The 57143-nt window shown below is 70.0% G+C and carries 55 protein-coding genes (1 of these 55 running past the window's edge); 26 read left to right on the top strand and 29 right to left on the bottom strand.

From position 1 onward, the window contains the following. Positions 1–149, bottom strand: the beginning of a protein-coding gene (locus ASG73_RS16280) for a lipopolysaccharide biosynthesis protein (RefSeq protein WP_055997826.1). Its footprint begins 1297 nt before the window's first position; the window shows 149 of its 1446 coding nt (coding positions 1–149); it begins with the start codon at positions 147–149; the stop codon falls past the left edge of the window. A 39-nt stretch (positions 150–188) separates the two neighbouring features. Next, positions 189–1409, bottom strand: coding sequence for a glycosyltransferase (locus ASG73_RS16275; protein ID WP_055997823.1), 1221 nt, complete (start codon positions 1407–1409; stop codon positions 189–191). A 207-nt stretch (positions 1410–1616) separates the two neighbouring features. Here ASG73_RS16275 and cysD point away from each other — a divergent pair, with 207 nt between their 5' ends. Both cysD and ASG73_RS16265 read left to right on the top strand, forming a co-directional pair. Continuing rightward, a complete protein-coding gene (gene cysD, locus ASG73_RS16270; RefSeq protein ID WP_082567337.1) occupies positions 1617–2531 on the top strand; it encodes a sulfate adenylyltransferase subunit CysD in 915 nt (304 codons plus the stop codon). Beyond that, positions 2531–3868 (top strand): sulfate adenylyltransferase subunit 1, encoded by a 1338-nt coding sequence (locus ASG73_RS16265; protein ID WP_082567336.1) that lies wholly within the window; start codon positions 2531–2533, stop codon positions 3866–3868. Before cysD ends, ASG73_RS16265 begins: the two co-directional genes overlap by 1 nt. Before the next feature lie 211 nt (positions 3869–4079). Here the strand turns inward: ASG73_RS16265 and ASG73_RS16260 are convergent, their stop codons facing one another. The 3 genes from ASG73_RS16260 to ASG73_RS16250 all read right to left on the bottom strand — a co-directional run bounded on the left by ASG73_RS16260 (position 4080) and on the right by ASG73_RS16250 (position 6422). Further along, positions 4080–4928 carry a nucleotidyltransferase family protein gene (locus ASG73_RS16260; protein ID WP_055997820.1) on the bottom strand — a complete coding sequence of 283 codons (849 nt, stop codon included), beginning with the start codon at positions 4926–4928 and terminating at the stop codon, positions 4080–4082. Continuing rightward, positions 4925–5200, bottom strand: coding sequence for a hypothetical protein (locus tag ASG73_RS18000; protein ID WP_156466349.1), 276 nt, complete (start codon positions 5198–5200; stop codon positions 4925–4927). Before ASG73_RS18000 ends, ASG73_RS16260 begins: the two co-directional genes overlap by 4 nt. 61 nt (positions 5201–5261) lie before the next feature. Continuing rightward, the gene (locus tag ASG73_RS16250) at positions 5262–6422 is read right to left on the bottom strand and encodes an NAD(P)-dependent malic enzyme (protein ID WP_055997814.1); all 1161 of its coding nucleotides are present in this window, start codon (positions 6420–6422) and stop codon (positions 5262–5264) included. A gap of 284 nt (positions 6423–6706) precedes the next feature. On the opposite strand from ASG73_RS16250, the gene ASG73_RS16245 reads away from it, so the two are divergent. Beyond that, entirely contained in the window at positions 6707–8707 is a 2001-nt protein-coding gene (locus ASG73_RS16245; RefSeq protein WP_055997811.1) for a hypothetical protein, read from the top strand. A gap of 8 nt (positions 8708–8715) precedes the next feature. Here the strand turns inward: ASG73_RS16245 and ASG73_RS16240 are convergent, their stop codons facing one another. The 3 genes from ASG73_RS16240 to ASG73_RS16230 form a co-directional block, all read right to left on the bottom strand. Further along, positions 8716–9972, bottom strand: coding sequence for an HD-GYP domain-containing protein (locus ASG73_RS16240; RefSeq protein WP_055997808.1), 1257 nt, complete (start codon positions 9970–9972; stop codon positions 8716–8718). Next, entirely contained in the window at positions 9969–11039 is a 1071-nt protein-coding gene (locus tag ASG73_RS16235) for an HD-GYP domain-containing protein (protein WP_156466348.1), read from the bottom strand. Before ASG73_RS16235 ends, ASG73_RS16240 begins: the two co-directional genes overlap by 4 nt. Positions 11040–11218: 179 nt before the next feature. Next, positions 11219–11557: a hypothetical protein gene (locus ASG73_RS16230; RefSeq protein ID WP_055997803.1), complete on the bottom strand. Its 339-nt coding sequence runs from the start codon at positions 11555–11557 to the stop codon at positions 11219–11221. A 131-nt stretch (positions 11558–11688) separates the two neighbouring features. On the opposite strand from ASG73_RS16230, the gene ASG73_RS18665 reads away from it, so the two are divergent. After that, complete coding sequence (locus tag ASG73_RS18665; protein ID WP_370639715.1) at positions 11689–11763, top strand: 50S ribosomal protein bL37; 75 nt, start codon at positions 11689–11691, stop codon at positions 11761–11763. Between the two features lie 65 nt (positions 11764–11828). On the opposite strand, the gene wecB is transcribed toward ASG73_RS18665, so the two are convergent. Continuing rightward, complete coding sequence (gene wecB, locus ASG73_RS16225; protein WP_055997800.1) at positions 11829–12929, bottom strand: non-hydrolyzing UDP-N-acetylglucosamine 2-epimerase; 1101 nt, start codon at positions 12927–12929, stop codon at positions 11829–11831. Between the two features lie 214 nt (positions 12930–13143). Between wecB and ASG73_RS16220 the strand changes: the two genes are divergently transcribed. The 3 genes from ASG73_RS16220 (at position 13144) to galE (ending at position 15170) form a co-directional block, all read left to right on the top strand. Next, complete coding sequence (locus ASG73_RS16220) at positions 13144–13794, top strand: sigma-70 family RNA polymerase sigma factor (RefSeq protein WP_055997796.1); 651 nt, start codon at positions 13144–13146, stop codon at positions 13792–13794. Further along, a complete protein-coding gene (gene rsrA, locus ASG73_RS16215; protein ID WP_055997793.1) occupies positions 13791–14090 on the top strand; it encodes a mycothiol system anti-sigma-R factor in 300 nt (99 codons plus the stop codon). Before ASG73_RS16220 ends, rsrA begins: the two co-directional genes overlap by 4 nt. 63 nt (positions 14091–14153) lie before the next feature. Then, entirely contained in the window at positions 14154–15170 is a 1017-nt protein-coding gene (gene galE, locus ASG73_RS16210; RefSeq protein ID WP_055997790.1) for a UDP-glucose 4-epimerase GalE, read from the top strand. Positions 15171–15585: 415 nt separating this feature from the next. On the opposite strand, the gene ASG73_RS16205 is transcribed toward galE, so the two are convergent. Continuing rightward, positions 15586–16821: a fatty acid desaturase family protein gene (locus ASG73_RS16205; protein WP_082567334.1), complete on the bottom strand. Its 1236-nt coding sequence runs from the start codon at positions 16819–16821 to the stop codon at positions 15586–15588. A gap of 2 nt (positions 16822–16823) precedes the next feature. Continuing rightward, on the bottom strand, positions 16824–17939 hold the full coding sequence (locus ASG73_RS16200) for a ferredoxin reductase (protein ID WP_055997787.1): 1116 nt from the start codon (positions 17937–17939) through the stop codon (positions 16824–16826). Positions 17940–18106: 167 nt separating this feature from the next. Here ASG73_RS16200 and ASG73_RS16195 point away from each other — a divergent pair, with 167 nt between their 5' ends. Beyond that, on the top strand, positions 18107–19285 hold the full coding sequence (locus tag ASG73_RS16195) for a PucR family transcriptional regulator (protein ID WP_055997784.1): 1179 nt from the start codon (positions 18107–18109) through the stop codon (positions 19283–19285). A 50-nt stretch (positions 19286–19335) separates the two neighbouring features. Here ASG73_RS16195 and ASG73_RS16190 read toward each other — a convergent pair whose 3' ends face one another. Next, the gene (locus ASG73_RS16190; protein WP_055997781.1) at positions 19336–20064 is read right to left on the bottom strand and encodes an alpha/beta hydrolase family protein; all 729 of its coding nucleotides are present in this window, start codon (positions 20062–20064) and stop codon (positions 19336–19338) included. Next, complete coding sequence (locus ASG73_RS16185; RefSeq protein WP_055997778.1) at positions 20057–20893, bottom strand: SOS response-associated peptidase; 837 nt, start codon at positions 20891–20893, stop codon at positions 20057–20059. Before ASG73_RS16185 ends, ASG73_RS16190 begins: the two co-directional genes overlap by 8 nt. Before the next feature lie 89 nt (positions 20894–20982). On the opposite strand from ASG73_RS16185, the gene ASG73_RS16180 reads away from it, so the two are divergent. The 4 genes from ASG73_RS16180 (at position 20983) to hisN (ending at position 24802) form a co-directional block, all read left to right on the top strand. Continuing rightward, positions 20983–21498, top strand: coding sequence for a DoxX family protein (locus ASG73_RS16180; protein WP_055997775.1), 516 nt, complete (start codon positions 20983–20985; stop codon positions 21496–21498). A 6-nt stretch (positions 21499–21504) separates the two neighbouring features. Beyond that, a complete protein-coding gene (gene aroA, locus ASG73_RS16175; RefSeq protein ID WP_055997772.1) occupies positions 21505–22800 on the top strand; it encodes a 3-phosphoshikimate 1-carboxyvinyltransferase in 1296 nt (431 codons plus the stop codon). Continuing rightward, the gene (rsgA, locus tag ASG73_RS16170; protein ID WP_055997769.1) at positions 22800–23885 is read left to right on the top strand and encodes a ribosome small subunit-dependent GTPase A; all 1086 of its coding nucleotides are present in this window, start codon (positions 22800–22802) and stop codon (positions 23883–23885) included. Before aroA ends, rsgA begins: the two co-directional genes overlap by 1 nt. A 128-nt stretch (positions 23886–24013) precedes the next feature. Next, on the top strand, positions 24014–24802 hold the full coding sequence (hisN, locus tag ASG73_RS16165; RefSeq protein ID WP_055997766.1) for a histidinol-phosphatase: 789 nt from the start codon (positions 24014–24016) through the stop codon (positions 24800–24802). A 178-nt stretch (positions 24803–24980) separates the two neighbouring features. Here the strand turns inward: hisN and ASG73_RS16160 are convergent, their stop codons facing one another. The 5 genes from ASG73_RS16160 to chrA form a co-directional block, all read right to left on the bottom strand. Next, positions 24981–25772: a hypothetical protein gene (locus ASG73_RS16160; protein ID WP_055997763.1), complete on the bottom strand. Its 792-nt coding sequence runs from the start codon at positions 25770–25772 to the stop codon at positions 24981–24983. Positions 25773–25983: 211 nt separating this feature from the next. Next, positions 25984–27375, bottom strand: coding sequence for a M16 family metallopeptidase (locus tag ASG73_RS16155; RefSeq protein WP_235499493.1), 1392 nt, complete (start codon positions 27373–27375; stop codon positions 25984–25986). After that, positions 27372–28661 carry a M16 family metallopeptidase gene (locus ASG73_RS16150; RefSeq protein ID WP_055997760.1) on the bottom strand — a complete coding sequence of 430 codons (1290 nt, stop codon included), beginning with the start codon at positions 28659–28661 and terminating at the stop codon, positions 27372–27374. Before ASG73_RS16150 ends, ASG73_RS16155 begins: the two co-directional genes overlap by 4 nt. Positions 28662–28670: 9 nt before the next feature. Beyond that, positions 28671–30050, bottom strand: coding sequence for an NAD(P)/FAD-dependent oxidoreductase (locus ASG73_RS16145; protein WP_235499492.1), 1380 nt, complete (start codon positions 30048–30050; stop codon positions 28671–28673). Positions 30051–30098: 48 nt separating this feature from the next. Continuing rightward, complete coding sequence (gene chrA / locus ASG73_RS16140) at positions 30099–31301, bottom strand: chromate efflux transporter (protein WP_055997757.1); 1203 nt, start codon at positions 31299–31301, stop codon at positions 30099–30101. Between the two features lie 25 nt (positions 31302–31326). Here chrA and ASG73_RS16135 point away from each other — a divergent pair, with 25 nt between their 5' ends. Further along, positions 31327–31980, top strand: a complete 654-nt coding sequence (locus tag ASG73_RS16135) for a 4'-phosphopantetheinyl transferase family protein (RefSeq protein ID WP_235499496.1) — start codon at positions 31327–31329, stop codon at positions 31978–31980. On the opposite strand, the gene ASG73_RS16130 is transcribed toward ASG73_RS16135, so the two are convergent. Both ASG73_RS16130 and ASG73_RS16125 read right to left on the bottom strand, forming a co-directional pair. Further along, positions 31947–33257: a M1 family metallopeptidase gene (locus tag ASG73_RS16130; protein WP_235499491.1), complete on the bottom strand. Its 1311-nt coding sequence runs from the start codon at positions 33255–33257 to the stop codon at positions 31947–31949. The genes ASG73_RS16135 and ASG73_RS16130 overlap by 34 nt on opposite strands. Then, on the bottom strand, positions 33254–37156 hold the full coding sequence (locus ASG73_RS16125; protein ID WP_055997748.1) for a Pls/PosA family non-ribosomal peptide synthetase: 3903 nt from the start codon (positions 37154–37156) through the stop codon (positions 33254–33256). Before ASG73_RS16125 ends, ASG73_RS16130 begins: the two co-directional genes overlap by 4 nt. Positions 37157–37245: 89 nt before the next feature. Here ASG73_RS16125 and ASG73_RS16120 point away from each other — a divergent pair, with 89 nt between their 5' ends. From ASG73_RS16120 to ASG73_RS16100, 5 genes are all read left to right on the top strand, one after another. Beyond that, on the top strand, positions 37246–38346 hold the full coding sequence (locus tag ASG73_RS16120) for an LLM class flavin-dependent oxidoreductase (RefSeq protein WP_055997746.1): 1101 nt from the start codon (positions 37246–37248) through the stop codon (positions 38344–38346). Further along, positions 38343–38981: an NADPH-dependent F420 reductase gene (locus ASG73_RS16115; RefSeq protein WP_055997743.1), complete on the top strand. Its 639-nt coding sequence runs from the start codon at positions 38343–38345 to the stop codon at positions 38979–38981. Before ASG73_RS16120 ends, ASG73_RS16115 begins: the two co-directional genes overlap by 4 nt. 87 nt (positions 38982–39068) lie before the next feature. Further along, entirely contained in the window at positions 39069–39644 is a 576-nt protein-coding gene (locus ASG73_RS16110) for an NADPH-dependent F420 reductase (protein ID WP_055997740.1), read from the top strand. Between the two features lie 65 nt (positions 39645–39709). Further along, the gene (locus ASG73_RS16105; RefSeq protein WP_055997737.1) at positions 39710–40222 is read left to right on the top strand and encodes a VOC family protein; all 513 of its coding nucleotides are present in this window, start codon (positions 39710–39712) and stop codon (positions 40220–40222) included. Then, positions 40219–40848 carry an alpha/beta hydrolase gene (locus ASG73_RS16100; RefSeq protein WP_055997736.1) on the top strand — a complete coding sequence of 210 codons (630 nt, stop codon included), beginning with the start codon at positions 40219–40221 and terminating at the stop codon, positions 40846–40848. The genes ASG73_RS16105 and ASG73_RS16100 overlap by 4 nt, the downstream gene beginning before the upstream one ends. On the opposite strand, the gene mftF is transcribed toward ASG73_RS16100, so the two are convergent. Genes mftF through mftA form a run of 7 tightly spaced genes read right to left on the bottom strand, consistent with a single transcriptional unit; the run spans position 40793 to position 46801 of the window. Next, entirely contained in the window at positions 40793–42352 is a 1560-nt protein-coding gene (gene mftF / locus ASG73_RS16095) for a mycofactocin biosynthesis glycosyltransferase MftF (RefSeq protein WP_200946913.1), read from the bottom strand. The genes ASG73_RS16100 and mftF overlap by 56 nt on opposite strands. Further along, a complete protein-coding gene (locus tag ASG73_RS16090; protein ID WP_055997731.1) occupies positions 42349–43143 on the bottom strand; it encodes a mycofactocin-coupled SDR family oxidoreductase in 795 nt (264 codons plus the stop codon). The genes mftF and ASG73_RS16090 overlap by 4 nt, the downstream gene beginning before the upstream one ends. Beyond that, positions 43140–43871 (bottom strand): mycofactocin biosynthesis peptidyl-dipeptidase MftE, encoded by a 732-nt coding sequence (gene mftE, locus ASG73_RS16085; RefSeq protein ID WP_055998048.1) that lies wholly within the window; start codon positions 43869–43871, stop codon positions 43140–43142. Before mftE ends, ASG73_RS16090 begins: the two co-directional genes overlap by 4 nt. 16 nt (positions 43872–43887) lie before the next feature. After that, positions 43888–45081 carry a pre-mycofactocin synthase MftD gene (gene mftD / locus ASG73_RS16080; RefSeq protein WP_055997728.1) on the bottom strand — a complete coding sequence of 398 codons (1194 nt, stop codon included), beginning with the start codon at positions 45079–45081 and terminating at the stop codon, positions 43888–43890. 19 nt (positions 45082–45100) lie between these two features. Next, positions 45101–46351 carry a mycofactocin radical SAM maturase gene (gene mftC / locus ASG73_RS16075; protein ID WP_055997726.1) on the bottom strand — a complete coding sequence of 417 codons (1251 nt, stop codon included), beginning with the start codon at positions 46349–46351 and terminating at the stop codon, positions 45101–45103. Then, positions 46348–46680, bottom strand: coding sequence for a mycofactocin biosynthesis chaperone MftB (gene mftB, locus ASG73_RS16070; protein ID WP_082567333.1), 333 nt, complete (start codon positions 46678–46680; stop codon positions 46348–46350). The genes mftC and mftB overlap by 4 nt, the downstream gene beginning before the upstream one ends. 4 nt (positions 46681–46684) lie before the next feature. Further along, positions 46685–46801, bottom strand: coding sequence for a mycofactocin precursor MftA (mftA, locus tag ASG73_RS16065; protein WP_055997723.1), 117 nt, complete (start codon positions 46799–46801; stop codon positions 46685–46687). A gap of 97 nt (positions 46802–46898) precedes the next feature. Between mftA and mftR the strand changes: the two genes are divergently transcribed. Further along, positions 46899–47528: a mycofactocin system transcriptional regulator gene (gene mftR, locus ASG73_RS16060; protein ID WP_055997720.1), complete on the top strand. Its 630-nt coding sequence runs from the start codon at positions 46899–46901 to the stop codon at positions 47526–47528. Here mftR and ASG73_RS16055 read toward each other — a convergent pair. Continuing rightward, positions 47522–49171, bottom strand: coding sequence for a sigma-54-dependent Fis family transcriptional regulator (locus ASG73_RS16055; RefSeq protein ID WP_055997717.1), 1650 nt, complete (start codon positions 49169–49171; stop codon positions 47522–47524). The genes mftR and ASG73_RS16055 overlap by 7 nt on opposite strands. Positions 49172–49307: 136 nt before the next feature. Between ASG73_RS16055 and ASG73_RS16050 the strand changes: the two genes are divergently transcribed. From ASG73_RS16050 to ASG73_RS16035, 4 genes are all read left to right on the top strand, one after another. Next, complete coding sequence (locus tag ASG73_RS16050; RefSeq protein ID WP_055997714.1) at positions 49308–50420, top strand: NDMA-dependent alcohol dehydrogenase; 1113 nt, start codon at positions 49308–49310, stop codon at positions 50418–50420. Between the two features lie 15 nt (positions 50421–50435). Then, complete coding sequence (locus ASG73_RS16045) at positions 50436–51365, top strand: AAA family ATPase (protein ID WP_055997711.1); 930 nt, start codon at positions 50436–50438, stop codon at positions 51363–51365. Between the two features lie 131 nt (positions 51366–51496). Next, entirely contained in the window at positions 51497–52318 is an 822-nt protein-coding gene (locus tag ASG73_RS16040; protein ID WP_082567331.1) for a VWA domain-containing protein, read from the top strand. A 138-nt stretch (positions 52319–52456) separates the two neighbouring features. Continuing rightward, positions 52457–53944 (top strand): aldehyde dehydrogenase family protein, encoded by a 1488-nt coding sequence (locus ASG73_RS16035; RefSeq protein ID WP_055997708.1) that lies wholly within the window; start codon positions 52457–52459, stop codon positions 53942–53944. Between the two features lie 106 nt (positions 53945–54050). On the opposite strand, the gene ASG73_RS16030 is transcribed toward ASG73_RS16035, so the two are convergent. Then, positions 54051–54488, bottom strand: coding sequence for a winged helix-turn-helix transcriptional regulator (locus ASG73_RS16030; RefSeq protein WP_055997705.1), 438 nt, complete (start codon positions 54486–54488; stop codon positions 54051–54053). A gap of 99 nt (positions 54489–54587) precedes the next feature. On the opposite strand from ASG73_RS16030, the gene ASG73_RS16025 reads away from it, so the two are divergent. The 3 genes from ASG73_RS16025 to ASG73_RS16015 are packed head-to-tail and all read left to right on the top strand — an operon-like array spanning position 54588 to position 56936. Further along, positions 54588–55283, top strand: coding sequence for an SDR family oxidoreductase (locus ASG73_RS16025; protein ID WP_055997702.1), 696 nt, complete (start codon positions 54588–54590; stop codon positions 55281–55283). A 49-nt stretch (positions 55284–55332) separates the two neighbouring features. Next, positions 55333–56412, top strand: coding sequence for an alkene reductase (locus ASG73_RS16020; RefSeq protein ID WP_055997699.1), 1080 nt, complete (start codon positions 55333–55335; stop codon positions 56410–56412). Continuing rightward, entirely contained in the window at positions 56409–56936 is a 528-nt protein-coding gene (locus ASG73_RS16015; protein WP_055997696.1) for a PaaI family thioesterase, read from the top strand. Before ASG73_RS16020 ends, ASG73_RS16015 begins: the two co-directional genes overlap by 4 nt. Positions 56937–57143: the final 207 nt, after the last annotated feature.

Below are 57143 nucleotides of genomic sequence, written 5' to 3'. Positions count from 1 at the left end.
GCGGGGCCGGTGAACCGGCCCACGAGGAAACTCACGAGGAACCGCAGCCCGCCCTGGAGTACGAGGCTGGCCAGCGCCTGCCCGCCCCGTGTGCCTGTCCGGCCTGATACCCGGGCCTTCAGGTCCACCGGTCGGAGCATCGACGTCATGATCGTGGCGCCTTGCGGGTGTCAAGTGGCTTCACGGCGTCAGCGGCCCCATCGGCTACGCCGCACCGAGAATCCGTCCACCGCTGCCAATACCTTGCCGAACTCACTCTCCCACGTGAGCGACTCCCCCGCCACGGCATGGCAATGCTGGCCGAGGGTCTGTAGGTCGTCGCGGCTCGACCTGCTGGCGATGTTGCGCAGCGCAGCGGCGATGGCCTCCGCTGATACCTCGGTGAGCCAACCGACCCCGAACTCGGTGATGAAAGCCCGGTTCTCGGGGAGGTCACCGGCCAGTACGGGCCGACCTGACGCCACCGTCTCGATAATCTTGTTGGACAGGGAATCGTTGCCAGGGTCTGCGCCCTCGTAGAGGGCGAGACCAACGTGACCTACCGTGTACGTCTGCGACACTTGGGAGGAATCGATCCGCCCTTCGAGCGAGACGATGTCCTCGACCCCCTCGCTCACTATGAGATCGCGCAGCGACTGCAGGTAGTCGGGCCTTCCGCTGCCGAAGATCGCAACGCGCAGGTCCGTACCCTCGCGACGTGCGATCGCCGCTGCCCGGATGAGCAGTTCCAGCGCGCGGCCCGGGAAGAGCGAACCCACGGTGACGACGCGAAGCGGGGGCGCCTCCGGTTGGTCGACCCACTCCGTGCGCCACTCCGCGAGCGGGGCGTTGCGCACGACGAGCGCGTGGCGCACCCCCATGGTGGACCGGAGGATTTCGGCATGGCCGGGCGCGACGACGGTGACTAGCGACGCCTGAGGCGCAGCGGCGCGGATGACAATCGGCTCGAACCGGCTGATGGTGCCGAAGAGCGATCCCTTGGCTGTCACCGAGGCGGGCCGTTCGTTCACATCCATGATCAGCCGAGAGCCGAACCTCGCTCGGTGGAGCATCGCAACCGGGACTAGGGGCACGCCAGTGACATGCACCACATCCGCAGGGCTGCGCAGCGTCACTACTATCATCCGCAGCAGCGCGGGGAGGAAGCTGAGCAATGCGTTGCGTAGCTGCGCGCCTCCGGAGCTCCCCAGATCTGTCCGCGGCACGACCACGTGGTGGCTGACGACGCCCCCGTGGCGCACTACCCCTGCTTCGACCTCGTCGACGGTCCGACCGGCTCGCTGCGGGGCGAGGAACCTGACCCGATGACCCGCACCGGCGTAGGCCTCGGCCGCCTTGCGCGTCCTCGTCGCGAAGGGATGCGGCAACAGCGACAGCACTAAGACGTCTCGCGACGCGTGAGAGCGCACAGCGTGCCTTCCTGGAGGACCGATGGTTGCCGATGCATGCCTGGGGAACGGAGCCGCAGCGGCCGGAGCGGGCGCACCGAAGGCTACCGGCTGCCCATGAACGGTGTGTGCCACCTGCTGACACTGCCATCCAACACCTGAGCACTAGTTTGGACATCCATAACATCCAGTTATGCTCCATGGGTCCCGTCCGAAGAGAGGTTCCCCGTGCCCACTGCTGCCCCACAGGCTGCCCTGACGCACCTCGACGTCCTCGAGTCCGAGTCGATCCACATCATCCGTGAGGTCGCCGCAGAGTTCGAGCGCCCCGTCCTGATGTTCTCCGGAGGCAAGGACTCGATCGTCATGCTCCGGCTCGCCGAGCGTGCATTCGCCCCCGCCAAGATCCCGTTCGGCCTGCTTCAGGTCGACACCGGCTTCGACTTCCCCGAGGTCCTCGCCACCCGCGACCGCTGGGTCGAGCGCCTCGGGATCGACCTGCATGTCGCCTCCGTCGACGAGGCGATCGCCCAGGGCATTGTCATCGACGACGGCAAGACCTCGCGCAACCGTCTGCAGATCGGAACCCTGCTCCACGCCATCGAGGAGCGCGGCTACACCGCTGCCTTCGGCGGCGGACGGCGTGACGAGGAGAAGGCGCGCGCCAAGGAGCGCATCTACTCCCACCGCGACGACTTCGGCCAGTGGGACCCCAAGAACCAACGCCCGGAGCTGTGGTCGCTCTACAACGGGCGTATCCACGAGGGCGAGCACATGCGCGTCTTCCCGCTGAGCAACTGGACCGAGCTCGACATCTGGCAGTACATCGGCCGGGAGCAGCTCGACATCCCCGAGATCTACTACTCGCACCAGCGACGCGTCTTCGAGCGGGACGGGATGCTCCTCACCGAGAGCGAGCACAACCCCCTTCGCGCTGGTGAGGTCGCGAGCGAGCGGACCGTCCGGTTCCGCACCGTCGGCGACCTGACGCTCACCGGGTGCGTGGAGTCTCCGGCCGCAACCGTCACAGAGATCATCGACGAGATCTCGATCGCCCGCCTGACCGAGCGTGGCGCCACCCGTGGCGACGACCGATTCAGCGAGGCCGCCATGGAGGACCGCAAGAAGGAGGGGTACTTCTGATGAGTACCGACACCCTGACCACCCCCCTGCCCGAGCAGTCCGCGACCTCGGTCGGTACCAACCTCGACCTGGGTCTGCTCCGCGTTGCGACGGCCGGGTCCGTGGACGACGGCAAGTCGACCCTCATAGGGCGGCTGCTGCTGGACAGCAAGGCCATCTTCGAGGACCAGCTCGAGGCGGTCGAAGCCACCAGCAAGGCCAAGGGCCACGACCACACCGACCTGGCGCTGCTCACCGACGGCCTGCGCAGCGAGCGCGAGCAGGGCATCACCATCGATGTCGCGTACCGCTACTTCGCGACTCCCCGGCGCAAGTTCATCCTTGCCGACACCCCCGGGCACGCGCAGTACACGCGCAACATGGTCACCGGCGCCTCGACTGCCGATCTCGGGCTTGTCCTCGTCGATGCGCGCCACGGGCTCACCGAGCAGTCGCGCCGGCACACCGTGCTCCTGTCGCTGCTACAGGTCCCGCACATCACCCTCGTGGTCAACAAGATGGACCTCGTCGACTTCGACGAGGCCGTCTACACACAGATCCGTGACGACTTCCTCGCCTTCGCCGAGCAGCTCCAGGTGCCGGCCGTCGCGACCTTCCCCATCAGTGCGCTTGCCGGCGACAATGTTGTCGAGACCAGCGACTCCATGCCCTGGTACACCGGGACGAGCCTGCTCGAGCACCTCGAGACGGCTGAGAACGCCGACCTCTTCGAGGACAAGGGCGACCGCTTCCCCGTCCAGTACGTCATCCGTCCGCAGCAGGGCGAGCACCGCGACTACCGGGGATATGCCGGTCGGGTCGAGGCGGGCACCTTCACCGTCGGCCAGGAGATCGTCGTCCTGCCCAGCGGGGTCCGCACGACCATCGCCGGCATCGACACCCTCGACGCCACCCACGACCAAGCGGTGAGCGGTCAGTCCGTCACCCTGCGTCTCGCCGACGAGGTCGATGTCTCACGTGGTGACCTCATCGCAGACGCCGAGCATGCGCCCGAGGTCACCCGAGAGGTGACCGCCACAATCTGCTGGATGTCGACCGGCGCGCTCCACAGCCGTCAAAAGCTGCTCCTCAAGCACACCACCCGCACCGTGAAGGCCGTCGTCGACGGCTTGGGTGCGCGTCTGGACGTCAACACCCTCGAGCGGGACGGCGAGGCCAGCGAGCTGGGCCTCAACGAGGTCGGCACCGTCTCCCTGCGGCTGTCCCAGCCGCTCGCCGTCGACGCGTATGCGACCCACCGGGCCACGGGGTCCTTCATCCTCATCGATCCGGCGACCGGTAACACCGTCGGAGCGGGGATGATCTCGAGCACACACGGGGTCGAGTACACGATCTGACAGGCAGCCACTCTTGACCGTTCGGGGCCGGCCTGCATGACCGCTTCCCGTGGGCTGAGGTTCCTCAGCGACGGCGCCCCGACGGAGTTTGCCCACGACATCCTCACAGCACGCGCAGCCGCGCGGCGATCCACGACTTCGACCCTTTCGCGGTGGAGCTCGTCGAGGTGCACGCCCACCACCCCAACGAGAGGGAGTAGCGACCGAGAGGTCAGCGTCGCTTGAGCATCCGCTGGATCCGGACCCACAGGATTTGTTGGGGACTGCGATACGGCACCCCGTGGGACTGGGCCCAGAAGCGTGCAACCTTCGGGTCCAGCGTCAGCTGCTCCCACACCACCCGTGGCGCAGATCGTGGAGACCGGCGCAGGACATCGCAGATGAGGTCGCGTCCGCTGTTGCGGGCGCCCCGCTCCACCCAGGAGCCGAAGCCGTCCGGCGCCGGTTGGTCCGGGTCGGGGCCCCCGAGTGCCGCGATGATCGGAGCTGCAGTGTGTCGGGCGCCGACCGCTATGGCGGCTGCCTCCACGGCACCGACATCGACCGCAACCGCGGCCTCGACGACACGCCGCGCGGCCTCGGGGCGGCGCTCGTGCTCAAGCATCTTGATCGAGTTGAGCCCCTCGATGACGAGCGCGTGCTCTCGTCCCGTGCACACCACGTCCTGATGTCCCACCTGCACCATCGTGCGTGCGCGCCAGAGCTGGTCGAAGGCGTCGTGTGCCAGAAAGCCAGTGAAGTGGTGGTGGAGGTCGAGCGTCGCCGGGAACTGCCGGTGGCTGAAGGTCGTGGAGTAGATGACATCGTCCAGGGCAGGAGGGAACCAGTGCGAGATGATCCCCCACCCGGCACCCGCCAGGACCGCACTCGCCCGCTCACGATCCTCGGGGGCGATGATCAGGTCGATGTCGTTGCTGTGGCGCGGCGCCCGTACCCCGAGAGCGATGAAGGCCGGTCCCTTGATGGCGAGCGACCTGATCCCTGCCGCCTCCAGCAGTCGCTGGAGGTGCACCGTGCCCAGCGGGACGGCCTCGGCAAGCGTCAGCGGGACGCTGCTCACGCCGTAACCTGCTCGACCGCACCCACGACACCGAGGGACTCGACGAAGCTGGCGACGAAGTCCGCGGCCTCCCCTTCGTCCACGATGTCGGCGGCGATCACCTCGAGGCCCGCTTGGGTCACCGGGCCGTCCGCCAGGGCGGCCCACAGGGCTGCGAAGGGAGCCTGCACGTGCATCGGCTGCGCCATCGGGTCGCGAGTGTCGATGAGCGCGACGCGCTCAGGCTCGGCCGCCACCCAAGCGATGCCCGGAGCGACTCGCCATCGAGTCATGCACAGGTCCCATCGAGGCTCGCTCGCTGCGCGAGCTCGCATCTCAAGGAGCGTGGGCAGGTCATCCGGCGTGGGCCGCCACGGCGGCGGCGACGGCCTCGGCCACGCCCTCCTGGAAGACGGGCGGGACGATGCAGTCGACCGTCGGCTCCGCGACGAGGTCGGCGATGGCGCGGGCAGCTGCCAGCTTCATCTCCTCGCTGATCTGCACTCCCCCGGCGTCGAGGGCCCCGCGGAAGATCCCCGGGAATGCCAGCACGTTGTTGATCTGGTTGGGGAAGTCGCTGCGGCCCGTGGCGACGATCGACGCGTACTTGTGCGCGATGTCGGGGTGCACCTCGGGCGTCGGGTTGGCGAGAGCGAAGATCATCGGACCCTCGGCCATCGCCGCGATCTGCTCCTCGGGCACCGTGCCGCCGGAGACGCCGATGTAGACGTCGGCGCCCTTGAGCGCGTCGCCCATCGTCCCGGTCTTGCCCGTGACATTGGTCGTCGCCGCGAGCATCTCCTTGTGCGCCACCAGGTCGTTGCGGTGCTTGCCGATGATGCCGCGCGAGTCGCACACGACGACGTCGGTGACACCCGCCAACTGCAGCAGCTGGGTGACCGCGACGCCAGCCGCGCCGGCGCCGGCGACGACGACGCTGAGCGAGGAGATCTCACGGCCCAGCACGCGGCACGCGTTGATCATGCCGGCGAGCACGACGATCGCCGTGCCGTGCTGGTCGTCGTGGAAGACGGGGATGTCCAGCCGCTCACGCAGCCGACGCTCGAGGTCGAAGCAGCGCGGGGCCGAGATGTCCTCGAGGTTGATCCCACCGAAGCTCGGCGCCATCCGCGCGATCGCCTCGAAGAGCTCGTCGACCGTGCCGGACTCCAGACACACCGGGATCGCGTCGACACCGGCGAAGTGCTTGAAGAGCACCGCCTTGCCCTCCATGACCGGCATCGCGGCCAGCGGGCCGATGTCGCCCAGGCCGAGCACGGCCGTGCCGTCGGTGATGACGGCGACCGTGTTGTTGCGCGCGGTGTAGCTACGCGAGAGCGACGGGTCCTGCTCGATCGCGAGGCAGACGTCGGCGACACCCGGCGTGTAGAGGAGCGCGAGATCGTCCATCCCCCGCAACGGTTTCGTGGCCCGTACCTCGACCTTGCCGCCCTCGTGGGCGACGAACTGCGGGGCAGTCAGGTCATACGTGGTGGTGGGCTCGGACGCGGACACGGCAGACAGACCTCGGAAACTCGTGGAGCAGAAGTTGGGCGGCCCTGTGATGACCGGGTGAGGTCACGACGGGCGGCTGGTGAGCCGCGACCATCTTCCCACACGTGCAGGGCCGCTCCGGTGCGAGGCTCGCCACCCTTCGAGACGGTCGCTGCGCGACCTCCTCAGGGAGCGGGGCGGATGTGCCACCATTGCGCTACGCCGCACCTCGCATCGCCCTCCCCCTTCGTACGACGGTCACTGCGGCTGGTGCCGCCGACTCTTTTGCCACGGAGCCTTGACTGATGCGCACCCGCCGCCTCCTCGTCCCCGCAGTGCTCACCGCCGCCCTGACCCTCACGTCCGCCGTGACCGCACATGCGGGCAACGCGACCACCGACGAGGCGCGGGTCCGGCTCACCGGTGAGCTGATCAAGACCTCCGTCGAGCATCGAGGTGACCGGCAGTGGTTCGGCGTGCGGGTCGGCGACGAGCTCGTGCCCGTCAGCGGCCGCAGCCTCGAGCACGCCCCTCCGCACGCTCAGGTGACGCTCGACGTCCGCGCCCCGCAGAGCGTCGTCGCCGCCGCGCAGGCCGGACGCACCCTCACCCTCCGGTCTGCAGGCAAGGGCCCGACGAGCCACCGCCTGGACAGTGCGGGCCTGCGTGCAGCGTCCGACGGCACACCCGCCACCTCGTCGTCGACGCTCGGTGCGGCCAGCACCGCCGTCGCCACATCGCCGGAGGGCGACCCGCTGGAGGTCACCGAGGTCGTCGAGGCCCAGCAGGCCAGCAGCGCCGACTACGTGCCCGCCACCCGTCGCATCACCTATGTCGAGGTCACGCCGCGCGGGATGACCCGCGCGCCAGCCACGACGGCCTCGATGACGGCCCAGGTGGCCGCGACCGACAGCTATTGGCGCGAGCAGTCGCGCAGCGAGCTGCGGGTCGGTGCGCCGACGATCAAGGCGCCCTACACCTCGGCCTTCGCCTGCGACAGCGACCCGATGAAGCTGTGGAACGAAGCCATCAGCAGGACCGGCTGGGCCTGGACCGACAACTCCAGCCTCGTGCTCAAGCTGCCCTCCGCGGCAGGCCCCAGCTGCGGGTACGGCCTCGGCTCCCTCGGCGACACCCCCAACTCCCCCGGCGTCCTGCACGTCTCGGACATCGCGGCACCGGTCCTGGCGCACGAGCTCGGGCACAACATGTCGATGGACCACGCCAACTCGCTGGTCTGTCCCAGCAGCTCCGACGGCCGCTACGACACCGCCACCGACTGGTGGGTCGGCTGCGACGAGATGGAGTACGGCGACTCGCTCGACATCATGGGTCCCTCGTCGCCGCGGGACCTGCCCATGCTCTCCACACCGCAGGCGCTGCAGCACGGGCTGCTCCCCCCTTCGGCAGCGGTGCAGGCCGGCCACGGCACGTCCAGCGTCACGCTCGAGCCTCTCTCCGGGCTCGAAGGCACGCGCGCGGCCGTGATCACCGACCAGAACACCAACGTGAAGTACTGGGTCGAGTACCGCACCCCCACCGCACGTGACAGCAGCAACCCGACCAACCAGGACACCGGGGTACGGGTGCTGCGCACCAGCCCGTGGTCCGGTTCTGTCGTCCTCGACGCCACCCCGACCGGCGCTCTCGACAACCACGTGGCCCTGGCGGTCGGGCGTACCTTCGCCAGCCACGGCAGCCGGATCAAGATCACCACCGTGTCCGCTGACGCCGGCGGGGCCGTGGTGCAGATCGTCAACACCTCGCAGCGAGGTGCCTTCACCGTCACGAAGGCCCCCACGATCACCGGGACGCGCGGGGTCGGCAAGACGCTCACGGCCAGCAAGGGCACGTGGTCGCCGACGCCCACGTCGTACACCTACCGGTGGAAGCGCAACGGGGCCAGCATCTACGGAGCGACAAGGCCGACCTACACCCCGACCAGCGCCGACGCGGGCCGCAGGCTCACCGTCTCGGTCGCGGCCCACCGCACCGGCTACGTCTCCAAGGCGGCGTCCTCGGCCAGCGTCGGGATCCCGATCTACGCGACGAACCGCCCCTACCTCAAGGGCACCTTCCGCTCCGGCCAGACCGTCACGGTCAGGGCCGGCGCGTGGACCCCGACGCCGACCAGCTACAGCTACCAGTGGTACCGCAACAACGTCGCGATCACGGGCAGGACCGGCACGACCTACACCCTCGCCAGCAGGGACAAGGGCACCCGTATCCACGTGCACGTGACCGCCCGCCGCAGCGGTTACGTCACCGGGGCAGCGATCAGCCTGCGCTCGACTGTCGCCGGCTGATCCTTCCGCTACAGCTCCAGCGCCCGCTCGAGCGCGGACACGACCTCCGGGTCGTAGTCGTAGCCCAGCCCGAGATGCAGCCGCTCCAGCGCGACCGCCCCCGCCCTCGGTGAGCGCGCGCCCTCGGTGATGTCGTCCCACGCGTTGGCGACGCGCACGATGCGGGAGGGAAGGGGGATGTGCTCGCCGAACTCGCGAGCGCGGCGGAAGGGGGTGCCCACGTGGGCTACGAGCGGCGCGAAGGGCGCCAGCTTGGAGGCACCGGCGATGATCTTGCGGGCAGCCAACGCCATCTCTTCGTCCTGGGCGGCGCTCGCGTAGATCGTCGCACCGCCACGCAGCGGCTCAGTCAGCCCGAGCTGACCGATGTCGTGGAGCAGTGCCGTGCGCTCCACGTCGTGGAGGCCCTGCGGGTCGAGGTTCATCTGCTGACCGATGACGCAGGCCAGCTCGACGACCCGGCGCACGTGACCGACCCGGGTGAGTCCGGCGACCTCAGGCAGCCGGGACATCGCCACGAGTGACTCGTCGACTGAGTGCCTGATCGTAGCGACGCGACGGACCGTCACATAGCTGAGCAGCACCGGGATGGTGAAGAGGGGGATGGCGGCCCAGTCGACGATGCGACTCGCCACCGCGAGGAGGGGGCCTGTCGTGATGGCGGCCGCGGAGATACCAGCGAGAGGACCCACCTCGGCGTCGAGGACGTGGGTGAGGTGGCGTCCGGCCGCCAACCCGACCAGACTGTCCAGGACGCGTTCGACGAGGCCACCGGCAGCGGCCGCGGCGAGCAGACCCATCGCCCCGAGAGCCGGATGCACGTCCGGACTGAAGGCCCAGCCGACGAGATCGCTCCCGTCGATGGTCACTCCTCGCGCGCACACGCAGGCCACTGCCATCCCGATGAATCGTGATCCCAACGATCCCTCGACGACCGACCGTCCACTGAGCCGTGCAACCAGTCCTCCCAAGAGGATGCTCAGCCAGACGACGGCCATGACGGTCGGGGCGCTCGGCTCCTGCCCTCCACCCGAGAGCGGCATGAGGATCAGGCCCAGCGCCGGAGCCGTGGTCAGGGGCGCGATGACCCGTCCGGAGATCCGCATCGGCAGCTGCTCACCGATGAAGATCGCGATGACCGCGGCGAGCGTCAGCGGCGTGATCATGCTCGGTCGAATCTCGCCGCGCAACGCGGCGACGGACCCGATGAGCACGGCAACGATGAAGAGGGCCAGTCCCGGTCGGACCCGCAGGCCGGCGATCATCCGGCAACCGCCTTGGGCAGCTGGTTCAGCTCAAGAGCTCGCCTCAGCGCTGCGACGCATGGCTCGTCAAGACTCAGACCGACCGCGGCCTCACAGCGGCTGACTGCCTCGTCGGACCGCATCCCGGCGGCGACGAGACGGCCCCACATGGCCGCGACGGCCACGACGCGGGCACCGATCGGGATGGACTCCCCCGCAAGGCCCCGTGGGCCGCCTTGGCCGTCGACCCGCTCCTGATGGGCAGCGATGAGGTACGTCGGCCGGTCGAGGAAGACGACCGAGCCGAGGACCCGACGTGCGGCCTCAGGATGGTCTCGTCGCACGATCGCCGGCGGCGCACCCTGCAGAGCCAGCTTGCCCACCTCCCGCAGGCGTGCCGCCGTCGTGACCTCGTCCACGGCGGTGGGCGCGAGCCCCACCCCCACGGCGATCGCGTTGGCCGCCTCGCCGACGAGCCGGGCCTCCTCCGCGGCACCCGACTGACGCAGATCGAGAGCCTGGACGAAGGGAGTCAGCACCTCGTGGCGGATCGCCCACTCGGACGAGTGGGTGTGCAGACCCCACTGGATGACGAGGATCGATGGCAGGAAGAGCACCGCAGAGACCCAGGCCAGGCCAGCCGGTGCCCACAGCAGGACCAACATGTACGAGGCGAGGGCATAGCTCGCATAGGGCGAGATGACCTGACGGAGGAGATCGCCGAAGATCACCCGCAACGAGCCGGCTGAGCTCAGCTGAAGGACGCCGGCGAGCAGTGCCGCGTTGACCAGACCCGCACCCACGGACGCTGCGGCCACCTGGCCCGCCAGCCAGACGGGCTGGACGTCCTCACGGACCGAGGTGAGGACAGCGCCTCCAGCAAACGCGTAGCCCGCGGCACCCGCGAGCACATAGCAGACCCGCTGGCTGGCGTTGAACGAACGCTTGAGGGGCTCGTTGCGGTCAAGCAGGACCGGCAAGGCAGCGACCAGAGCTGCCCCGACAGGACCAAGAAGGGGAATCGCCGCGATCTGCACGATGCCGGAGACCGAGACCTGAACCGCACCGATCGCTTGGGGCCGACTCACGGCTGCGACGCCGGCGACCCCGAGCATCGCGATGAGCCAACTCAGGTGTTGAGGCGGTCCCGAGGTCAGCCAAGCGACGACGAAGGCCAGGACGGCCAACGCGGCGATCGACAGGACATAGCCCCGAGTCGCTCGGAGAAGATCAGGCCCCGACTGCTGCGGGGAGTCGAGCTGGGCGCTCAGGCGTTACCGAGGTCGCTGGGACCGGTCGCAGCCGGTGCTGCCCAGTCGAAGCCGTCCGTGGCGGGGGCGGCCCAGTCGAAGCCGTCAGTGGTGGGGGCGGCCCAGTCGAAACCGTCAGTGGCGGGGGCCGCCCAGTCCAGTCCCCGCTGCGCAGCTGCCCAGTCAAGACCGGCGGGACGCATCGTGCCCCAGTCGAGGCTGAGGCCGAAGGGCAGCGCCCAGTCGAAGCCGTCGCTCTCCTGCGCGGCCCAGTCAAGCCCGTTCTGGCTCGCAAGGGGACCCGACAGGGTCAGTGCCAAGGTCGTCGCGCCCACGAGGGCCATGATCTTCTTCACAGGCTCAATGATGCCATCGATCTGACGGGGTGAGTACCCCCAGCGAAGGAGCAATCCTAAATGTCGTGACAGAATGCCTCGTTGTTACATCTCCTGCGCTCAGCGGGAGAGCCCGTACGCAAGGAGTCACCATGAGCAAGCGCGCCCGCAAGCGTCGCTCCCGCAAGGGCAAGTCTGCCAACCACGGCAAGAAGCCCAACGCCTGAGCAAGTTCTGCATCAGGGGCGGTGTCCGACTCGGACACCGCCCCTGATGCGTTCTGGCGCGAGGCTCAGGCGCCAGCCCTGCGAGCCGCACCGACCGACCCAGCGAGAACCTTGGCAATCCGCTCACCCGCATGCCCGTCCCAGAGCGGCGGTGTGTCCCACTCGGTCAACGGCCCTGTGGCCAAGACCTCCCGCACGCGATCCGGCAGGGTCTCGCGAGTGACGAGCTGATTGGTCCCGTGAGTAATCGTCACCGGACGCTCGGTGTTGGGCCGCAGGGTCAGGCATGGCACGCCGAGAATCGTCGTCTCCTCCTGGACTCCCCCGGAGTCGGTGACCACGGCCGCTGCCCCCCGCACCAGGCCCATGAACTCCAGGTACCCCATCGGATCGATGACCCGCACGCGGTCATGGTCGAGGAACCCGGCCTCCTCAAGTCGCGCTCGCCCCCGCGGGTGCAGAGGGATCACGACCTCTGCCTGGTCCGCCACAGCGTGCATGGCAGCGACGAGCTCTGCGACGTCGTCGGGGTCATCGACATTTCCCGGACGGTGCAGGGTGGCGACGATGTAATCGCCGTCGATACCGACCTCTCGGCGTGCGGACTCAGAGTCGAAGCTGTCCTTGTGCTTGAGGAGCGTGTCGATCATCGGGTTGCCCACGAAGTGGATCTTGTCGGGGTCCGTGCCCTCGTTGCCCAGGTGGGCGATCGCATCAGTGCTCGTTGTCAGCAGCAGGTCGGAGAGCCGATCGGTGACAAGCCGGTTGATCTCCTCGGGCATCGTCATGTCGAAGGAGCGCAGACCCGCCTCGACGTGCGCGAAGGTGATCCCCATCTTCGATGCCACCAAGGCCGCGGCGACGGTGGAGTTGACGTCGCCATAGACCACGACGAGGTCAGGACGTCGCTCGGTGAACAGCTGCTCGAGCGCCTGGATGACCTTCGCCGTCTGCTCGCCGTGCGCGCCCGAGCCCACGCCGAGGTTCACGTCCGGCTTCGGGATGCCCAGCTGCCGGAAGAAGACGTCTGACATCTTGTCGTCGTAGTGCTGCCCGGTGTGGACCAGCAGCTGCTCGACGTCGTACGCCGCCAAGCCTTCGAGGACCGGAGCTGCCTTGGGGAAATTTGGACGAGCTCCGGTGACGTGCAGGACAAGAGGTGCCACAGGTAGGTCTCCTGATGTGAGGGGCGTGGGCACGGTCAGTTTGGCACGAAGCCAAGCACCAGATGACGGCCCGTCAGAAGATCACCCGGGCCCGTGGAATGAGAGCAGCAGAGACGGCGTTGGACCCTGCGAAGAGCCACGACCACGCACAGGAGTCCAGGTGCTCGTACTGCACGCCGGAGAGCGCACCACCACCCCGCTAGGGTGGAGTGCGATGACTGATCCCACGACCGACGAGACGACTGCGCAGGCCGCGGCCGACGCTGCCGTCGACGTCGCCAACGAGACCACCGAGCAGCGGCGCGCGCGCTTCGAGCGCGAGGCGATGCCGCTGCTCGACCAGCTCTACTCCGCCGCGATGCGCACCACCCGCAACCCGACGGACGCCGAGGACCTCGTCCAGGAGACCTACGCCAAGGCCTTCGCCGCGTTCCACCAGTACCGGCCGGGGACCAACCTCAAGGCGTGGATGTACCGCATCCTCACCAACACGTACATCAACACGTACCGCAAGAAGCAGCGCGAGCCGAAGCAGTCCGACTCCCCCGAGGTCGAGGACTACCAGCTGCACAAGGCCGAGCAGCACACCTCCAAGGGGCTGCGCTCCGCCGAGGTCGAGGCACTCGACCGGATGCCCGACTCACAGGTCAAGCGGGCGCTGCAGGAGCTGCCCGAGGACTTCCGCATGGCGGTCTACCTCGCTGACGTCGAGGGCTTCGCCTACAAGGAGATCGCGGAGATCATGGGTACGCCCATCGGCACCGTGATGTCACGACTGCACCGCGGCCGACGTCAGCTGCGCGAGAAGCTCGCCGACTATGCCGCCGACCGTGGCATGGCCGCCGTCAAGGAGAGCAAGGCATGAGCCACGACGACGCCACCATGGACTGCTCGCAGGCGCTCTACCGGATGATGGAGTACGTCGACGGCGAGATGACGCCCGCCGACACGCTGAAGGTGCGCGAGCACCTCGCCGGCTGCAGCCCCTGCCTCGCCGAGCGCGACATCGACCAGGTGCTGCGCCAGATCGTGCAACGCTCCTGCGCCTGCGAGCCCGCTCCTCCGCGGCTGCGGGCGACGATCATGCAGCGCATCACGACGATCTGCGACGACGGCTCGTGGTCCGAGGTCACCCAGGTGCGGCACATCACCGAAGGCTGAGCGGCTTCGAGGCTCCCCGCTGGCGCGACTCGCACCTCAGCCAGCGTTACCTATGCTGGGGCCATGCGCGTCCTCGTCACCGGTGGAGCCGGCTACATCGGGTCCCACACCGTCATCCAGCTCATCGCTGCGGGCCACGAGCCCGTCATCGCCGACAGCCACGTCAACTCCCGGGCCTCGGTCCTCCCCCGGCTCGAAGAGCTCGCCGGGACCCGGATCGAGAGCCACGCCTTCGACCTGCGCGACGTGGACAAGACGTCCGCGCTCTTCGCCGAGGGCCGCTTCGACGCGGTGATCCACTTCGCCGGGCTCAAGGCCGTCGGTGAGTCGAGCGAGATGCCGCTCGAGTACTACGACAACAACCTCGGGACGACCTTCGCCATCCTGCGCGCCATGGAGCGCCACGACGTGCGCACCCTGGTCTTCTCCTCCTCCGCCACCGTCTACGGCGAGACCGACCGCGTCCCGATGCCCGAGGAGCTGCCCACCAGCTCGACCAACCCGTACGGCTGGACCAAGGTCATGCAGGAGCAGATCCTGCGGGACGTGGCCGCGACCGGCTCGGTCCAGGTCGCGCTGCTGCGCTACTTCAACCCCGTGGGCGCCCACCCGTCGGGGCGGATCGGCGAAGACCCCCAGGGCATCCCCAACAACCTCATGCCCTTCATCGCGCAGGTGGCGGTGGGGCGAAGGGAGCAGCTCCAGGTCTTCGGCGGCGACTACCCCACGCCGGACGGGACGGCGCTGCGCGACTACATCCACGTCGAGGACCTCGCCGCGGGCCATGTCGCCGCGCTGCAGTACCTGAGCACCCACCGGGACGTGCAGGTGCGCGAGTGGAACCTCGGCACCGGTCACGGCACCTCCGTGCTCGAGATGGTGGCGGCCTTCGAGGCAGGGAGCGGGCAGTCCGTCCCCTACGAGATCGTCGGGCGACGTGCCGGCGACCTGGGTTCCGTCTACGCCGATGCCTCACGCGCAGACGCCGAGCTGGGCTGGCGTGCCACCCGCACCATCGAGGACATGTGCGCCGACACGTGGCGGTGGCAGTCGGCCAACCCTCAGGGCTATCCCGCGTGAGGGGCTCCCCTCTCGCACCTCGAACAACGTGCCCGGGCTGAAGTCAGGGCCTGTCTGACACCGTCCAGGGATCGAGGCAGGCGACTCCCAGCGGTTCGAAGTGCCGGATGTTGCGGGACACCACCGTCATGCCGGACGCCTCGGCCACCGCGGCAATCAGGGCGATCACGAAGGAAGCCGCGTTGGCACAAAGTACGGAGCAACGGCGAAGGCACAGCCAACCTCGGCACTCAGCCCTATCTGCGCACCGGGAACCGGCGCCACGTCGCCGAACGCAAGAGACCCCCTTCGCGATCGAAGGGGGTCTCTTGCGTCAGGCTTCGAGACGCTTGCTGCGCAAGCTCCTCAGCCAGCGTGCAGACGCTTGCTGCGCAAGCTCCTCAGCCAGCGTGCAGACGCTTGCTGCGCAAGCTCCTCAGCTGGCGAGCTGGAAGCGGGTCTTGCGGGCGCGGGCCTTCAGGCCCTTCATGCCGGACTTGCGCAGGATGCCGACTGCCTGCGTGAGCGAGGTGTCGTTCGGCAGGGACAGGCGGATGATCTCGCTCCACGCGGAGCCGACCTGCTTGGGCAGCGAGCCGGAGACATACTCGATGCCGTACTCGGCGAAGAGCGCCTGGATCCGCGGGGCGATCTCCGGGTAACGACGGCTGGGCATGTCGGGGAAGAGGTGGTGCTCGATCTGGTAGCTCAGGTGACCGGTGGCGATGTGCATCGGCGTCGAGCCGGTGATGTTGGCCGAGCCGAGCATCTGGCGCAGGTACCACTCGCCCCGGGTCTCACCGTCGATCGAGTTCTTGGTGAAGGTCTTCACGCCGGCCGGGAAGTGACCGCACATGATGACCGAGTGCGTCCAGTAGTTGCGCACGAGGTTGGCCACCAGGTTGGCGCCGAGGGTCGAGACGAAGTTCGGCCCGGACAGCAGCGGGAAGAGCAGGTAGTCCTTGCCGGCCTGCTTCTTGATCTTGTTGACGACCTTGTCGGCCTCGGCCATCCACTCGGGGTTGTCCTTGCGGGTCGCCCAGTTCTTGCCCAGCTCGAGGTCGTACGCGGCGATGCCGTACTCGAAGAGGGTCGCGTTGATGAACTGGGTCACCGGCTGGATGAGGTAGCCCGGGTACCACTTCTGCGCGTCGTCGACCCGCATGATCCCGTAGCCCAGGTCGTTGTCGTGGCCGACGACGTTGGTGTACGTGTGGTGCACCTGGTTGTGGCTGCTCTTCCAGTGGTCCGCCGGGGTGACGTTGTCCCACTCCCACGTCGAGGAGTGGATGCTCGGGTCGCGCATCCAGTCCCACTGGCCGTGGATGATGTTGTGCCCGACCTCCATGTTGTCCAGGATCTTCGACGCGCTCAGCGCGGCGGTGCCGGCGACCCAGGCGATCGGGTTGCTCGAGAAGAACAGGGCCGCGCGGCCACCGACCTCCAGGTAACGCTGCGCCTTGATCACGCGTCGGATGTAGCGGGCATCGGCCTCGCCCAGCGAGGCCATGACGCCCGCGCGGATCTCGTCGAGCTCGCGACCGAGCTCCTCGATCCGCTCCGGGGTGAGGTGCGCGATGGGCGACTCGCGGAGGTTGACGTGGGTGTGGACGACGTCCGACTTGCCGCCGGTGATGCGGGCGTCGGGCGTGCGCTCGAGAGTGGCAGTCATGTTCACTTCTCCTTGGTCTCGATGGTGCAGGAACCTGCGACGGCGGAGATGCAAGTCTGCACCTTGACCGCTGGGTCGTCAGGAGTTGTCGTGGTCAGGTCGCCGGTGCGCAGGTCGCGCACGGCACCGTCGGTCATGGGCAGGACGCAGCTGAAGCAGATGCCCATCCGGCATCCGCTCGGCATGAGGACGCCGGCGTCCTCGGCGGCATCGAGGATGGTGGTGGCGCCGTCGAGCTCGAGGGTCTTGGTCTCCGACCCGACGACGAGGGAGGCAGTGCCCCCTTCGCCCGCTTCGACGATGGTGGGGCGGAAGCGCTCCACGTGCAGCAGGTCGGTGTGGCCCGCCGCCTCGTAGTGCGCCTCGAAGGCGTCGAGCATCGGGGTCGGTCCGCAGATCCAGGTCTCGCGGTCGCTCCAGTCGGGGACCAGCTCGTCGAGCTGATCAGGGGTGAACATGCCCTCGTCGTCGGTGTGGCGCACCATGACGCGCACACCGGGAGCGGGGTCGGCCAGCTCCTTGGCGAAGATCACGTCGTCGACCGTCGGCGCGGAGTGCGCGTGCACGACGTCGAGTCCGTCGAAGTCGTGGTTGCGCATCATCCCCATGACCGGCGTGATGCCGGAGCCGCCGGTGAGGAAGAGGACCTTGGGCGGCACGCTCTGCGGGAGCATGAAGTCACCGGTCGCCTGGTCGAGCTGGACGATGGTGCCGGGCCGCGTGTGGTGCACGAGGTGCCGCGAGACGATCCCGTCGGGCATGGCCTTGACGGTGATCGAGATCAGGCCGTCGCGGGCACTCGTGTCCGACGTCAGGGAGTAGGCGCGCCAGTGACGGCGGCCGTCGACGTCGACACCGACACGGATGTACTGGCCGGGCGAGTGGCCCTGCCAGTCCCGGCCGGCGCGGATGGTGATGGTGGCGGCGTCGCGGGTCTCGGGGATGACGGAGACGATGCGGCCGCGCAGGTCGGCGCCGGAGCGAAGGGGGGCGAAGAGGTCGAGGTACTCGTCGGGGACGACGGGCGTGGCCAGGCCACGGGCGATGCGGACTGCGGCGTCGCGGACCTTCAGCAGAGGCTGGGTCGCGGCGGCGTCTCGGGTCGCAGAGGTTGTCATGACTCCATCCTCTCGCCTCAACCCATCCGTGGCTGTATCTCGTGCGAGTAGGATTTCACCTAGTAAATTGTTCGCAGGAGACAAAAGATGAATGAGCCGCCAACGCTGGCTGAGGTGCGAGGCCGTCCACAGCCGAGCCTCGAAGCCACGATCCAGGAGGAATTCCCTTGTCGGACAAGGACGGTCGAGCCGCGCAGCGCACCGCGGACCTCACCCTCGACCAAGCGACGGTGGACACCCTTCGCGCTCACCTGCCGAGGGTGGCCAAGGTCGTCGTCGCCGACGTCATGGAGCAGGTCCCTGCCTACGACGTCCCCTTCCAGGGGCGGATGGGGCGGATCATCGAGAAGGCCGTGCAGATCTCCCTCGAGAGCTTCGTGTCACTGGCCTCTCGGTCGGCGCCCGACGGTGCGCCGGTCGGCGTGGGTGTCAGCGCCGCACGGGACCTCGGGCAGGCGGAGGCGCGCAACGGACGCCCGGTCGATGCGCTGCTCGCCGCCTATCGCGTCGGGTCACGCGCCGCGTGGCGCGAGCTGTCCGTCGAGGCGATCGCCGCGGGCGTCGATGCGGCGACACTGGGGCGCTTCGCAGAGCTGGTCTTCACCTACATCGACGAGCTGTCCGCCGCCTCCGTGGCCGGCCACAACCGGGAGACGAGCAGCGCCGAGCGCGAGCGCATCGTCTATCTCGACCGGCTCGCCCGCGGGTTGCTCACCGGGGTCGGCGAGGGCGAGCTCGAGGCCTCGGCGGCCGCCGCCCGCTGGTCGCCACCGCGCACCCTGACTGCCGTCCTGGTCCCCCGCCACCGCCTCGCCAAGACCGCCGGCGTCCTCGACCCCCGCACGCTGACTCTCGCCGAGGCCCTGCCGGGCTCCGACGACGCCCGCGCGGTGCTGCTCGTCCCCGACAGCGGCGGGCGCTCACGTCAGCGGCTGCTCGCACTGCTCGACGGGCACGAGGCCTCGGTCGGGCCGGCCCGGCCGTGGACACGCACTCACGAGTCCTACGAGCGGGCGGTGCGGGCCGTCGGGTTGCGGGAGGGTGTCGTCGACACCGACGCCCTGCTCCCCGAGCTCGTCCTGCACGCCGACCCCGCGGCGCTGGCCGACCTGCGCGCGGCGGCACTGGCTCCCTTCGACGAGGTGACGGACGGCGCCGCGGACCGGCTGGCCGAGACCCTGCGCGCCTGGCTGCTGCTGCAGGGACGCCGCGAGCTGGTCGCCGAGGCACTCCACGTCCACCCGCAGACCGTGCGCTACCGCATGAACCAGGTGCGTGACCTCTACGGCGAGCGCCTCAACGACCCCGACGAGGTGCTGGCGATCCTGCTGGCCCTGGGGCGGTGAGGCCCCTTCGAGACGGCCGCTGCCCTTCGAGACGGCCGCGGGCGGCCTCCTCAGGGAGCGGTGGACTCGAGGTGGGCGGCGACCAGGTCAGCCACGGCCTGGCCGCCGGTGAAGGAGTGGGTGCCGGGGGCTTCGTCGACATGTACGTCAGCGGACCCGTCCCCCAACGCTCCTCGCAGCGCCTCGCGGACCGCGTCGGGTGAGCCGAAGGGGTCCCGCGCGCCCTGCACCACGTGGAGCGGGAGTCCGGCCTCGACCGGGAGGACGAGCTCGCCGATGCGCGACTTGTCCGGCCCCTTGCCCGGCGGCACGAGCGGGAAGGACAGCGCCAGCACCCCGTCGGCGCCCAGCTCGGCCGCCAACCGGCAGGCCACCCGGGCCCCCGCGCTGCGGCCACCGAAGACGACCCGGTCGGCCAGGTCGCCGCGCACCGCGACGACGATCTCGCGCCACGCAGCATCGAGCTTGGGCGGCATGGGCGCCACCTTCTTGCCCGCGACCCGCCAGGGCATCTCGACCAGCGCCACCTGCCAGCCGTGCTCCGGCAAGGTCGCGGCGATCGCGGCGAGGTCCTTGGCGTCCACCCCGCCACCGGCCCCATGGGTGAGGAGCAGGGAGCCTCGGGTCGTCCCCTTCGCCGCGGTGATGTGGATGCGGGCGGGGCCCTGGGCGGTGGAGGCTTCCCTTCGAGCCCCTTCGAGACGGCGCTGGCGCGCCTCCTCAGGGAGCGTGGGGCGCCGGCGCTGGCGCGCCTCCTCAGGGAGCGTGGGGTCAGCCATCGTGGGCTCCGTGGATCTCCCCGGTCTCCGGGTCGACGGCACCGACCAGCTCGGAGGCCGGCAGCGGGTCGAGCAGGTGCGGGCCGTTGTTGCGCGTCGCGTTCACCGCGGTCGAGACCGGGTGCGCCGCAAAGCGACCCGGCCGGGCGAAGGCGAGCAGCTCCCCGACCTCGGCGAGGTCCGTCAGGCCCGGGTCGAGCCAACGCGTCCAGTCCTCGCGCTCGAGGACCAGCGGCTGGCGGTCGTGGATGCGGTCCATGCCGGGGTCGGCCGCCGTCGTGATGATCGTGAAGGTCGTCAGCCAGGCATCGGGATCGTCGTTGTCGGCGATGGCCCGGTCCCGCCAGAACTCGTACAACCCGGCGAAGGCCAGCGGCTCGTCGTCGCCCCGGTGGATGAAGAAGGGCTGCTTGCGCGGCTTGCCCTTGCTGTCGGTCGCCACCGGCGAGGCCTGCCACTCGTACCAGCCCGCGGCCGGCACGAGGCAGCGACGGCTCGCCGCAGCCTTGGCGAAGGAGGACTTCTCCAACACCGTCTCGGCGCGGGCATTGGTCATCCGCAGCCCGACCTTGGTCTCCTTGGCCCACGACGGCACCAGCCCCCACGTGAGCAGCCGCAGCTGACGCAGGGGGTCCTTGCCCTCGGACGCCCGGCTGAGCACGACCGGTGCCTGCTTGGTCGGCGCCATGTTGAAGTCAGGTCGCCCCGCAGGCGGGTCCTGGGGCGACTTCAGGAGTGAGCGCGCCGGGTCACCGACCCGATCGGCGTCGATCTCGAACTCCTCGATCAGGTCATCCGGGTTGGCCGTGGCCGCGTAACGTCCGCACACACCCTCGAGCGTAGGCCGCCGAGCCGACTACGGTAGAGACGTACCGCCGGGAACCTCCCGGTGACGTCCCCCGACCAAAGGGAGCAGTCATGATCGTTCGTCGTATCGCCCGTCCCATGCTGGCCGGCATCTTCATCTGGGGCGGCATCAACGCCCTGCGTTACCCCAGCGCCCACGCGCCCGCCGCCGAGACGGTCACCAAGCCGCTCGCCGCCAAGACCCAGCTGCCCGACGACACCGAGCTGCTCGTGCGCGCCAACGGCGCCGCGATGATCGCCGGTGGCGCCCTGCTCGCCACGGGCAAGTTCCCCCGGCTGGCCTCCACGGTCCTCATGGGCACGCTGACGCCGACCATGGCCACGCACGACTTCTGGGCCGAGTCCGACCCGCAGGCCAAGGCCGGCAAGATGACCCAGTTCATCAAGGACCTCAGCCTCATGGGTGGCCTGATGCTGGCCGCTGTCGACACCGAGGGCAAGCCCGGCGTCGCCTACCGCGCCAAGCTCGCCGGCGCGAGCGTCGAGCGCACCGCGCGCAACGCCCGCAACACGGCTCGGCGCGAGGCCAAGCTGGCCGCCCTCCAGGCAAAGAACGCGGTGTCCTGACCCGCGATGACCAGCCCTGATTGGCATGCCCCGGCAGCGTCCGGCCGCCTCGATGCAACCGTGACGCTGCCGGGTAGCAAGTCCCTCACCAACCGGTACCTCGTCCTCGCCGCCCTGGCGTCGGACACCTCGCGCCTGCGCCGCCCCCTTCGCTCCCGAGACACCGAGCTGATGGCCCAGGCCCTGCGCCAGCTCGGCGCCGGTGTCGACGACGCCACCTCCACCGGTGGCTCTCCCGACTGGCTGATCACCCCCGCGACCCTGCGCGGTGGACGCCCCGTCGACTGCGGCCTCGCGGGGACCGTCATGCGCTTCCTCCCGCCCGTCGCGGCCCTGGCCGGTGGCCCGGTGCCCTTCGACGGCGACGAGCACGCCCGCGTGCGGCCGATGGCCGCGGTGATCGATGCGCTCCGGGACCTCGGTGTCACCATCGATGACGAAGGGAGGGGGACCCTCCCCTTCGTCGTCCGGGGACAAGGGTCCGTGCGTGGTGGCACGGTCGTGGTCGATGCGTCCGCGTCCTCGCAGTTCATCTCCGCGCTGCTGCTCGTCGGGTCACGCTTCGAAGAGGGCATCACGATCGTCCACGAGGGCAAGCCGGTCCCCTCGCTGCCACACATCGAGATGACCGTGGAGACGCTGCGCGACGCCGGCGCCGCGGTCGACGACTCCGAGGCCAACACCTGGCGGGTCGAGCCGGGGGAGCTGCTGCCGCTCGACGTGACCGTCGAGCCCGACCTGTCCAACGCCGCGCCCTTCCTCGCCGCGGCCGTCGTGGCTGGTGGGTCGGTCTCCGTCCCGGACTGGCCCACGCACACGACCCAGGCCGGCGACCGGATCCGCGATGTGCTCGAGCAGATGGGCGCCGAGGTCAGCCTCGACTCGCGCACCCTGACCGTGACCGGCGACGGGCGGCCGCGCGGGATCGACATCGACCTGCATGATGCCGCCGAGCTCACGCCCGTCGTGGCTGCCTTGGCGGCCTGCGCCGAGGGCCGGTCCTGGATCCGCGGCGTCGGACACATCCGGGGCCACGAGACCGACCGGATCGCCGCGCTCTCGCGCGAGCTAGCCGGCCTGGGCATCGGGGTGACCGAGCTCGAGGACGGGTTGCAGATCGACCCGGCGCCCTTGCGCGGCAACACCTTCCACACCTACGCCGATCACCGCATGGTGATGGCCGGTGCCGTCGTGGGGCTGCGTGCGCCGGGCACGATCGTGCAGGACCCGGGCACTGTCGGCAAGACGCTGCCCGAGTTCGTGCAGCTGTGGGAGTCCATGCTCGAGGCCGCGGCACGCTGATGGGCCGCTCCGCGAGCAGCTGGGACGAGCGGGACGTCCGGGTACGACCCAACCGGCGAGGCACCCGTCCCCGCACCAAGGACCGCCCGAAGCACGAGGACGCCGTCGTCGGGCGGGTGACCGCTGTCGACCGAGGGCGCTGGACGACGCTCGTGCCCGCCGGTGACGGCCTCCCCGAGCGCATCGTGATCGCCATGCGCGCGCGCGAGCTGGGCCGCTCCCCCGTCGTCGTCGGCGACCGGGTCGCGATGGTCGGCGACACCTCCGGCCAGCCCGACGGCCTGGCGCGCATCGTGCGGATCGAGGAGCGCGCGACGGTGCTGCGGCGCACCGCCGACGACACGGACCCCTTCGAGCGGGTGATCGTGGCCAATGCCGACCAGCTCGTGGTCGTCGCCGCACTGGCCGATCCCGTGCCGCGTCCCCGACTCATCGACCGCTGCCTGGTCGCGGCCTACGACGCCGGGATGGACCCCCTTCTCCTCCTGACGAAGTCCGACCTCGCGTCCGGTGAGGACTTCCTCGCCCAGTACGCACCGCTCAACGTGCCGCACGTGGTGACCTCGGTGCTCACCGAGGGCAGCGAAGGTCTGGCCGAGCTGCGGCGGCGGCTCGCCGGGCGGGTCTCGGTGCTCGTCGGGCACTCGGGCGTCGGCAAGTCGACGCTGGTCAACGCGCTCTGCCCCGACGCCCACCGTGCGACGGGCCACGTCAACGACGTCACCGGTCGCGGACGGCACACCTCCACCAGCGCTCTGGGGCTGCGACTGCCCGCGGTCGAAGGCCTCGAGATCGACGGGCGTGAGATCGACGTGGACGACCCGGACGCACCCGGGTGGATCATCGACACCCCGGGGATCCGGTCCTTCGGCCTGGCGCACGTGCAGCCCGACCACATCATCCGACACTTCCCCGAGCTGGCGCAGGGCGCCGACGCCGGTTGCCCGCGCGGCTGCACCCACGACGAAGCCGACTGCGCCCTCGACGCCTGGGTGGCTGCCGGGCACGCCGGGACCGGCGGAGAGCAGCGACTGGACTCCCTTCGCCGGCTGCTGCGGGCACGATCGGGCGAGGACAGCCATTAGCCGGGGACTCTGCCGTTGCTCCGTACTCTGTGCCAGTCTCGCTCCGGCCAGTCTCGCTCCGGCCAGTCTCGGAGTCCGCGCCGGCAGTGAACTACTGCCTGCGCCGGGCCGCCGGGTACGTTGACCGGATGGCGACTTCCCAATATGCCGACGACCTGCGACTGGCCCACGTGCTGGCCGACCAGGTCGAGCGAATCACGATGTCCCGGTTCCAGGCAGATGACCTCGTCGTCGAGTCCAAGCCCGACCTGACCCCCGTCAGCGACGCCGACCGCTCCTGCGAGGAGGCGATCCGCGCGCAGCTGTCGCGATCTCGCGGGCGCGACGCGGTCCTCGGCGAAGAGTTCGGCAACACCGGGAACTCGCAGCGCCGCTGGATCATCGACCCGATCGACGGGACCAAGAACTACGTGCGCGGCGTCCCCGTGTGGGCCACGCTCATCGGGCTCGTCGACGGCGAGGACTGCGTCATGGGTCTCGTCGCGGCTCCTGCCCTCGGTCGGCGCTGGTGGGCAGCCAAGGATGCCGGTGCCTGGACCGGGCGTTCCCTCGCCCAGGCCAAGCCGATCGGCGTCTCCAAGGTCGCCAGGCTCGCCGATGCCTCCATGTCCTACAGCTCGCTCGACGGCTGGCGCGAGAGTGGCCGCGGGAGCAACTTCCTCAACCTGACCTCGGACATGTGGCGGACCCGGGCCTACGGGGACTTCTGGTCCTACATGCTCGTGGCCGAGGGTGCCGTCGACGTCGCCGCCGAGCCCGAGCTCGAGCTCTACGACATGGCCGCGCTGGTCGCGATCGTCGAGGAGGCCGGCGGTCGGTTCACCTCGCTCGACGGCAAGCGCGGCCCGTGGGGTGGCAATGCCGTCGCGAGCAACGGGCTGCTGCATGACGAGGTGCTCTCGCGCCTGACCCCCTAGGGCGGTCCCAGCCGCTGCCCTGGGTTCCCAGCACCCCAGCCTTGGGTCCCACCAGCCCCAGCAGTCACGCGGGCCGCAAATCACCAGCTGGTTGTGTGTTGAAGTGGGACTCCTGCTGCCAGCACGCCCATATACGGGCTGCCGGCATCTGGGAGCCCACTTCAACACACAACCACGCTCAGCAGGCCCACTTCTGGGGTGGATCGAGGTGCGCACCCGACCTGATGATCCGCAGGAGGTCGGCTGAGGTCTCACCCCATCCCGGCATGACCTGGCCGTAGGTCAGTCGTGAGGTGAAGTACCCCAGCCGCAGGGCCCTCAGGTCCCGGGCCCGGTCCGTGGCGTACGTGTCCTCGCCCGTGTGGTGTGCCCGGCTGTCGCACTCGATGATCCACCGTCGGCCAGCCACGTTGTCCACCCAACCGACGCCGGGGATGTGGACCTGGGGCGTCACGGTCACGTTGTGCAGCTGGAGGAAGAGGCGGACCTTGCTCTCGGTGCCAGACTGAGCCAGTCCCGAGGCCCGGGCGAGCACCCGCGCAGCAGCCCGGGGTGCGGCCTTGGCCAACGCCCTGACCTCGCTGGCGGTGACCTTGCCCTGGTGGAGGGCCGAGTCAGCGAGGATCCCGACGTCCAGGGGCGGCAGGCAGCGTGCGGCGTGCTCGAGCAGCAGCCGCGGGCTGGCGATCACCGACTCCTCGGGCCAGTCCCGGTGCCATCCGTGATCGCCCCACGTCGGATCCGCGACCCGCCGACCGTATCCGTGCGCTCCCTTACCCGGCACCCAGAGTCCGTGCTCGGTGGCGGCCGTCAGACAGGTGGGGCGCAACCCGGCGGCCAGGACGGCGCGCACGTCGATCGATGTGTCGGGCGAGACGTAGTACCTGCCCGCGCGAAGCATCTCACCTGCGGCCACGAGCGCCGCCAGCTCGCGAGCGCTCCCCGCCCACTCCTGTCTCTCACTGATCATCTGCCCAGCACAGCGGCTGGCCACTCAGGTCGTCAGGGGCTCATGGAGTCTGGGGACAGCGCCCTGCGACCCGGGATGGTTGTGTGTTGAAGTGGGACTCCTGCTACCAGCACGTCCATATACGGGTTGCCGGCATCTGGGAGCCCACTTCAACACACAACCGGGCCCGCACAGCTCAGACAGGCCGCACAACCCAGAGAGTCAGGCAGGATCAGTTGGGGACGACGGTGACCGGGCCCAGCCCGAGCGACTCGACCTCGTCGCGGTAGAGCTGCGCGTCGCCGACCACGATGATCGTGCGCTCCTGCGAGACGTGCTCACGCCACGCGGCGTCGAGGTCAGCGGGAGTCAGCTCGCGCATGGCGGCGATGACGTCACTGGTGAAGGTCAGCGGCAGGTTGTCGCCCGCCAGCCCGCTCGTCTCGTCGGCGATGGCGTCGGCGGTGTCGTAGCGACCCGGGGCGGTGAGGGTCATGAAGTCCACGCCGGCGCGCGTCTCCTGCTCGGTGAGCCCGGTGCCGACCTCGCCGAGGATCTGGGTCAGCAACCGCAGCGAGTCCACGGTCGAGTCGGCACGCACCGACCCCGAGACGGTGAAGGCAGAGCCGATCTGCCGCGGACGGAAACCGGCCCGGATGCCGTAGGTGTAGCCCTTGTCCTCGCGCAGCACCTCGTCGATGCGGGCATTGGGCGCGCCACCGATGACATATCCCAGGATGGGGAAGGGAGCCCACCCCGAGTCGACTCGCCGGTCCGGTCCGGGGCTGCCGATGAGGATCTCCGACTGGACGGACCCCGGCCGGTCGACGAGCACCACGCGCGCGGCATCGGCGGCTCGCGGCGCGGGGGCCGGCTCCACCGACGCGGTCCGCCCGGAGGTGGTCCACGCACCCAGCGACCCGGCCAGCAGCGCGTCGACGTCGACACCGGTCAGGTCGCCTGCGACGACGACCGTCGCGCCCTCGGGGTGGACGTGCTCGGCGTGGAAGTCCACGACGGCCTGACGGGTGATCGCGGCGACGGTGTCCGGGGTGCCCGAGCCCGGACGGCTCGCACGGCTGCTCGCGTCGTAGTAGGTCTTGGCCCACTCCTTCAGTGCCCGCCGGCCGGCCGAGGCCCGCTCCTGCTCGATCTCTGCCAGCCGGGTGCGGGTCAGTCGCGCGACCTCTGTCTCTGCAAACACCGGCTCGCTCAGGCACTCGGTCAGCAGGGCCAGCGCCTCCTCGAGGTTGCGCTGCGGCACGTCCATGTCCACCCCGAGGGCGGCCTCGCTCATCCCGGCTCCGATGGCGACGCCTCGTCGCTCGAGCAGCTCGGACAGCTCACGCTGGCTGTGGGTGCGCGTGCCCTCGTCGAGCAGTCGCGCCATGATCCACGCGACCCCCTCGATCTCCCGCGGCTCGTGGCGCAGGGCAACCGGCACCGTGGCCCGCACGGAGATCACGTACTGCCCCGGCACGTCGTGGACGAGGGCGCGGATCCCGTTGGGCAGCACCAGCTCTCGTGGCTGGGGGAAGTTCCACTCGCCGGGAGCCCGGACCTCCGGGCGCGGCTGGACGCTCGCGGTGCTCGCGCCCGTGTCACTCATGCTCGTGTCACTCATGCGACCTCCTCCTGCTCGTCTGCCGCGCGGTAGACGACAGCGGCTCGGCTCTGCGGCCGCAGCCACCGGTCGGCAGCCGCGCGGACGTCGTCCGGGGTGATCTCGGCCAGCCGGTAGAGGAAGGTGTTGATGTACTCCGGGTCGTCGTGGAGGCACGTGTAGTGACCGATGATGTCGGCGCGCTCGTCCTTGGCAGCCAGGGCCGAGAGCCAGCCACGCTCGGCCTGGGCGCGCACCGCCTCCATCTGCTCGGGCGTCGGTCCCTCATCGGCGAAGGCCGTCAGCTCGGCGCAGATCTGCTCCTCGAGCTCGTCGGTGTCAACCCCCTCGGCGACATCGGCGACGACGAGACCCAGCGAGACCCCGTCGACGAAACCCATCGCGCCGACGTCGATGCTGTTGGCGACCTGCTCGTCGAGGACCAGGTGCTGCTCCAGCGGGGAGAAGCTCAACCCGCCCAAGCAGTCCAGCGCCATCGAGGCGGCCAAGAAGTCACGGCGGGTGTCGCCCCCTTCGGCAGGGAGACGGAAGGCGAGGTGGATGCGGTCGTTGGGCACCTCGTCGACGACCTCGACCCGGACCGGCTCGGTGAGGGGCGGAAGGGGGGCGACCGGACCCCGTCGCGGCGCGGCCTTGTGGGTGATGTGACCGAAGTACTGCTCGACGAGCGCGAAGGCCCGCTCTGCCGTCACGTCACCGACGATCGCCATGACCGTGTTGTCCGGTGCGTAGTGCGTGGTGAAGAAGTCGTGCACGTCCTGCACCGACGCGGCGTCGAGGTCTTCCATCGAGCCGATCGTCGGGTGGTGGTAGGGGTGCCCCTTCGGGAAGATCGTCGCGTAGACCGTCGACAGCGCTTGGCCATAGGGCTGGTTGTCGTACCGCTGACGCTTCTCCTCCTTGACCACATCACGCTGGTTGTCGAGGTTGGCCTGGTTGACCGCCGCGAGCAGGTTGGCGTGGCGGTCGGCCTCGAGCCAGAGCGCCAGCTCGAGCGCGCCCGAGGGGATCGTCTCGAAGTAGTTGGTCCGGTCGAACCACGTCGTGGCATTGAGCCGGCCACCGACCCCCATGAGCGCCTGGAAGTGCTCGCCGTTGTCGACGTTGGCACTCCCTTGGAACATCAGGTGCTCGAAGAGGTGAGCGAAGCCGGTGCGCCCCGCCTCTTCATGGCGTGATCCGACACCGACCCACAGGTTGACCGTGACGGTCGGGGTCGTGTCGTCCGGCTGCACGACGACGCGCAGTCCGTTGGGGAGGGTGTGCTCCTCGAGGGTGAAGTGCATGACCGCACCCTACGACGCGTCGCGCTGCTCCTCGTGACCGCGCCGCGGCAGCTCCGGGTAGGCCTGGGGACCGAGGTCCTCCATGGCACGCCGTGCGAAGACCTGCTGCATCGTCGTCACCCGCTCGTTGCGGTTGTTGCCGACGAAGGTGATGATCCAGTTGAGCAGGGTGGAGACGCGGTTCTTGAAGCCGACCATCGCCATGAGGTGCACGGCCAGCCAGGCCAGCCAGGCGATGAAGCCGGTGAGCTTGATCTTGCCGATGCTGGCGACGGCGGAGTACTTCGAGATCGTGGCCATCGAGCCCTTGTCCTTGTAGACGAAGGGGGCCTGCGGCTCCTTGCCCTCGAGGCGGCCGACGATCTCCTTGGCCGCGTAGCGACCACCCTGGATCGCCAGCTGGGCGACGCCCGGGTAGCGCTTGAGGTTGATCATGTCGCCGATGAGGAAGACCTCGGGGTGACCCGTGAGCGTCAGGTCCTCCTCGACGTGGACGCGACCGGCGCGGTCGACCTCGGCGCCGGCCTGGTCAGCGACCATCTTGCCCAGCGGGGAGGCAGCGACGCCGGCGGCCCAGACCTTGGTCATCGACTCGATGCGGCGGTGGGTGCCGTCCTTGTCCTTGACCTCGATGCCGGTGCCGTCGACCTGGGTCACCATGGCGCCGAGCTGGACCTCGACGCCCCGGGCCTCGAGGCTCTTGCGCGCCTTGCCACCGAGGTGGTCACCGAAGGAGGGCAGCACCTGGTCGGCGCCGTCGAGGAGCACGACGCGAGCGTCGCGCGGGTTGATGTGGCGGAACTCGTGGGCGAGCGTCTTGTGGGACAGCTCGGCGATCTGACCGGCCATCTCGACACCGGTCGGGCCGGCACCGACGACGACGAAGGTGAGCATCCGCTCGCGGTCCTGCGGGTCGGTCGTGGTCTCAGCCAGCTCGAAGGCGCCGAAGATGCGGCCACGCAGCTCGAGGGCGTTGTCGACGTCCTTCATGCCCGGCGCGTAGCGGGCGAAGTGGTCGTTGCCGAAGTAGGACTGCCCGGCGCCGGCGCCGATGATCAGGCTGTCGTAGGAGGTGACCGTCTCCTGGTTGAGCGAGCGGGAGGTGACCGTGCGCGCCTCGAGGTCGATGTCGTGGACATCCCCGAGGATCGTGCGCACGTTCTTGTCACGGGCGAGGATGTCGCGGGTCGCCGGGGCGATGTCGCCCTCGGAGAGGATGCCCGTCGCCACCTGGTACAGCAGCGGCTGGAAGAGGTGGTGCCCCGTACGCGAGACGAGGGTGACCTCGACGTCCTTGCCGCTCAAGGCCTTGGCGGCGAAGAGGCCGCCGAAGCCGGATCCGATGATGACGACACGGTGCTTACCAGAGGGTGCGCTCACGTCTCCCATTGTGGACCAGCCCGTGATGCGGAGGAAATCGACGACGTATTCCTCTGGTCACAGGGGCCACAGGCGTGCTATGGGCGCGACCTGGAGAAGTCCGGCGCCCAGCACGCTGGCGCCGATGACCACGGCCCAGGCGGGCACCTTCCACACCGCGAGCGCGACGAGGGCGACCGCCGCGACGACCATGGTCCCGGCACCCGTGATGCCCTGCGTGAAGACCGGGTCGTAGAGCGCGGCGGCGAGGAGCCCGACGACCGCCGCCCCTGCCCCCGCCAGGGCGCGGCGAGCCCGGGCCGAGCGACGCAGCCGCTGCCAGAAGGGCAGACCGGCGACGACGAGCAGAGCCGATGGCAGGAAGATCGCGAGCAGCGCGACGAGGGCCCCGAGCGGAGCGCTCTGCCCGGGCACCAGCGCACCGAGGTAGGCGGAGAAGGTGAACAGCGGCCCGGGGACGGCCTGCGCCGCGCCATAGCCGGCGAGGAAGTCACCGTGCCCGATCAGGCCGGTGCCGACCGTCTCGGCCTCGAGCAGCGGCAGCACCACGTGCCCGCCACCGAAGACGAGCGACCCGACCCGGTAGAAGGAGTCGACGATGCCCAGCGTCGGGTCGTGGACGAGCGCCGCGAGGACGGGAAGGGAGATGAGCAGCCCCACCCAGATCGTCAGGGCAGCGAGGGCGGTGCGTCGCCGGACGGGGACGGCCTCGTCCTCCTCGTCCGTGGTCGGGGCCGCCGGGAGCCAGAGCAGCCCGGCGAGTGCACCGAGGACGATGGCGGCGACCTGGCTGGCCGCCGACGGGAGCAGCAGGACGACCGCGAGCGCGGTCACCGCGATCGTGGCGCGACGCGGCCCGACGGCGAGCGTGCGCGCCATCCCGATCACCGCGTGGGCCACGACGGCGACGGCGGCGGCCTTGAGACCCAGCAACCACCCTTCGTCCCCGGTGACACCGATCGCCCGCGCGCCGAGGGCGAAGCCGAGCATGAGCAGGGCCGAAGGGAGGGTGAAGCCCACCCAGGCCGCGGCCATCCCGAGGTACCCGGCACGGCGTAGCCCGATCGCCATCCCCACCTGGCTGGAGGCCGGTCCGGGGAGGAACTGGCAGAGCGCGACGAGGTCGGCGTAGGCCGTCTCGGTGAGCCACTGGCGCCGCACGACGAAGGCCTCGCGGAAGTAGCCCAGGTGCGCGACGGGCCCCCCGAAGCTGGTGAGCCCGAGGAGCAGGAAGACGCGGAAGACCTCGAGCGCACGCACGACCTACCCTGCTCTCGTGGAGATCATGTGGCACGACGCCCGCTCCCTGGGGAGCTTGCGCAGCAAGCGTCTCGAAGGGAACGACGCCCTGCGCGCACACCTGTCATCCCCCGTCACCATCGGCCGCCACTGCCCCACCTGCGGATCGACGACCCACGGCCGACCATGGGTCCGTCTGCCCGACGGGACGAGCCCGCACGTCAGCCTCTCCCGCTGCGGCGAGCACGTCGTCACGGTGGTCGCCGACGACCCGGTCGGGATCGACGTCGAGTCGATCGCCGCGGTCGACGCCCGCTGGGACCCGGCCCTCGTCCTCCACCCGGACGAGCCGGACCCGGCCGCGCCGGCCCCCACCCGGCCCGGGCTGGCTGGGTCCGGACGCGCGCATTCCCCTATGGCAATGCGCGAAAACTTGCATTCCCCTATGGCAATGCACGAAAACTTGCATTCCCCTATGGCAATGCGCGAAAACTTGCATTCCCCTATGGCAATGCAGCGGGCGGCGGCGTGGTGCCGCAAGGAGGCGATCCTCAAGGCGCTCGGCACGGGCCTGAGCACGCCGATGAGCGAGATCCGGGTCGCCGACTGGCAGGTCGTGGACATCGAGGCACCCGGGGGCCTCGCCGCAGCCGTCGCCACCATCCCTCAGCCCGGCAGGGGCGGCAGCTCGACCTCGTAGAGCCACGCCTGGAAGAGGTCACCGAGGTCCTCCCCCGTGACTGCCTGCGCGTGCTCGACGAACATCGCCGTCGTGACATTCGCAAAGCGCTGCGCGGCACTCCAGGTCCGCAGCACCTCGAAGAAGGCGTCGTCACCGATCCGGCGACGTAGCGCGTGCAGCGTCAGCGCACCGCGCTTGTAGACCCGGTCGTCGAACATCAGCTCCGGTCCGGGGTCGCCGAGGAGCAGCTCGTCGCCGTCGTCGGTGCGCACCCGCTCGTGGTGGTCCGCCGCGCGCTCGCCGACGCTCATCAGGCCGACGTGCTCGGACCACAGCCACTCGGAGTAGCAGGCGAAGCCTTCGTGCAGCCAGATGTCACGCCAGTGCGTGAGGGTCACGGAGTTGCCCCACCACTGGTGGCTCAGCTCGTGGGCGACGAGGCGGATGCTCTCCCAGTCGTCGCGCATGAAGTTGCGGCCGAAGGTCGACAGGCCCTGCGACTCCAGCGGGATCTCCAGGTCGTCGTCGGTGATCACCGCCGTGTACGACGCGAAGGGGTAGTCCCCGAAGTGCTCGACGTAGAAGGCCAGCATCTGCGGCTGCTTGCCGAAGGCCGCCTCGAAACCGGCCCGGGGGCGGCTGGCGGGTGCCACGACGCGGACGGGGACGGGCGCTCCCTTCTGCTCCAGCACCTGGTAGTCGCCGATCTGGACGGTGGCGAGGTAGGTGGCCATCGGGTCGTCCTGGCGGTAGGTCCAGGTCGTGGCATTGCCGCGGGTCGTGCTGCTGACGAGCTCACCGGCGACGGCGACGTGGTACCCCTTCGCCACGGTGAGCGCGATCTCGTAGGTGGACTTGTCGTCGGGCCGGTCGTTGCACGGGAACCACGACGGCGACCCGTGCGGCTGCGCGGCGACGAGGACGCCGTCCTCGAGCTCCTCCCAGCCGGCCTCGCCGAGATGGCGGCTGCGCACCTGCGTGGGGGTGCCGGCGTACCTGACCCGCACCTCGAAGTCCTCGCCCTCAGGCACCGTGCGCCCGAGCGTGACGGCGAGACGGTCGAAGCGGTGCGTGTACTTGGCGATCGCGCCGTCGACGTGCACACGGGCGACCTTGAGGGAGTGCAGGTCCAGCTCCACCCGGCTGACCGGTTGCAGCGCCCGGCAGGTCAGGGTCGCCTCCCCGGAGAGGCGGTTGCCCACGACCTTGTAGTCGAGCACCAGGTCGTAGTGCTCCACGTCGTAGGACGCGTCCCCGTGCCCGGGGACGTAGTCGTCCGTGCCCTGCCGCCTCACTCGCGCTCCTCCCACGGTCCGATCGGGTTGCCGATCCATCGTGTGCGCGACGGTACGCCTTCGCCGCGCATCACCAGTGATGCCGGGCCGACCGTCGCATTCTTCCCGATGCTGGACGAAGGGAGGATGACGCTGTTGGGTCCGAGCGTCGCCCCGGCCTCGAGGACGACCGTGTCCATGCTCAGCACACGGTCGTGGAAGAGGTGGGTCTGCACGACGCAGCCGTGGTTGACGGTCGCGCCGTCGCCGAGCCGGACGAGGTCGCTCTCGGGGAGCCAGTAGGTGTCGCACCAGACGCCCGCGCCGACCGTGCTGCCCATGAGGCGCAGCCAGGCGTTGAGCGCCGGCGTGCCGGCGGTGATCCGGGCGAACCACGGCGCCGCGAGCATCTCGGTGAAGGTGTCGGCGAGCTCGTTGCGCCAGACGAAGGGAGTCCACAGCTCGTGCTCCCCCACGCGGTGGCGGCCGACGAGGACCCACTTGGCCACGAGGGTGATCCCGGCTGCCACGTGGCTGCCGACGATCATCACCGGGCCGGCGAGCAGCACTGCGGCCCAGACTGATCGGTCGAGAAGCGCCAGCAGCGCGACCCCCACGGCGACGTTGAGCGCGACCGAGCACCACAGCGGGATGACCCGACAGAGCTCGACGAGCGCCCGCAGGACCTTCAGCCGCCTCGGCGGGTCATAGGTGCGGCTGGAGTCCTGGTCAGCTGCGTCGCGCCGCAGCTTGCGCGGTGGCGAGCCGATGTAGGACTGGCCGGCCTTGGCCACCCCGCGCCCGGGGGCCGCGGAGAGCACGGCCACGAGCGAGCGCTTGGGTACCCGGCGGCCGGGCGCGAGCATCCCGGAGTTGCCGACGAAGGAGCGCTTGCCGACCTTGACCCGCTCGACGCGGATCCACCCACCGCCGAGCTCATAGCTACCGATCATCGTGTCGTCGGCGAGGAAGGCGTGGTCGCCCACGCGCACGAGCTTGGGGATGAGCATCACCGTCGAGGCCTCGACACCGACGCCGACGCGAGCACCCAGCAGCCGCAGCCAGATCGGGGTGAAGGCGCTGGAGTAGATGGGGAAGAGCCAGTCGCGCGCCTCGTCGAGCAGGCGGACCGTGCCCCAGATGGCCAGACCGGCTGCCGAGCGCACCGGGTAGTGACCGGGCTGGACGAGCGTGGCGAGCAACCGGGTGAGTGCGAGGACGAGCAGCGCGAGGACGAGGTAGCCGACGAGTGCAGAGAGCGGGAGCCAGGCAAGGGCGGCGACCACGGCCTCCCAGAGACTCTGCGTCCCGGACACGGCCGGCCAGAGCACGGCCGCACCGACGAGGGCCGCCAGCCCGGGCAGGGAGGCGATGAGCAGAGCGAGCATCGCGTAGCCGAGGAGCCATGCCCTGGGGGCCGGCGCCTGCTGCTGCGACCACGGTCCGCGGGCCCGGCCATGCGGCTCCGCAGGGGCGCCCGACCAGAACTCGTCCTGCGTCACGGCACCCATGACGTGCGAGCCGGGGGCCACCTCCGCCCCCGGACCGATGACCGACCCCGGGGAGATGGTGCTGCGGGCGCCGACCCTGGCGGCGGCTCCGATGGTGATCGGGCCGACGTGCACGCGGTCCCCGTCGATCCAGTGACCGAGCAGGTCCACCTCCGGCTCGATCGAGGCCCCCGGCCCCACGTCCAGCCATCCGGTGACCGGCGGGAGGGCGTGCAGATCCACCCCTTCGCCGATCTTGGCTCCGAGGAGCGTTGCGTACCAACGGAACCAGACCGCGCCGGACAGCGAAGCCGCGGCCAGCTCGTCCTGGATGCGCCCCGCCATCCACAACCGCAAGTGGATCTTGCCCCCACGCGGGTGGGAGCCGGGCCTCACGCCGCGCAGGACCAGCCGCGCCAGGAGCGCGGCGAGCGCCATCCGGCCTGGGGCGGAGAGGAAGAGCGCCGTGGTGATCGCGACGAGCCAGAGGGGGAAGGCCGGCAGCCACGGCAGGACGACGTGCCCGATGGTCGAGCCCAGCAGCAGCCACGCCACCCACCGCATCCCCGCCAGAGCGCGAAGGGGGACCATCGCCGCGAGCTGGGCCGCCTGGGTCCGTGGACGGATGGGTCGGACCTTGCGGTCGGTGAGGACCATCGTCGACGCCGCCGCGGACTCGTCGAGCCAGGCCGCGAGGTCGCCGAGGGTCGGGTGCGCGTAGAGGTCACCGACGGTCGTCTCGGGGTTGCGCTCGCGCAGGCGGCTGACGACCTGCGCGGCAGTCAGCGAGCCTCCCCCGAGGTCGAAGAAGTCGACCGAGGGGTCGCTCACCTGGGCGCCGATGATCTCTGCCCACAGTCCCGCGATCCACTGCTCGCTCTGGCCGAGCTCCCCGGTCGCCGGGGTGTCGTCGGAGGTGGGCAGCGGCCACGGGAGGGCGTCGCGGTCGACCTTGCCCGAGGTGCGGGTGGGCAGCTCGTCGACGACTGCCAGGCGCGGCACGAGCGCGGCGGGCATGCGCTCGCGCAGCAGGTCCCTGGCCCGCGCAGCGTCGTACTGCGCGTCGGTCGTCAGGTACCCGACGAGCAGCTTGTTGCCCGCCCGGGTGGAGCGGACGGCGGCCGCTGCGGAGACGACGCCCGGCAGGCGCAGCAGCTGCTCGTCGATCTCGCCGAGCTCGATCCGTCGGCCGCCGAGCTTGATCTGGTCGTCGGCGCGGCCGGCGAAGACGAGCCCGAGCGGGTCGTTGCGCACCACGTCGCCGGAGCGGTAGGCGCGCTCCCAGCCGAGGGTGGGCATGGCGGCGTACTTCTCGGCGTCCTTGGCCGGGTCGAGGTAGCGGGCCAGGCCGACGCCACCGATGATCAGCTCACCGGACTCCCCTTCTGCCACGGGGTGCCCCTGCGCGTCGACGACGGCGAGGTCCCAGCCGGCGAGCGGCAGGCCGATGCGCACGGGGTCGCTGCCGTCGAGCATCGCGCCGCAGGCGACGACTGTGGCCTCGGTGGGGCCGTAGGTGTTCCACACCTCGCGGCCCGGCGCCTGGAGGCGCGCGGCCAGCTCGGCCGGGCAGGCCTCGCCACCCATGATGAGCAACCGGACCCGCTCCAGCGAGCTCGGCGGCCACAGCGAGACGAGGGTCGGCACGGTCGAGACGATGGTGATCTCGTTGGCCAGCAGCCACGGGCCGACGTCGACGCCCGAGCGCACGAGCGAGCGGGGTGCGGGCACGAGACAGGCGCCGTAGGCCCAGGCCAGCCACATCTCCTCGCAGCTGGCGTCGAAGGCGACGGACAGCCCGGCCATCACCCGGTCCCCCGGGGCGATCGGGTCGTCGACGAGAAACATCTGCGACTCGGCGTCGACGAAGGCGGCCGCGTTGCGGTGGGTGACGGCCACCCCCTTCGGCTTGCCGGTGGACCCGGACGTGAAGATCACCCAGGCGTCGTCACTCGTCCCGGGATGCGCCGGCTCGATCGGCGAGCGCCCTTGGCCTGCAACGGTGGTCGAGATGACCAGGTCATTGCCGATGACGGCCGCGGCACCGGACTCCTCGAAGACCACCCGCGCCCGCTCGTCGGGGTCGTCCGCGTCGACGGGGACGTACGCCGCGCCCGCGACGAGGATCCCGATGATCGCGACATAGAGGTCGGTGGAGCCGGAGCGGATGCGCACCCCGACCTTGTCCCCCGGGCCGATCCCGAGCTCCGCCAGCTGCTCGGCCACCGCCGACGCCGCCTCGCCCAGCTCGGCGTAGGTGAGCTTTTCGCGTCCGCTGTCGACGGCCGGTGCGTCCGGGTTGGCCGACACGACGCTCATGAAGATGTCGACGAGGGTGCGCGGATCGGTGGCCCGGTCACCAGCGAGGAGCGCCGGCAACAAGGACGAAGGGGAGGTCACGGGCGCATCGTGGACTGCGAAGGTGAACATCTGGGGTCCGGTCGGTCGGAATAGCGCATCGGGCACACTGGTTGATTGAATCGACAACAATTACTTCCATCTCCGACCGGAAGGCCGCGATGACCACGCCCCCCACCCAGATCGAGCTCGGTCTCGACACCTTCGGCGACATCCCCGAGGACGGCCACGGCGCCCTCGTCTCGGAGGCCGAGGCGATCCGGCGCGTCATCGAGGAGGGCGTGCTCGCCGACCGGGTCGGCGTCGACGTCATCGCGCTCGGTGAGCACCACCGGTCCGACTACGCGATCTCCTCCCCCGAGACCGTGCTCGCCGGCCTCGCGACGCGCACCGAGCGGATCAAGCTCGCGTCCGGCGTGACCGTGCTGTCGTCCGACGACCCGGTGCGCGTCTTCCAGCGCTTCTCCACCGTCGACGCGATGTCCGGCGGCCGCGCGCAGGTGATCCTCGGCCGCGGTTCCTTCACCGAGTCCTTCCCGCTCTTCGGCTTCGACCTCGCCGACTACGACACCCTCTTCGAGGAGAAGATCCAGCTCTTCGCCGAGCTGCTCAAGGAGGAGCCGGTCACCTGGCAGGGCACGACGCGCTCGCCGCTCACCGACGCGCAGGTCCACCCACGCACCGAGTCGGGCCATCTCGACACCTGGGTGGGCGTCGGCGGGTCGCCGCAGTCGGTCATCCGCGCCGCGCGCTACGACCTGCCTCTCATGCTCGCGATCATCGGCGGCTCCCCGGCGCGCTTCGCCCCCTACGTCGACCTCTACCGCCGGGCCGCCGCGCAGTACGGCACGACCCCGCACCCCGTGGGCATGCACTCGCACGGCTTCGTCGCCGACACCGACCAGGCGGCGGCAGACATCGTCTGGCCGCACTACAAGCGCAACCGCGACCGGCTCGGTGCCGAGCGCGGGTGGCCGCCGGTGACGCGCGAGTCCTTCGAGGACGAGATCGCCCACGGGTCGCTGTACATCGGCTCCCCCGAGACCGTCGCCCAGCGCATCGCCGACGCCCTGCGCGCCATCGACGCCCGACGGTTCGACCTCGTCTACACGAGCGGCAGCACTCCGGTCGACGACCGGCTGCGCGCCGTCGAGCTGTACGGCCGCGAGGTCGCGCCTCGGGTCCGCGAGCTGCTCGCGGACCTGGCCCCGACGGGCGTCGGCTCCGCAGGCACAACCCCGGGCGAAGGGGGCGACGCATGAGCACCATCGCGATCCTCGGCGCCGGCAAGCTCGGCACCGTGCTCGCCCGGCTGGCCGTCGCCGCGGGTCACGAGGCGCTCGTCGCCGGGTCGGGCGACCCCGAGCGGATCGCCCTGACCGTCGAGGTGCTCGCCCCCGGCGCCGAGGCGACGACCGCCGCCGACGCCGCCGCCCGCGCGGACGTCGTCATCCTCGCCCTCCCCCTCGGCAAGCACGCGTCGGTCCCACCCGACGCCCTCGCCGGCACGCTCGTCGTCGACGCGATGAACTACTGGTGGGAGGTCGACGGCATCCGCGACGACCTCACCGACCCGCGCACCACCACGAGCGAGGTCGTCGCGGCGCACCCGCCCACCTCACGGGTCGTCAAGGCGCTCAACCACATGGGCTACCACGACCTCGAGGACGGGGCGCTCCCCGCGGGCGCCGAGGGCCGCAAGGCCATCGCGATCGCCGGCGATGCACCCGACGACGTCGCGGAGGTCTCCCGCCTCGTCGACGAGCTCGGCTTCGACCCGGTGACCATCGGGGCGCTGACCGAGGGGCGCGCGCTCGAGCCGGGGCGGCCGGCCTTCGGCGCGAACGTCGACGCAGGTGCGCTGCGCGATCTCGTCGGTGTCGCGGCGCGGGGCTGACCCCCCTTCGACCCTTGGTTGACGCAACAACTAAATATCGCTACGGTGAAGCCACATAGTTGAACCAACAACCTTCTAGGGGTCACCATGACGAGCATCTCCATCATCGGCACCGGCACCATGGCCAACGCCATCGCGGCCGTCGCCGAGCGCGGCAACCACGACGTGCAGCTCCTGGGCTCCTCCGACCAGGGCGTGGCCGTGACCGGCGACATCGTCGTCCTCGCGGTCCCCCACACCGCCGTCGACGAGATCATCACCACCCGCGGCGAGCAGCTCGCCGGCAAGATCGTGGTCGACCTGACCAACCCGGTCGACTTCGCGACGATGGACGCGCTCGTCGTGCCCGCCGACAGCTCCATGGCGGCCAAGATCGCCGCGGCGCTCCCGTCGGCCAAGGTCGTCAAGGCCTTCAACACCAACTTCGCCAGCACCCTGGCCGAGGGCACGGTGGGCCCGCTGCAGACGACGGCCCTCATCGCCGGTGACGACGACGCCGCGAAGCAGTCCCTGACCGAGGTCCTCACCTCCGGCGGGCTCAAGGTCATCGACGCCGGCGCCCTCAAGCGCGCCCGCGAGCTCGAGGCCATCGGCTTCCTGCAGATCACCCTCGCCGCCCGCGAGAAGTTCGCCTGGACGGAGGGCTTCGGCGTCATCAGCTGACCCGGCCTCCCCCCTTCGCCAGCCCCTCCCCCTTGTCCCACGCCAGCTCCAAAGGAGTCGTGCCCATGCCCATCCCAGCCGTCCGCCTCAACCACGCGGTGCTCTTCGTCGCCGACGTCGAGCGCTCCATCGCCTTCTACCGCAACGCCTTCGGCGCCGAGACCATCGCCTACGAGCCGCGGATGCGCGCCGCCTTCCTGCGGATGCCGCGCTCGACCAACCACCACGACCTCGGGCTCTTCGGCGTCGGCGCCCAGCCGGCCCGCGAGCGCGGCTCGATCGGGCTGTACCACCTCGCCTGGCAGGTCGACACGATCGAGGACCTCGACGAGGCACGACGGACCCTCGCCGGGCTCGGCGCCTACGTCGGCGAGTCCAGCCACGGCGCCACCAAGAGCGTGTACGCCGCTGACCCGGACGGCAACGAGTTCGAGGTCATGTGGATGCTGCCGCAGAGCGAGTGGGGCGCCTACGACAACGCGGCCCCCGTCGAGGCCCTGGACCTGCCCGCCGAGATCGAGCGCTGGTCCGGTGTGGCCACCGCCGGCGAGCTCGTCCCGCGCGAGGTGACCGCGTGAGCGCGCAGTTCGCCCCGGCCGTCGCCGCCTTCCTCGGCGAGGACGACCCGGCCAAGCCACTCGTCGTGCTGCTGCACGGCCGCGGGTCCGACGAGCGACAGATCCTCTCCCTCGCGGCCCACCTGCCCGCCGGGCCCTCGTACGCCGCCGTCCGTGCCCCGATCGCCGAAGGGGGTGGCTTCGCCTGGTTCGCCAACCGCGGCATCGGTCGCCCCGTCGCCGAGTCGCTCACGGACACCATGGCGTGGTTCCGCACCTGGCTCGACGAGGTGGCCCCGACCGGGCGGCCGGTCGTGCTCATCGGCTTCAGCGGTGGCGGCGCCTTCGCCGGCGGGCTCGTCCTCGACGACCCGCAGCGCTACGCAGGTGCGGCGATCCTCTACGCCACCCTCCCCTTCGACGCCGGCGTGCCCGTCACGGAGCAGCGCCTGGCCGGCCTGCCCGTCCTCGTCGCCCAGGGCGACAGCGACTACGTCATCCCGCGCGAGCTGCTCGACGGCACCTGGACCTATCTGCACGACGAGTCCGGTGCCCTGGTGACCGCCCACCGCGACGCGGGCGGCCACGGCATCACGCAGGCGAGCCTGGTCGTGCTGGTGGGCTGGTTGAAGGCGCTCGCTGGCTGAACCACCGCCGGCCCTGGCCTGCTGGGCTGCCGTCGGCGCGTCGTCTCACACCGCCCGATCCGCCGAACCGCGGCAGCAGGGCACGCGCAGACCCGGACCGCACCGCACCGGTCCACACACCGGCCCCGTAGGCCAGGTCGTCGAGCCGCCGGGCCACGAGGAAACTCAAGGGATCGAGGCCAGGACGCACGCGTCTCCACTCCGTGATCGCGTCGACGACGGCGGCAGCCGCGACGATGCGACGAGCTCGTGACGACACCAGGGTCAGGGGCAGCACTGCGGGCCACCAGTGCCGCAACGCCAGCGCACCTGACTGCTCGAGCGAGCTGCGCGCTCCGTCGCACGTCAGGCGAGCAGCCATCCGCACCGCGGTCGACCAGCCGAGGGGCGCGTCATCGCCCAGGGAGCGGAAACGCATCGCGAGGCGCACGGTGACGGTGGCCCAGGCCAGTCCCACCACGGGCAGGCTCCACCGACGCTGGGCGAGGACAGCTGCAGCAAGGACTGCGGTCCAGGGTGCGAAGACCGCGGGGGCCACCGCGGTCCCGTGCCGAGATGCGAGCGGCGCAGCACTCGTGCCGTAGACCGCCTTGCGGGTCAGCCAGGACGCGGGAGTGGCGCGGTGCTCGTGGCGCACCGAGGCTGCCGGCTCGTAGCGGACCCGGTGCCCCGCCGAGGTGAGCCGCCAGACCAGGTCGACGTCCTCGCCGACGCGCATCTCCTCGGAGAACCCGGCGCAGGACTCGAAGACATCACGGCGCACGACGACGCAGGCGCTGGGCAGCCACGCCACCCGACTCATCGGCCTGACCAACGCCGGGTCGGGCCCCCGGTCCAGTGACGACATCGCGGCCTCGTACCGGGTCAGCGCGCCGCTTCCGTGCGGCCTCGCCGAACCGGGCTCGAGTCCGAGGATGCGCGGCGCGACCATCGCAAGCCGTGGGTCGGCGAAATGCCGCAGCAACACCTCGAAGGCCCCGGGACCGGGTACGACGTCGGAGTCGACGAAGGCGACGAAGGGGGTCCCGGTCGCCTCGAACCCTCGGTTCCGCGCTCCCGCCGGCCCGCCGTTGGTGGGGAGCGTCAAGACCTCGGCGCCGTGCCGCTCCGCCGTCGCGATCACCAGATCCGGCCGCTCCGAGGCGTCGTCCACCACCAGGACGTGCACGCCGACGGGCAGGCCAGCGAGCAGGCGATCGAGCTGCCGACTACGGTCCCGCACCGGGATCACCACGGACATCTGGTCGAGCCCGGACTGGGGCAGCGACGAGGGCGCCGGGTCCATCAGGCCGGCGTCAAGGAGTCGCTCAGCGAGCACAGCGGTCCCGGCGCCAACGTCCAGCGCGTCGCCGTCAAGCATCGCCAGAGCCCTTGCCGACAGTCGCATCAACCGTCCGGGACTCCCGCCGACCAGCACCCGTCCGTCGTCGTACCGCCGCACGTGCTCGTTGAGGCGCAGGCGAGCACCGTGCGGGAGCCCGGTCGGCGGCGACACTGCACTCACCCGGTGAATCCACCGTCAGCAGCGACCACCGAGCCGTTGAGCACGCCCCCGGCCGGCGAGCAGCAGAACGCGATCGTCGCGGCCATCTCGGCCGGACTGATGGCACGCTTGATCAGCTGGGAGTCGGCGAGCTCGGAGGTGTCATCGAGCCCGTAGATGCCGGCGGTCGCGGCCAGCATCTCGGTGTCGGTGGAGCCTGGCGAGACCGCGACCGCTGTGACCCCCGTGCCGACGAGGTCGGCGGCGAGTCCGCGGACGATGCCCAGTGCCGCGTGCTTGGAGGCGTTGTAGGCGCTGAGGTGGAACAACCCACGGCTCCCGGCTGCGGACACGACGGCGACGAACCGACATCCGGACGGGTCCTGCTGGTCGAGCATGACGGGCACGGTGGCGGCTGCGGTGTTCCAGACCCCGAGGGCGTTGACATCCCACTGGGTCTGCAGGTCCTCGGCCGGCGTCTCCCACAGGGGCGCTCCACCAGCGATCACCCCGGCCGCGGCCACCACCGCATCGAGGCGCCCGAACCGGGCAACCCCCGTGGCGACGGCTGCCCTCATCGCGGTGAGGTCCGAGACATCGGCCTCGACGGCTTCGACCCGGTCGGAGTCCAGGGCGGCGACCGCCGCCAGGTCCTCGCGAGTCGCCAGCGGATAGGTGAGCCTCATGTCGGCGCCTCGGCACGAGTCGACCGCGATGACCCGGTGACCGGTACCGAGCAGGTCGGACACGGTCGCCGCGCCGATCCCCCGGGCTGCTCCGGTGACGAGCACCACCCGGTCCGCGGTCGTCATGGCCGGCTCTTCACGACACGTGCTGCGCGACCCGACTCGCGCACCAGGCAACCACGGTCATCGACGACGGCGGACGTCAGCCGCTCGAGCGCGTCCTCGACGATCAGGTCGAGCAGCCGTAGGCCTTCCTCTGCTGTGGCGGTCGTCGGGTCACCGAGGACACCGTTCGCGCTCACCGCGATCACCCCCTTCGTCATCAGGGTGGGGAGCACCTCCGCCAGGGAACGGGTGTCACCGACCTCGGCCGCGCTCATGTCGACCGTCTGCGGGTCGAGGTGCAGCATGATCGAGGTCTCGGCATGACCCGCATGCAGGTCCAGCTCCTCGGTTGCGCACGGCAGCCACTGGGCACGGTGCCCCTCGGTACGCAGCTGCGTCACGGCCCCGCGCAGGGCGGCGAGGTTGCCCCCGTGGGTGTTGACGAAGGTGATCTCCCCGGCCCAGGAGCTCATCGACCTGACCAGCTCGACGAGGACGAGCTCCAGGACGTCGTTGCCGACAGACATCAGCCCGGGGAACCCCTGGTGCTCACCGGAGGCTCCGAAGGCGACCGGTGGCGCGACATGTGTCGGACCGGGCAGGGACTCGGCGAGTCGTGAGGCCACGGCGACCGCGATCGCCGTGTCCGTGCCCAGGCCCAGATGCGGTCCGTGCTGCTCGGTCGAGCCGATCGGTACCAGGACCCGGCAGCCGGGCTCCAGCGCCGTCCAGGTCGTCCGCGTCAGCATGCCCACGAAGGGTTCCCTACTCGCCCAGCCTGCGGGCGAAGCCCTCGGGAATGACGAGGTCTGCCGGGCTGAGCTCGTCGATCGAGGAGTGGCCCATGCCGAGCAGCGCAGAGTCGATGCCACTGCGCAGGATGTCGAGGACGTTCTCGACCCCGGCCTGGCCGTTGGCGCCGAGGCCCCACAGGTAGGCGCGACCGATCATCACCGCGCGCGCACCCAGCGCCAGTGCCTTGACCACGTCGCTACCGCGTCGGATGCCGCCGTCCATCAGCACCTCGATGTCGTCACCCACCGCATCAGCGATGCCGGGCAGGACCCGGATCGGGGCCGGGGTGCCGTCGAGGTTGTTGCCACCGTGGTTGGACACCGAGATGGCCGACACACCGAGGTCCCGGGCGCGCTTGGCGTCGTCGATGCGGCACACGCCCTTGAGCATGAAGGGGCCGCCCCATTCCTTCGCCATCCACTCCACGTCCTCCCAGGTGGGCGGGGTCGTGGTCATCCACTCGTAGTAGGCGGCGAAGAAGGTCGGCCCCTTGTCCTCGCCCGGGGCGGCCAGGTTGGGTGCCGTCAGGTCCGGGATGTTGCGTTCCTTGGCGAACTCCCACGCCCATCGGGGACGTCGGACCACTTCGGGGGCCAGCTTGAGGGCCGATGCGAAGTCGATCTTCTCGGGGATCTCGGGGCTCCCCCAGTCACGGCCCATCGAGAAGGACCAGTCCAGGGTGGCGATCAGCCCCTTGGCACCGGCGGCCCGGGCCCGCGCCATGCGCTGGACCATGACGTCACGGTCGCCTGTCCAGTACATCTGGAAGAAGGTGTTGGGGTTGGCCTCGACGACGTCCTCGACCGAGCGACTGGCGAAGTTGCTCAGGCCGATCGCCGTTCCGCGCGCGGCTGCCGCCCGAGCGACGGCGACCTCACCGTCGGGATGCACCGCCTGCACACCGGTCGGCGACATGATCACCGGCAACGAGATGTCGACACCCAGCACACTGGTGGCCATGGCACGGTCGGGAAGGTGGCCGGCGACGTGAGGGGCCAGGCCGAGCTCGGTGAAGGCAGCCTCGTTGTCGGTCAGGCTCTGACCACGCTCGGAGCCGGCGACGAGTGCGCCGTAGACCGACTTCGGGAGCCGCTTCTTCGCCCGCTGCTGGGCGACGGCTACGGACTCGAACCAAGGATTCTGGGCCCAGGGGTTCTTCGACATGGGTGGAGACCTCTCGGGATCAGGGGGTGAAGCCGGCCAGCGGGTTCTCCGCACAGGCAGAGACCGGCGCGGACGTCGGCGGCGTGAAGTCGTCGGGACGACGGGTCAGGGTGAGCATCACTGGTTGATTGCGTCCCGGCGCCGTGCGGGAGTGGTCCTGGCTGGCCGCAGGGATGCTGCGGTCGGCAGCCAGCGCGGACTCGCCGTACCCCTGCACGCACTCGGGGTCCGGGCCGTCCATCGGCAGGCCGGTGAAGAACTTCGCCGCCATGCACCCGCCACGGCACGAGTCGAAGAACTCACACTTCGTGCACGCCCCCGAGGTCTGCGGTGCACGGAGTTCTTGGAAGAGCTGCGAGGTCTGCCACACCTCCCGGAAGCCACCGTCGGCGAGCAGGTTGCCGGCGAGGAAGTTGTCGTGGATCGCGAAGGGGCACGCATAGACGTCGCCGATCGGGTCGATCAGGCACACCACCCGCCCGGCGCCGCACAGGTTCAGGCCCGGCAGTGCCTCGCCGAAGGCTGCGAGGTGGAAGAACGAGTCGCCGGTGAGCACGTCCTCGCCATGGGCCATCAGCCAGTCGTAGAGCTCGCGCTGCTGCTCGGGCAACGGGTGCAGCTCGTCCCACACGTCCGCGCCACGACCAGATGGGCGCAGCCGGGTCAGGCGCAGGGTGGCGCCGTAGTGGTCGGCGAGCGCCTTGAACTCGTCGAGCTGACCGATGTTCTGCCGGGTGCAGACGACCGAGATCTTGGCGTCCTTGAAGCCGGCGTCCTGCAGATTCTTCAAGGCGGCGAGCGCGGTGTCGTAGGAACCGGGGCCGCGGACGTAGTCGTTGACCTCGGCGGTCGCACCATCCAGCGAGATCTGCACGTCGACGTAGCCGTTGCAGGCGGGCGAGGCGAGGAAGCCGGCGCGCTCGGGGGTCAGGCGGACACCGTTGGTGGAGAACTTCACCCCCACCTCGTGGTCGACGGCGTACTGCAGCAGGTGCCAGAAGTCGGGTCGGATCGTCGGCTCGCCGCCGCCGATGTTCACGTAGAAGACCTGCATGCGCTGCAGCTCGTCGATCACCGCCTCGCACTGCTGCGTGCTCAGCTCGCGTGGGTCGCGGCGGCCGCTGCTCGACAGACAGTGCGCGCACTCGAGGTTGCACGCATAGGTCAGCTCCCAGGTCAGGCAGATGGGGGCATCGAGGCCGAGCTCGAACTGGTCGACCAGGCTGCCGCCCTTCGGACGTGCATCGTGGGCTGGTGCGGTGATGGTCATTGCTGGCCCTCCTTGCGGGAGTGGATCATGTCGGACTCGGCGAGCGTGGACAGTGCGCCGACAAATGCCGCCCACTGGGCCTCGGGGACGCCGGCATCAGCCAGCGCGGTGCGCACGTCAGGGGCGCCGGCCAGTGCCCGGACGACGGTGACCAGCTCGGGCCGGCGCAGGAAGGACAGGCGCCGGTTTCCGAAGTGGTAGGCCAGCGCGCCGAAGGGCTCGGGTCTCAGCGCGACCTTCGGGTTGAGTCGCCACCCGTCCTCGAGACGGACCTCGACCCGTGGAGCGTGGTCAGCCTCGAGGACGGTGGCAGTCGCAGCGGTCGACATCGGCTCAGTACACGCCGCACATGCCGTCGATCGAGACTTCCTCGACCAGCATCTCCGCGGTGAGCTCTTCGGACTCGACAGTGGTGCTGTCCGTGGTCTCCATGGTCTCCGTGCTGTCCATCGTTCCTCCTTGGTGGGTATGACGTGGACCACACCGTATTGGCACCGAGGGCAATAATGGAAGGGGTAAGCGAAAACTTCTGAGATAGGTTCGTCCGGTGCGCAAGAAAGGCCCCGGTCGTCCCCCGGTGACGACCCATGCCCTGATCGAGGAGATCGCCTTCCGCCTCTTCGACGAGCAGGGGTTCGACAACACCACCGTCGAGCAGATCGCAGACGCGGCGGGCATCGCGCGGCGCACGCTCTTTCGCTACTACCCGTCCAAGAACGACATCCCGTGGGGCCAGTTCGACGAGAGCCTGCGCCACCTCGCCCAGCACCTGCGCGAGATGCCCACCGACGTCAGCACGGCCGAGGCCGTCCAGGAATCGGTCAAGGCGTTCAACCACGTCGACCCCGCCGCCGTGGAGCAGCACCGACGACGCATGCGTCTGCTGATGAACACCCCCGCCTTGCAGGCACACGCCACCCTGCGCCACGGCGCCTGGCGCGCGGTCATCGCGTCGTACGTCGCACAGCGACACGGCATGTCCCCCGACGACCTCCATCCCCGCACCATCGGACGGGTCGCGCTGGCGCTCGCCCTGTCGGCCTACCAGCAGTGGCTCGAGGACGAGCAGACGTCGCTGCCCGGCCTGCTGGACGAGGCCTTCGCCGCGCTCCACCACCACCTGGACGACCAGCGCGCCGTGATCCCCGAGCGAAGGGCTGCGGGCACCGGTCAGTAGCTGGTGATGCGGAGCTGGCGGATGCGCGTGTAGAGCGTCGTACGCGACATGCCCAGCTCCCGTGCCGCCTGCACCTTGTTGCCGTCGAAGGCCCGGAGCGCGGCCACGACGGCATCGCGTTCGGCCCGCTCACGAGTGGTGAGCGAGCGAGCAGAGCTGGCCACGCGGTAATGGTCGGGCAGATCCGTCAGCGCGATCCCGCCATGGGTGCGCCGGCCGGCCGCGAAGGTGATGACGGCCTTGAGCTCACTCAGGTTGCCCGGCCAGTCCTGTGCCGTGAGCGCGTGAATGACACCGGGCGTGAGGTGCACATCATCGCTCGCGGCGACCTCGGCGAGCATCGACGCGGCCAGGCCGGGGATCTCGGAGCGCCGTGATGCCAGAGTCATCAGCTCATCGCGAACGATCGCGGTCCCGGCCAGGTTGGCCGCCCTACCGGTGAGTGCCTCGACCGGACCCGAGGTGAAGATCAGCTGGGGCCGCGAGCGCCGGCCGACCCGGTCGATCACCAGATCGAGCAGCTCGTCCGACAACAGGTCGATGGACTCCACCACGACGCAACCACTCGTACGGCGCATCGCGCTCTCGAACTCCTGCGCCCACACTGCCGGCCCCTCCAGCAGTGCCGTCGCGGCGTGGAAGACCTTGGTGGGCAGGACGCCGAGCTCCCTCGCTCGGGTCGACCGCCCGGTGCCGGGTGGCCCGCAGACCAGGGTTGGAGCGGGCGCCCTGTCCGGCACCTTGACCGGACTCATCGCCGGCGGAGTGAGGTGCGGCCCGCAGGCCCGCTCGACCACCCGAAGCAGGACCCCACGTCGTGCCCCCGGGACCCGCGTCACCATGACGTCCGCAGGCCTTCCGGTCTCGAGGGTGAACCGCAAGGTGCTGTCGGCGCTGTCCGGAGGATCGTCCCCGAGCACGCGAAGCAGCGCGATGTCGGAGGAGCTGAGCAAGCTCGAGGCGGCTTGGTTGCTCATCACGATGTCCTCACCGATGGCCAGGACGGCGTGCTTGGAACGCCCCGACGCCTCCTGGAAGGCGGCCAGCAGGCTCTTCTCAGAGATCCGGCTACCGTCGAGGAGACGCTGTTCGATGTCATGGACGGCCCGGGCGATCAGCGGTGGGAGCAGCGGGCTCGCAGACTCCACCAGCGCCGAGATGTCGAGGACCCCCTCGATCCGGCGCGTAAGCGGGTGCCGGATCGGGTGTCCGTAGCAGCTGAAGTGCCGCAGGGACTCCACGAAGTGCTCCGACCCGTGGATCACGACTGGGTGCCGCGTCTCGAAGACCGTGCCGATGGCGTTCGTGCCGATGGTCTCCTCGAGCATGCTGGCACCCTCACGGATGTTGAGCACGTCGAGTCCCTCGCGTGTCCGCGGGTCATCATCCCAGCGCCTGACGATGCGGCACTCACGGTCGCCCAGGATCGTCGAGAACCCCGTGCCGACCAGGCTCGCCTCCAGCTGGTCGAGCACCGGCCCCGCACCGACCAAGAGCGAACCGTTGCGGTCGAAGTCCCCCGGGACCAGTCGTTCGAAGGCCCCGCTGTGCTCGACGCCGGCCAGGCTCGCGCGGCGCCAGGACGCGGCGATGTCTGGGCGTACGTCGGAGATCTCGTCGGACGTCGTTGTCCGCTGGGTCATGGAGTTCCTCCAGGTCAGGTGTGTGCCCTGCCACTGCCCATCATGCACCTGCGCGGGAGAGATGTATGTCCAGTTCTTGAACAGATGCGTCGAGTGACGCGTGCCACGGTGAGCAGACCCAACTCGAGGAGACCTCATGAAGACCCAGGCAGCAGTCGTCGTCGAAACCGGCAAGCGCATCGAGATCGAGGAACTCACCCTGGACAAGCCTCGCGAAGGAGAGGTCTTGATCCAGTACACCCACGCCGGCCTGTGCCACTCCGACGTACACATCGCGCACGGCGACCTCGAGGCACGCCTGCCGATGGTGCTCGGGCACGAGGGCGCGGGCATCATCCAGGAGGTCGGACCCGGCGTGTCACGGGTCAAGGTGGGCGACCACGTCGTCTGCTCCTTCATCCCCAACTGCGGATCCTGCCGATACTGCGCCAACGGTCAGCAGTCCATCTGCGACATGGGAGCCACGATCCTCGAGGGCTACCTGCCCGGACCCCGATTCCCGATCACCGGCCCTCGCGGCGACTACGGCGCGATGTGCATGCTCGGGACGTTCAGCCAGTACGGAGTCATCCACCAGAACTCTTGCGTCAAGGTCGACGACGACCTGCCGCTCGAGAAGGCCGTGCTCGTCGGGTGCGGTGTGCCCACCGGTTGGGGTGCAGCGGTGAACACCGCGAACGTGAAGGCCGGCCAGACCGTGATGGTCGTCGGCATCGGCGGCATCGGCATCAACGCCGTGCAGGGCGCCCGCCTCGCCGGCGCGAAGAACATCATCGCGATCGACCCCTTGGAGAACAAGCGCGAGAAGGCGATGGAGCTGGGTGCCACCCACAGCTTTGCCAGCACCGACGAGGCGATGGAGGCGATCACCGACCTGACCCGCGGGCAGATGGCCGATTCGGCCATCCTGACTCCCGGCCTGATGACCTCCGAGATCGTCGCCGGCGGCTTCAACGCAGTCGGCAAGGGCGGTGTGGTGGTGCTCACGGGCCTCAACAAGCTCGAGGAGCAGAACATCGAGCTGCCCGGCTCGATCATGACCCTCTTCAGGAAGTCCCTGAAGGGCAGCCTCTTCGGTGACTGCAACCCGACCGTGGACATCCCGCGGATCCTCGGGCTGTACCAGAGTGGCGACCTCAAGCTCGACGAGATCATCACGCGCACCTACACCCTCGACCAGGTCCAAGAGGGCTACGACGACCTGCTCGCCGGCAAGAACGTCCGTGGCGTCGTCGTCCACAGTCACTGAAGGAGCGAACAGATCGTGACTCCCACATCCTCCGTCGGGTCGTCCGTCCGAGGCGGCCCGACGGAGGTCGTCGACCGCGCGACCGAGGCACAGCTCCTTGAGGCGGCGCTGCTCAGCGGCGCCCACGTACTGCTGGAGGGGCCGCCCGGGACCGGCAAGTCGACGCTGCTACGCCGCGTCGCCTCTGGTCGGCACATCCCCTTCGTCATGGTCGAGGGCAACGCCGAGCTCACGCCGGCGCGCCTCATCGGTCACTTCGACCCGGCCCTCGTGCTGAGCAAGGGCTACGTGCCGGAGATCTTCGAGGATGGTCCGTTGCTGGAGGCGCTGCGCACCGGCGGTCTCCTGTACGTCGAGGAGCTCAACCGGATCCCCGAGGAGACTCTCAACGTCCTGCTGACCGCGATGTCCGAGCTCGAGATCACCGTGCCTCGCCTGGGTCGGGTCGCCGCTGCCGAGGGGTTCTCCCTGGTAGCGGCGATGAACCCCTTCGACGCGGTCGGGACAGCTCGGGTGTCGGGCGCGTTGTACGACCGCACCTGTCGGATCTCGATGGACTATCAGAGCGCAGAGGCCGAGCAGGCGATCGTCGGCCTGCGCACGGACGACCTCGACCCGCAGTGGCGCGCCAAGGTCGTCGAGCTCGTCCGGAGCACGCGCGAGCACGCGGACATCCGCTTCGGGTCGTCGGTGCGAGGCGCCATCGACGTCGCCCGACTCGCGGTCGAGCTGGCCAAGTTGCGCGGCACCCCGACCGACGACTGGCATGTGGGGCTCGCGGCAGCCAGAGTGTCCCTCTCGGGAAGGATTCGTCTCCAGGACGGGTGCGACCGCACGCCCGAGCAGGTGATCACCGACCTGTACGTCGACATCTTCGGCGCCGAACCGGTCGACCCCGAGAACGATCCCGACCCCGACTCACAGGGGTCGCCGGGGGAACTCTGAGCCCGCCTCCCGGGGCGGGCGCTACACCCCCACCCAGCACACCCGAGTCTCGCCAGCGGAGGTCGGCGCCACGCACCACGGGTCGCGCTGACCTGGCCAAGAACCCGAAGTTCGCCGAGCTCTCCCCCGAGGTGGGCGAGCTCGACCTCGAAGCTCTCGACGACGCACTCAACGACGACCCTGACGACACCCTGACACTGCTCGTCGAGATGTCGCATGCAACCGACGAGGGACTACGGGCGGCCGTACGGCGGCTCGCACCACGGCTGATCCTCGACCAGACCCGACGAGGCATCCCTCGCAACCGCGGTGTCTCGAAGCGCCGGACCGTGCCGGCACATCGCGGCGGCGACCTGGACCTCGACCGGTCGATGGACGCGATCGTCGGGGCTCGCGCCGAGGGCCGGATGCCCTCCCTGGATGAGATGTCCGCTGCCGACTGGGCCCGGCCCGAGCTGGCGCTGTGCCTGGTCATCGACCATTCCGGATCCATGAACGGGGCGCGGCTGACCACGGCCGCGGTCGCCGGCGCGGCATGCCTCACGCTCGCGCCCGAGGAGCACTCGGTGCTCGCGTTCGCCGCCACCACGACGCCGCTCAAGCGGATCGCTGAAGCGCCCGCCACCACGCGGACCATCGAACGAATCCTGTCGCTGCGTGGCCACGGCACCACCGGGCTCGCTGGGGCGCTGCGCGAGGCGGAGGTCCAGCTGGCTGGCGCCCGGGCGCGGCGCCGCGTCGTCCTGCTCCTCTCGGACTGTCGGGTCACCGACGAGATCGATGCCACCCCGGCGGCCGGGGCCATCGACGAGCTCATCATCCTGGCGCCGGCCGACGATGACGACGAGGCACAGCGGTTGGCCCGTGATGCCGGCGCCCGGGTGACGGCCATCGGGTCGGTGCTCGAGGTACCTGCCGCCCTCAACCGCATGATCGCCGACGACCGACTCTGACAGACCGTCGCGGCACGGCTGGTGACGATGCGGTCCGCAGTGCTGGTGGCCTCTCGATTGTCCAGAGACTGAACACTCATGACCGCCACACCTGCCTAGCGTGAGCCGTATCGCGTTGTCCACCAAAGGAGCCCGTTCATGCCCATCACATCTGCCAGGGTCAAGGAATTCCTCAACTCCCCGGTTCGAATGCTCATCGACGGCGAATGGGTCGCCGCTCGATCGGGACGGACCTTCGACACCCACGACCCGGCAACCGGCGAGGTGCTCGCCGCTGTTCCCCAAGGGGTCGGGGAGGACATCGACCTCGCCGTCGCTGCCGCCAGACGGGCCTTCGACTCCGGTGGCTGGAGCACCATGCGCCCGAACACACGAGAGAAGCTCATCTGGCGCATCGCCGAGCTCATGGACACCTACGCCGAGGATCTGGGCGAGCTCGAGTCCTTGGACAATGGCAAGTCCGTCGGCGTCGCCACGGCGGTCGACGTTCGATTCGCTGCCGAGTGCTTCCGCTACTACGCCGGATGGCCCACGAAGTTGACCGGCACCACGAACAACCCCTCGATGCTGCTCGCCGACCCGGCCCAGGAGTTCCACGCCTACACGCGCCGCGAGCCGGTGGGTGTCTGCGGACAGATCATCCCGTGGAACTTCCCCATCCTCATGGCCGCGTGGAAGATCGCTCCCGCCCTCGCGACGGGGAACACGGTCGTCCTGAAGCCCGCCGAGCAGACCCCCCTGTCGGCGCTGATGCTCGGCGAGATCCTCGTCGAGGCGGGCGTACCCGCGGGAGTGGTCAACATCGTCACCGGCGACGGTGAGGCCGGAGCAGCGCTCTCCGGCCACGCCGATGTCGACAAGATCGCTTTCACCGGCTCCACCGAGGTGGGCAAGCTGATCGTCGACGCCGCCCGCGGCAACTTGAAGAAGGTGTCGCTCGAGCTGGGCGGCAAGTCGCCGCACATCATCTTTGCCGACGCCGACATCCCAGCGGCTGTTGCCGGCACCATCATGGGATTCACGTTCAACTCCGGGCAGGCTTGCGAGGCCGGGACGCGGGTCTACGTCCACGCCGACATCTTCGACGAGTTCACCGGGGCCCTTGCCGAGGCCGTCGCGCAGCTCAAGGTCGGGCCGGGCTCCGACCCCGAGTCGGCCATCACGCCGCTGGTCTCACAGGAACAGCTCGACCGGGTCACTGGATACCTGGAGGCGGGCAAGGCGGCCGGTGCTCGCGCCCTCGTCGGTGGTGAGCGCGTCGGCGAGTCCGGCTACTACGTCGAGCCCACCGTGTTCGTCGATGCGACGCCCGACATGTCGATCGTGCGCGAAGAAATCTTCGGCCCCGTCGCCGTCGCCCTGCCGTTCACGGACGAAGACGAGGTGATCGCTGCCGCCAATGACACCGTGTACGGCCTGGCAGCTGGTCTGTGGACCAAGGACCTGAGCCGGGCACACCGCGTGGCCGCGCGCCTGAAGGCCGGCCAGGTGTGGATCAACACCTTCCACGCCTTCGACGCCGGCCTGCCCTTCGGTGGGTACGGGCAGTCGGGCTGGGGCCGCGAGCTCGGCTCCGAGGCGCTTGATCTGTACACCCAGGTCAAGGCCGTCAACATCGCCCTCTGACCGACCACCTGCACGCCATGCACGGGCCGGGTGGAGGTCGACTCGCGGACGAAACCTCCGCGAGTCGACCTCCACCCACGCCCCGGGTCCGACGAGAGGCGCGAGCTCAGCCGAGCGCGGGATCAGCCACCTGGACCTCGCCTCGTCGCACGACCTCGCCGCACGCGGCACAGGCGAGGACCGGGTGGAACTCCGAGCCGCAGGAGTGGTCGAGCCGCAGCGGTGGGTCCCCTTCGCCAGCCAGGTGACGGTCACCGAACTCCCGCATCGTGGAGACGATCGGGGCGAGCGAGCGGCCGACGTCGGTCAGGTGGTACTCGAACCTCGGCGGCCGTTCCTCGTACTGGACCCGCGTCACCAGCCCGTGGGCCTCGAGCTTGCGCAGACGGTCGGTGAGGATGTCTCGCGGGCCACCTGTGAACCGCACGATCTCCTCGAACCGGCGACTGCCCAGGAGCAGCTCACGCACGACGAGCAGTGTCCACTTGGTGCCCACGAGATCCAGCGTCCTGGCCACGGAGCACTCACGTACCTGCGTCTTCATCCCACGATCGTACCCGAGTTGGAAATACCAACCGACCCCAGTAGGTTGGAAACACCAACTCGCACGGATCGACGTCTGTGCCCTCGAACAGGAGAACCCATGCCCTCTCTCGCCAACTCGGTCGTGCTCGTGACCGGCGCCAACGGCGGACTCGGGACGCACTTCGTCGGACAGGCGCTGGAGCGCGGTGCCGCCAAGGTGTACGCCGCCGCCCGCTCCCCCCGCGAGTGGGATGACCCGCGCATCGTGCCGCTGCGCCTGGACATCACCGACCACGACTCCGTCGTCGAGGCGGCCCGCACTGCGCAGGACGTCACCGTCGTGGTCAACAACGCCGGCGGCGCCAACGGCTCCAGCGTGCTGGGTGACCTCAGCGCCGCACGCGAGCTCTTCGACACCAACTTCTGGGGAGCCCTCGACGTCACCAACGCCTTTCTCCCCGCGCTGCGCACCCACGGCGGGATCGTGCTCAACGTGCTGTCGGTCCTCAGCTGGTACGGCATCGGCGACGTGTACAGCGCCACCAAGTCGGCGCTCTGGTCGGCGACCAACACCCAACGTGTGGCCCTCGTCGGCGACGGCATCCACGTCGCGTCCCTGCACCTGGGCTACGCCGACACCCCCATGGCCGCCGGTGCTCCCGGACCGAAGAACGACCCTGCCGACGTCGTGCGCAGTGCCTACGCCGGCCTCGAGGAGGGCCAGTACGAGATCCTCGCCGACCAGCTGAGCGTCGACGTCAAGGCGGGCCTCTCCCGGCCGATCGAGACGCTCTACCCGCAGCTGAGTCGCTGACCCGACGCTCACCCGCACCCCGACCACCTACTCCAGCAAGGACGTCGCCATGTCACTCAGCCCCACTCTCTGGGAACCCTTCACCCTGGGCTCCCTCTCCCTTCCCCACCGTCTCGCGCTGGCGCCGATGACCCGCAACCGCGCCGATGCCGACGGCACCCCCACCGCGCTCGCCGCCGAGTACTACGCCCAGCGCGCCTCGCTCGGGCTGCTCATCACCGAGGGCACCCAGCCCTCCGCGGACGGCCAGGGCTACCTCAACACCCCGGGCATCCACACCCCCGAGCACATCGCCGGATGGAAGGGCGTCACGGACGCGGTCCACCAGGCCGGGGGCCACGTCTTCATCCAGCTCATGCACGTCGGTCGCCTGTCGCACCCGGACAACACCCCGCACCACCGTCAGTCGGTCGCACCGTCGGCGATCTCCGCCGAGCAGGACTTCTTCACCCCGACGGGCATGCAGAGCACGCCCACCCCGCGCGCACTGGCCACCGACGAGATCGGCGGGATCGTCGCCGAGTTCGTGCACGCCGCCCGCTCGGCGATCGAGGCCGGCGCTGACGGTGTCGAGATCCATGGCGCCAACGGCTATCTCCTGCACCAGTTCCTCGCACCGAACGCCAACGAGCGCACCGACGAGTACGGCGGCTCGGTCGAGCACCGTTCGCGCATCGTCGTCGAGGTCGCCACCGCGGTCGCCGACGCCATCGGCCCCGAGCGCACCGGGATCCGCATCTCCCCCGGGTTCCCCCTCGGCGGGCTGGACGAAGGGGGCCCCGACGCCATCCGCGCCCAGTACCGTCACCTGGTCGGCGAGCTGGCTCCACTGAACCTCGCCTACCTCCACGTCCACCACGCCGGCGACGACGAGCTCCTGCGCTCCCTGCGCGACCTGTGGCCCACCGCTCTGCTCGTCGTGCGCTACGGACGCGACCGCGACCAGATCGCCGACGACGTCGAGGCCGGCCTGGCCGACATCGCCCCGCTCGGCCGCTGGGCCCTGGCCAACCCCGATGTCGTCGAGCGCCTGCGCCTGGACGCGCCGCTCAACCAGGTCGACCCGGACACGCTGTACGCCGGCGGCCCGCGCGGCTACACCGACTACCCCACCCTGGCGTCGGCATGAGCGCGGCACCTCCGGACCCGACGCCCGACACCACGGACGTGCGCGAACGCACCTATGCGTGGGCCGACCCGCAGGTCTTCGCTGCCCCCGCTCGGGAGCTCGACGGGATCGACTTCTTCGAGAAGCTGGGCGAAGGGGGGTTCCCGCCGCCGCCGATCAACGCGACCCTCGGCATGGGTCTGGTCGAGGTCAGCGACGGTCGGGCTGTCTTCGAGCTCACTCCGCAGGAGTGGCACTACAACCCGATCGGCACCGTGCACGGTGGCGTGCTGGCGACCCTCGCGGACTCAGCCCTCGGCTGCGCCGTCCACACCAAGCTGGCGGCTGGCACCGCGTACACATCCCTCGACCTGACGATCAAGTTCACCCGCCCGGCCACCCTGGGCAGCGGCACGCTCACCTGCGAAGGGCGCGTGGTGTCCATCGGACGCCGCACGGCCACCGCCCAGGCCGAGATCACCGACACGACCGGACGGGTCATCGCTCACGCGGTCGCCAGCTGCCTCATCATGGGCGACAGCTGACGGCTCGCCCCCATCGCCCGCACCCGCTGCGCCCAAGCACGACGAAAGGCCCGGACCAACTGGTCCGGGCCTCTCGACATTTGGTAGCGGGGGCAGTGTGCTGGCTCAGGACATCGGAATAGGGTGTCTCGCGACATCGGAATAGGGGTGTCTCGGGTCATCGGCATAGCCGCGGATGGCTCGCGATGCTGAGGCGCGATGCTGAGG

Origin of the sequence: Janibacter sp. Soil728, assembly GCF_001428305.1 — a bacterium.
Lineage (GTDB): Bacteria > Actinomycetota > Actinomycetes > Actinomycetales > Dermatophilaceae > Janibacter.
The sequence above is the reverse complement of the archived record's forward strand: the minus strand, read 5'-3'. Positions and strand labels throughout refer to the sequence as shown.

Bases quoted from the DNA above. Each gene is read 5' to 3' on its own strand.
- ASG73_RS16050 (WP_055997714.1), top strand. From the start codon at position 49,308: ATGAAGACCCAGGCAGCAGTCGTCGTCGAAACCGGCAAGCGCATCGAG.
- ASG73_RS16245 (WP_055997811.1), top strand. From the start codon at position 6,707: ATGCGCACCCGCCGCCTCCTCGTCCCCGCAGTGCTCACCGCCGCCCTG.
- galE (WP_055997790.1), top strand. From the start codon at position 14,154: ATGCGCGTCCTCGTCACCGGTGGAGCCGGCTACATCGGGTCCCACACC.
- ASG73_RS16015 (WP_055997696.1), top strand. From the start codon at position 56,409: ATGAGCGCGGCACCTCCGGACCCGACGCCCGACACCACGGACGTGCGC.
- ASG73_RS16110 (WP_055997740.1), top strand. From the start codon at position 39,069: ATGACGAGCATCTCCATCATCGGCACCGGCACCATGGCCAACGCCATC.
- ASG73_RS16155 (WP_235499493.1), bottom strand. From the start codon at position 27,375: ATGAGTGACACGAGCATGAGTGACACGGGCGCGAGCACCGCGAGCGTC.
- hisN (WP_055997766.1), top strand. From the start codon at position 24,014: ATGGCGACTTCCCAATATGCCGACGACCTGCGACTGGCCCACGTGCTG.
- mftC (WP_055997726.1), bottom strand. From the start codon at position 46,351: ATGACCATCACCGCACCAGCCCACGATGCACGTCCGAAGGGCGGCAGC.
- ASG73_RS16055 (WP_055997717.1), bottom strand. From the start codon at position 49,171: ATGACCCAGCGGACAACGACGTCCGACGAGATCTCCGACGTACGCCCA.
- ASG73_RS16090 (WP_055997731.1), bottom strand. From the start codon at position 43,143: ATGACGACCGCGGACCGGGTGGTGCTCGTCACCGGAGCAGCCCGGGGG.
- ASG73_RS16205 (WP_082567334.1), bottom strand. From the start codon at position 16,821: ATGACTGCCACTCTCGAGCGCACGCCCGACGCCCGCATCACCGGCGGC.
- mftA (WP_055997723.1), bottom strand. From the start codon at position 46,801: ATGGACAGCACGGAGACCATGGAGACCACGGACAGCACCACTGTCGAG.
- ASG73_RS16125 (WP_055997748.1), bottom strand. From the start codon at position 37,156: ATGTTCACCTTCGCAGTCCACGATGCGCCCGTGACCTCCCCTTCGTCC.
- ASG73_RS16265 (WP_082567336.1), top strand. From the start codon at position 2,531: ATGAGTACCGACACCCTGACCACCCCCCTGCCCGAGCAGTCCGCGACC.
- ASG73_RS16115 (WP_055997743.1), top strand. From the start codon at position 38,343: ATGAGCACCATCGCGATCCTCGGCGCCGGCAAGCTCGGCACCGTGCTC.
- ASG73_RS16025 (WP_055997702.1), top strand. From the start codon at position 54,588: ATGCCCTCTCTCGCCAACTCGGTCGTGCTCGTGACCGGCGCCAACGGC.
- mftD (WP_055997728.1), bottom strand. From the start codon at position 45,081: ATGTCGAAGAACCCCTGGGCCCAGAATCCTTGGTTCGAGTCCGTAGCC.
- ASG73_RS16220 (WP_055997796.1), top strand. From the start codon at position 13,144: ATGACTGATCCCACGACCGACGAGACGACTGCGCAGGCCGCGGCCGAC.
- ASG73_RS16180 (WP_055997775.1), top strand. From the start codon at position 20,983: ATGATCGTTCGTCGTATCGCCCGTCCCATGCTGGCCGGCATCTTCATC.
- ASG73_RS16160 (WP_055997763.1), bottom strand. From the start codon at position 25,772: ATGATCAGTGAGAGACAGGAGTGGGCGGGGAGCGCTCGCGAGCTGGCG.
- ASG73_RS16120 (WP_055997746.1), top strand. From the start codon at position 37,246: ATGACCACGCCCCCCACCCAGATCGAGCTCGGTCTCGACACCTTCGGC.
- ASG73_RS18000 (WP_156466349.1), bottom strand. From the start codon at position 5,200: ATGACTCGATGGCGAGTCGCTCCGGGCATCGCTTGGGTGGCGGCCGAG.
- mftB (WP_082567333.1), bottom strand. From the start codon at position 46,680: ATGTCGACCGCTGCGACTGCCACCGTCCTCGAGGCTGACCACGCTCCA.
- ASG73_RS16150 (WP_055997760.1), bottom strand. From the start codon at position 28,661: ATGCACTTCACCCTCGAGGAGCACACCCTCCCCAACGGACTGCGCGTC.
- ASG73_RS16190 (WP_055997781.1), bottom strand. From the start codon at position 20,064: ATGGCTGACCCCACGCTCCCTGAGGAGGCGCGCCAGCGCCGGCGCCCC.
- ASG73_RS16240 (WP_055997808.1), bottom strand. From the start codon at position 9,972: ATGATCGCCGGCCTGCGGGTCCGACCGGGACTGGCCCTCTTCATCGTT.
- ASG73_RS16145 (WP_235499492.1), bottom strand. From the start codon at position 30,050: ATGGGAGACGTGAGCGCACCCTCTGGTAAGCACCGTGTCGTCATCATC.
- ASG73_RS16030 (WP_055997705.1), bottom strand. From the start codon at position 54,488: ATGAAGACGCAGGTACGTGAGTGCTCCGTGGCCAGGACGCTGGATCTC.
- ASG73_RS16105 (WP_055997737.1), top strand. From the start codon at position 39,710: ATGCCCATCCCAGCCGTCCGCCTCAACCACGCGGTGCTCTTCGTCGCC.
- ASG73_RS16135 (WP_235499496.1), top strand. From the start codon at position 31,327: ATGTGGCACGACGCCCGCTCCCTGGGGAGCTTGCGCAGCAAGCGTCTC.
- ASG73_RS16200 (WP_055997787.1), bottom strand. From the start codon at position 17,939: ATGACAACCTCTGCGACCCGAGACGCCGCCGCGACCCAGCCTCTGCTG.
- rsgA (WP_055997769.1), top strand. From the start codon at position 22,800: ATGGGCCGCTCCGCGAGCAGCTGGGACGAGCGGGACGTCCGGGTACGA.
- aroA (WP_055997772.1), top strand. From the start codon at position 21,505: ATGACCAGCCCTGATTGGCATGCCCCGGCAGCGTCCGGCCGCCTCGAT.
- ASG73_RS16020 (WP_055997699.1), top strand. From the start codon at position 55,333: ATGTCACTCAGCCCCACTCTCTGGGAACCCTTCACCCTGGGCTCCCTC.
- ASG73_RS16035 (WP_055997708.1), top strand. From the start codon at position 52,457: ATGCCCATCACATCTGCCAGGGTCAAGGAATTCCTCAACTCCCCGGTT.
- mftE (WP_055998048.1), bottom strand. From the start codon at position 43,871: ATGCTGACGCGGACGACCTGGACGGCGCTGGAGCCCGGCTGCCGGGTC.
- rsrA (WP_055997793.1), top strand. From the start codon at position 13,791: ATGAGCCACGACGACGCCACCATGGACTGCTCGCAGGCGCTCTACCGG.